This is a genomic window from Sphingomonas sp. 2R-10 (assembly GCF_030062225.1).
GTDB lineage: Bacteria > Pseudomonadota > Alphaproteobacteria > Sphingomonadales > Sphingomonadaceae > Sphingomonas.
In genome coordinates this window covers 1-55,869 of the sequence record NZ_JASCXF010000022.1, presented here as the reverse complement: position 1 = coordinate 55,869, position 55,869 = coordinate 1, and the positions used below count along the sequence as shown (strand labels likewise).

The 55,869-nt window shown below is 67.8% G+C and carries 56 protein-coding genes and 1 other RNA gene (1 of these 57 only partly in view); 30 read left to right on the top strand and 27 right to left on the bottom strand.

All coding sequences use genetic code 11. The annotated features are described in order from the left end of the window. Nucleotides 1-561, top strand: partial view of an endolytic transglycosylase MltG gene (gene mltG, locus QLH51_RS11710; protein WP_206429101.1) — the 3' portion only. It extends 408 nt beyond the left edge of the window; only the last 561 of its 969 coding nucleotides appear in the window; the start codon falls outside the window, past its left edge; its stop codon occupies nt 559-561. A gap of 105 nt (nt 562-666) precedes the next feature. On the opposite strand, the gene eda is transcribed toward mltG, so the two are convergent. The 8 genes from eda to QLH51_RS11670 all read right to left on the bottom strand — a co-directional run bounded on the left by eda (nt 667) and on the right by QLH51_RS11670 (nt 8,687). Continuing rightward, complete coding sequence (gene eda / locus QLH51_RS11705; RefSeq protein WP_125659106.1) at nt 667-1,275, bottom strand: bifunctional 4-hydroxy-2-oxoglutarate aldolase/2-dehydro-3-deoxy-phosphogluconate aldolase; 609 nt, start codon at nt 1,273-1,275, stop codon at nt 667-669. Next, nucleotides 1,272-2,240, bottom strand: a complete 969-nt coding sequence (locus QLH51_RS11700; protein WP_125659109.1) for a glucokinase — start codon at nt 2,238-2,240, stop codon at nt 1,272-1,274. The genes eda and QLH51_RS11700 overlap by 4 nt, the downstream gene beginning before the upstream one ends. A 120-nt stretch (nt 2,241-2,360) precedes the next feature. Further along, nucleotides 2,361-4,181, bottom strand: a complete 1,821-nt coding sequence (gene edd / locus QLH51_RS11695) for a phosphogluconate dehydratase (protein ID WP_206429108.1) — start codon at nt 4,179-4,181, stop codon at nt 2,361-2,363. Next, the gene (pgl, locus tag QLH51_RS11690) at nt 4,181-4,885 is read right to left on the bottom strand and encodes a 6-phosphogluconolactonase (RefSeq protein ID WP_125659115.1); all 705 of its coding nucleotides are present in this window, start codon (nt 4,883-4,885) and stop codon (nt 4,181-4,183) included. The genes edd and pgl overlap by 1 nt, the downstream gene beginning before the upstream one ends. 134 nt (nt 4,886-5,019) lie before the next feature. Next, nucleotides 5,020-6,480, bottom strand: a complete 1,461-nt coding sequence (zwf, locus tag QLH51_RS11685) for a glucose-6-phosphate dehydrogenase (protein WP_125659118.1) — start codon at nt 6,478-6,480, stop codon at nt 5,020-5,022. 128 nt (nt 6,481-6,608) lie between these two features. Next, nucleotides 6,609-7,538 (bottom strand): N-acetyl-gamma-glutamyl-phosphate reductase, encoded by a 930-nt coding sequence (argC, locus tag QLH51_RS11680; RefSeq protein ID WP_125659121.1) that lies wholly within the window; start codon nt 7,536-7,538, stop codon nt 6,609-6,611. After that, nucleotides 7,535-8,332 carry an NlpC/P60 family protein gene (locus QLH51_RS11675; RefSeq protein ID WP_164516175.1) on the bottom strand — a complete coding sequence of 266 codons (798 nt, stop codon included), beginning with the start codon at nt 8,330-8,332 and terminating at the stop codon, nt 7,535-7,537. The genes argC and QLH51_RS11675 overlap by 4 nt, the downstream gene beginning before the upstream one ends. Before the next feature lie 28 nt (nt 8,333-8,360). Beyond that, nucleotides 8,361-8,687 (bottom strand): MarR family transcriptional regulator, encoded by a 327-nt coding sequence (locus QLH51_RS11670; protein WP_055761039.1) that lies wholly within the window; start codon nt 8,685-8,687, stop codon nt 8,361-8,363. Between the two features lie 225 nt (nt 8,688-8,912). Between QLH51_RS11670 and secG the strand changes: the two genes are divergently transcribed. Continuing rightward, nucleotides 8,913-9,272, top strand: a complete 360-nt coding sequence (gene secG / locus QLH51_RS11665; RefSeq protein ID WP_125659127.1) for a preprotein translocase subunit SecG — start codon at nt 8,913-8,915, stop codon at nt 9,270-9,272. 94 nt (nt 9,273-9,366) lie between these two features. Continuing rightward, nucleotides 9,367-11,016: a CTP synthase gene (locus tag QLH51_RS11660; protein ID WP_125659129.1), complete on the top strand. Its 1,650-nt coding sequence runs from the start codon at nt 9,367-9,369 to the stop codon at nt 11,014-11,016. Between the two features lie 234 nt (nt 11,017-11,250). Here QLH51_RS11660 and QLH51_RS11655 read toward each other — a convergent pair whose 3' ends face one another. Then, on the bottom strand, nt 11,251-11,727 hold the full coding sequence (locus QLH51_RS11655) for an Hsp20 family protein (RefSeq protein WP_125659132.1): 477 nt from the start codon (nt 11,725-11,727) through the stop codon (nt 11,251-11,253). A 750-nt stretch (nt 11,728-12,477) separates the two neighbouring features. Between QLH51_RS11655 and QLH51_RS11650 the strand changes: the two genes are divergently transcribed. Genes QLH51_RS11650 through QLH51_RS11640 form a run of 3 tightly spaced genes read left to right on the top strand, consistent with a single transcriptional unit; the run spans nt 12,478 to nt 14,871 of the window. Further along, nucleotides 12,478-13,728: a lipoprotein-releasing ABC transporter permease subunit gene (locus tag QLH51_RS11650; protein ID WP_125659135.1), complete on the top strand. Its 1,251-nt coding sequence runs from the start codon at nt 12,478-12,480 to the stop codon at nt 13,726-13,728. Next, nucleotides 13,721-14,395 carry an ABC transporter ATP-binding protein gene (locus tag QLH51_RS11645; RefSeq protein ID WP_125659138.1) on the top strand — a complete coding sequence of 225 codons (675 nt, stop codon included), beginning with the start codon at nt 13,721-13,723 and terminating at the stop codon, nt 14,393-14,395. The genes QLH51_RS11650 and QLH51_RS11645 overlap by 8 nt, the downstream gene beginning before the upstream one ends. Beyond that, nucleotides 14,392-14,871, top strand: a complete 480-nt coding sequence (locus QLH51_RS11640; RefSeq protein WP_125659141.1) for a glutathione peroxidase — start codon at nt 14,392-14,394, stop codon at nt 14,869-14,871. Before QLH51_RS11645 ends, QLH51_RS11640 begins: the two co-directional genes overlap by 4 nt. A gap of 112 nt (nt 14,872-14,983) precedes the next feature. Here the strand turns inward: QLH51_RS11640 and QLH51_RS11635 are convergent, their stop codons facing one another. Beyond that, nucleotides 14,984-15,526 carry an HdeD family acid-resistance protein gene (locus QLH51_RS11635; protein ID WP_125659145.1) on the bottom strand — a complete coding sequence of 181 codons (543 nt, stop codon included), beginning with the start codon at nt 15,524-15,526 and terminating at the stop codon, nt 14,984-14,986. A 96-nt stretch (nt 15,527-15,622) separates the two neighbouring features. Here QLH51_RS11635 and dnaE point away from each other — a divergent pair, with 96 nt between their 5' ends. Together dnaE and QLH51_RS11625 are read left to right on the top strand one after the other, a co-directional pair. Then, nucleotides 15,623-19,213, top strand: a complete 3,591-nt coding sequence (gene dnaE / locus QLH51_RS11630; RefSeq protein ID WP_125659148.1) for a DNA polymerase III subunit alpha — start codon at nt 15,623-15,625, stop codon at nt 19,211-19,213. 45 nt (nt 19,214-19,258) lie between these two features. Further along, nucleotides 19,259-20,833: a long-chain fatty acid--CoA ligase gene (locus QLH51_RS11625; RefSeq protein ID WP_125659255.1), complete on the top strand. Its 1,575-nt coding sequence runs from the start codon at nt 19,259-19,261 to the stop codon at nt 20,831-20,833. Nucleotides 20,834-20,845: 12 nt separating this feature from the next. On the opposite strand, the gene QLH51_RS11620 is transcribed toward QLH51_RS11625, so the two are convergent. After that, nucleotides 20,846-22,063 (bottom strand): TetR/AcrR family transcriptional regulator, encoded by a 1,218-nt coding sequence (locus QLH51_RS11620; protein WP_125659151.1) that lies wholly within the window; start codon nt 22,061-22,063, stop codon nt 20,846-20,848. Between the two features lie 130 nt (nt 22,064-22,193). On the opposite strand from QLH51_RS11620, the gene QLH51_RS11615 reads away from it, so the two are divergent. Genes QLH51_RS11615 through QLH51_RS11600 form a run of 4 tightly spaced genes read left to right on the top strand, consistent with a single transcriptional unit; the run spans nt 22,194 to nt 26,374 of the window. Then, nucleotides 22,194-23,438, top strand: a complete 1,245-nt coding sequence (locus QLH51_RS11615) for an acyl-CoA dehydrogenase family protein (RefSeq protein WP_125659154.1) — start codon at nt 22,194-22,196, stop codon at nt 23,436-23,438. Next, a complete protein-coding gene (locus tag QLH51_RS11610; protein ID WP_125659157.1) occupies nt 23,428-24,441 on the top strand; it encodes a phosphotransferase family protein in 1,014 nt (337 codons plus the stop codon). The genes QLH51_RS11615 and QLH51_RS11610 overlap by 11 nt, the downstream gene beginning before the upstream one ends. Continuing rightward, nucleotides 24,441-25,235, top strand: coding sequence for an SDR family NAD(P)-dependent oxidoreductase (locus QLH51_RS11605; protein ID WP_125659258.1), 795 nt, complete (start codon nt 24,441-24,443; stop codon nt 25,233-25,235). The genes QLH51_RS11610 and QLH51_RS11605 overlap by 1 nt, the downstream gene beginning before the upstream one ends. A gap of 59 nt (nt 25,236-25,294) precedes the next feature. Then, nucleotides 25,295-26,374, top strand: coding sequence for a catalase family protein (locus QLH51_RS11600; RefSeq protein ID WP_125659159.1), 1,080 nt, complete (start codon nt 25,295-25,297; stop codon nt 26,372-26,374). Nucleotides 26,375-26,536: 162 nt separating this feature from the next. On the opposite strand, the gene QLH51_RS11595 is transcribed toward QLH51_RS11600, so the two are convergent. The 4 genes from QLH51_RS11595 to QLH51_RS11580 are packed head-to-tail and all read right to left on the bottom strand — an operon-like array spanning nt 26,537 to nt 31,758. Next, entirely contained in the window at nt 26,537-27,409 is an 873-nt protein-coding gene (locus QLH51_RS11595) for an acyl-CoA thioesterase (protein ID WP_125659162.1), read from the bottom strand. Next, nucleotides 27,409-28,536, bottom strand: a complete 1,128-nt coding sequence (locus QLH51_RS11590; protein WP_125659165.1) for an acyl-CoA dehydrogenase family protein — start codon at nt 28,534-28,536, stop codon at nt 27,409-27,411. Before QLH51_RS11590 ends, QLH51_RS11595 begins: the two co-directional genes overlap by 1 nt. A 22-nt stretch (nt 28,537-28,558) precedes the next feature. Continuing rightward, nucleotides 28,559-29,737 (bottom strand): acyl-CoA dehydrogenase family protein, encoded by a 1,179-nt coding sequence (locus QLH51_RS11585; protein WP_125659169.1) that lies wholly within the window; start codon nt 29,735-29,737, stop codon nt 28,559-28,561. Then, the gene (locus QLH51_RS11580; RefSeq protein WP_125659172.1) at nt 29,734-31,758 is read right to left on the bottom strand and encodes a 3-hydroxyacyl-CoA dehydrogenase NAD-binding domain-containing protein; all 2,025 of its coding nucleotides are present in this window, start codon (nt 31,756-31,758) and stop codon (nt 29,734-29,736) included. The genes QLH51_RS11585 and QLH51_RS11580 overlap by 4 nt, the downstream gene beginning before the upstream one ends. 160 nt (nt 31,759-31,918) lie before the next feature. Between QLH51_RS11580 and QLH51_RS11575 the strand changes: the two genes are divergently transcribed. The 5 genes from QLH51_RS11575 (at nt 31,919) to QLH51_RS11555 (ending at nt 38,814) form a co-directional block, all read left to right on the top strand. After that, nucleotides 31,919-33,658, top strand: a complete 1,740-nt coding sequence (locus QLH51_RS11575; protein ID WP_443018830.1) for a class I adenylate-forming enzyme family protein — start codon at nt 31,919-31,921, stop codon at nt 33,656-33,658. 477 nt (nt 33,659-34,135) lie between these two features. Next, nucleotides 34,136-35,992, top strand: coding sequence for an ABC-F family ATP-binding cassette domain-containing protein (locus tag QLH51_RS11570; protein WP_125659175.1), 1,857 nt, complete (start codon nt 34,136-34,138; stop codon nt 35,990-35,992). Nucleotides 35,993-36,526: 534 nt separating this feature from the next. Further along, entirely contained in the window at nt 36,527-38,170 is a 1,644-nt protein-coding gene (locus QLH51_RS11565) for a DNA polymerase III subunit gamma/tau (RefSeq protein ID WP_125659177.1), read from the top strand. After that, complete coding sequence (locus QLH51_RS11560) at nt 38,167-38,490, top strand: YbaB/EbfC family nucleoid-associated protein (protein ID WP_055761101.1); 324 nt, start codon at nt 38,167-38,169, stop codon at nt 38,488-38,490. Before QLH51_RS11565 ends, QLH51_RS11560 begins: the two co-directional genes overlap by 4 nt. Before the next feature lie 75 nt (nt 38,491-38,565). After that, entirely contained in the window at nt 38,566-38,814 is a 249-nt protein-coding gene (locus QLH51_RS11555; protein WP_125659179.1) for a hypothetical protein, read from the top strand. A 232-nt stretch (nt 38,815-39,046) separates the two neighbouring features. Here the strand turns inward: QLH51_RS11555 and mtgA are convergent, their stop codons facing one another. The 3 genes from mtgA to QLH51_RS11540 all read right to left on the bottom strand — a co-directional run bounded on the left by mtgA (nt 39,047) and on the right by QLH51_RS11540 (nt 41,885). Next, complete coding sequence (gene mtgA / locus QLH51_RS11550) at nt 39,047-39,778, bottom strand: monofunctional biosynthetic peptidoglycan transglycosylase (RefSeq protein WP_125659182.1); 732 nt, start codon at nt 39,776-39,778, stop codon at nt 39,047-39,049. Nucleotides 39,779-39,971: 193 nt separating this feature from the next. Further along, complete coding sequence (gene rpoH / locus QLH51_RS11545; protein WP_055761109.1) at nt 39,972-40,877, bottom strand: RNA polymerase sigma factor RpoH; 906 nt, start codon at nt 40,875-40,877, stop codon at nt 39,972-39,974. A gap of 54 nt (nt 40,878-40,931) precedes the next feature. Next, complete coding sequence (locus QLH51_RS11540) at nt 40,932-41,885, bottom strand: RluA family pseudouridine synthase (RefSeq protein ID WP_125659185.1); 954 nt, start codon at nt 41,883-41,885, stop codon at nt 40,932-40,934. Between the two features lie 17 nt (nt 41,886-41,902). On the opposite strand from QLH51_RS11540, the gene QLH51_RS11535 reads away from it, so the two are divergent. From QLH51_RS11535 to QLH51_RS11485, 11 genes are all read left to right on the top strand, one after another. Beyond that, nucleotides 41,903-42,397, top strand: a complete 495-nt coding sequence (locus QLH51_RS11535; protein WP_125659188.1) for a M67 family metallopeptidase — start codon at nt 41,903-41,905, stop codon at nt 42,395-42,397. Beyond that, nucleotides 42,394-43,032 carry a histidine phosphotransferase family protein gene (locus QLH51_RS11530; protein WP_125659191.1) on the top strand — a complete coding sequence of 213 codons (639 nt, stop codon included), beginning with the start codon at nt 42,394-42,396 and terminating at the stop codon, nt 43,030-43,032. The genes QLH51_RS11535 and QLH51_RS11530 overlap by 4 nt, the downstream gene beginning before the upstream one ends. 184 nt (nt 43,033-43,216) lie before the next feature. Further along, a complete protein-coding gene (locus QLH51_RS11525) occupies nt 43,217-45,562 on the top strand; it encodes a chemotaxis protein CheA (protein WP_125659194.1) in 2,346 nt (781 codons plus the stop codon). A gap of 2 nt (nt 45,563-45,564) precedes the next feature. Then, nucleotides 45,565-46,005, top strand: coding sequence for a chemotaxis protein CheW (locus QLH51_RS11520; protein ID WP_125659197.1), 441 nt, complete (start codon nt 45,565-45,567; stop codon nt 46,003-46,005). A gap of 120 nt (nt 46,006-46,125) precedes the next feature. Continuing rightward, nucleotides 46,126-46,491 carry a response regulator gene (locus QLH51_RS11515; protein WP_125659200.1) on the top strand — a complete coding sequence of 122 codons (366 nt, stop codon included), beginning with the start codon at nt 46,126-46,128 and terminating at the stop codon, nt 46,489-46,491. A 13-nt stretch (nt 46,492-46,504) separates the two neighbouring features. Then, nucleotides 46,505-47,545 carry a chemotaxis protein CheB gene (locus tag QLH51_RS11510; protein ID WP_125659203.1) on the top strand — a complete coding sequence of 347 codons (1,041 nt, stop codon included), beginning with the start codon at nt 46,505-46,507 and terminating at the stop codon, nt 47,543-47,545. Continuing rightward, the gene (locus tag QLH51_RS11505) at nt 47,542-48,378 is read left to right on the top strand and encodes a CheR family methyltransferase (protein ID WP_125659206.1); all 837 of its coding nucleotides are present in this window, start codon (nt 47,542-47,544) and stop codon (nt 48,376-48,378) included. Before QLH51_RS11510 ends, QLH51_RS11505 begins: the two co-directional genes overlap by 4 nt. 67 nt (nt 48,379-48,445) lie before the next feature. After that, nucleotides 48,446-49,129, top strand: a complete 684-nt coding sequence (locus QLH51_RS11500; protein WP_125659209.1) for an N-acetylmuramoyl-L-alanine amidase — start codon at nt 48,446-48,448, stop codon at nt 49,127-49,129. 32 nt (nt 49,130-49,161) lie between these two features. Continuing rightward, an RNA gene (gene rnpB, locus QLH51_RS11495) (RNase P RNA component class A) lies at nt 49,162-49,566 on the top strand. A gap of 53 nt (nt 49,567-49,619) precedes the next feature. Beyond that, complete coding sequence (locus tag QLH51_RS11490) at nt 49,620-50,156, top strand: J domain-containing protein (RefSeq protein ID WP_125659212.1); 537 nt, start codon at nt 49,620-49,622, stop codon at nt 50,154-50,156. 10 nt (nt 50,157-50,166) lie between these two features. After that, nucleotides 50,167-50,466 carry a (2Fe-2S) ferredoxin domain-containing protein gene (locus QLH51_RS11485; protein WP_206429106.1) on the top strand — a complete coding sequence of 100 codons (300 nt, stop codon included), beginning with the start codon at nt 50,167-50,169 and terminating at the stop codon, nt 50,464-50,466. 164 nt (nt 50,467-50,630) lie between these two features. On the opposite strand, the gene QLH51_RS11480 is transcribed toward QLH51_RS11485, so the two are convergent. The 9 genes from QLH51_RS11480 to QLH51_RS11440 form a co-directional block, all read right to left on the bottom strand. Further along, nucleotides 50,631-51,035, bottom strand: coding sequence for a SufE family protein (locus QLH51_RS11480; protein WP_125659218.1), 405 nt, complete (start codon nt 51,033-51,035; stop codon nt 50,631-50,633). 23 nt (nt 51,036-51,058) lie between these two features. Then, nucleotides 51,059-51,289, bottom strand: coding sequence for a hypothetical protein (locus QLH51_RS11475; protein ID WP_125659221.1), 231 nt, complete (start codon nt 51,287-51,289; stop codon nt 51,059-51,061). Between the two features lie 35 nt (nt 51,290-51,324). Next, nucleotides 51,325-51,567, bottom strand: a complete 243-nt coding sequence (locus QLH51_RS11470; protein WP_206429107.1) for a hypothetical protein — start codon at nt 51,565-51,567, stop codon at nt 51,325-51,327. 32 nt (nt 51,568-51,599) lie between these two features. Then, complete coding sequence (locus QLH51_RS11465) at nt 51,600-51,908, bottom strand: hypothetical protein (RefSeq protein WP_125659227.1); 309 nt, start codon at nt 51,906-51,908, stop codon at nt 51,600-51,602. 23 nt (nt 51,909-51,931) lie between these two features. Next, complete coding sequence (locus QLH51_RS11460) at nt 51,932-52,222, bottom strand: hypothetical protein (protein ID WP_125659230.1); 291 nt, start codon at nt 52,220-52,222, stop codon at nt 51,932-51,934. Between the two features lie 38 nt (nt 52,223-52,260). Further along, nucleotides 52,261-52,641: an envelope stress response membrane protein PspC gene (gene pspC / locus QLH51_RS11455; RefSeq protein ID WP_125659233.1), complete on the bottom strand. Its 381-nt coding sequence runs from the start codon at nt 52,639-52,641 to the stop codon at nt 52,261-52,263. Next, on the bottom strand, nt 52,641-52,919 hold the full coding sequence (pspB, locus tag QLH51_RS11450) for an envelope stress response membrane protein PspB (protein WP_125659236.1): 279 nt from the start codon (nt 52,917-52,919) through the stop codon (nt 52,641-52,643). The genes pspC and pspB overlap by 1 nt, the downstream gene beginning before the upstream one ends. Nucleotide 52,920: 1 nt before the next feature. Next, entirely contained in the window at nt 52,921-53,589 is a 669-nt protein-coding gene (pspA, locus tag QLH51_RS11445) for a phage shock protein PspA (protein ID WP_125659239.1), read from the bottom strand. A 67-nt stretch (nt 53,590-53,656) separates the two neighbouring features. Next, complete coding sequence (locus QLH51_RS11440) at nt 53,657-53,800, bottom strand: hypothetical protein (RefSeq protein ID WP_164516176.1); 144 nt, start codon at nt 53,798-53,800, stop codon at nt 53,657-53,659. A gap of 171 nt (nt 53,801-53,971) precedes the next feature. Here QLH51_RS11440 and pspF point away from each other — a divergent pair, with 171 nt between their 5' ends. Both pspF and QLH51_RS11430 read left to right on the top strand, forming a co-directional pair. Continuing rightward, nucleotides 53,972-55,000, top strand: coding sequence for a phage shock protein operon transcriptional activator (gene pspF / locus QLH51_RS11435; RefSeq protein WP_125659242.1), 1,029 nt, complete (start codon nt 53,972-53,974; stop codon nt 54,998-55,000). Nucleotides 55,001-55,116: 116 nt separating this feature from the next. Next, the gene (locus QLH51_RS11430; RefSeq protein ID WP_125659245.1) at nt 55,117-55,728 is read left to right on the top strand and encodes a superoxide dismutase; all 612 of its coding nucleotides are present in this window, start codon (nt 55,117-55,119) and stop codon (nt 55,726-55,728) included. Nucleotides 55,729-55,869 lie beyond the last annotated feature (141 nt).

Sequence of the window (55,869 nt, the reverse complement as noted above, 5' to 3'; positions counted from 1 at the left end):
GCAGAGGGCAGCATCCTGCCCGACAGCTACAGCTACGAACGCGATGGCGACCGCGCGGCTCTGGTCAGGCGGATGCAGACCGCGATGGACCGTTACCTTGCCGATGCGTGGAAGAAGCGGAAGCCGACGACGGTGGTGAAGACCCCGCGTGAGGCGATCATCCTCGCCTCGATCGTCGAGAAGGAAACGGCCAAGTCTTCCGAACGCCGCATGGTCGCCGCAGTCTATTCGAACCGGCTGCGCACGGGGATGCGGTTGCAGGCAGATCCGACCGTCATCTATCCGATTACCAAGGGAAAACCGCTCGGTCGGCGCATCCGCAAGTCGGAGCTGCAGGCGAGGAACGGGTACAATACCTACGCGTCGGGCGGGCTGCCGGTCGGGCCGATCGCCAACCCGGGACGCGCGTCGATCGATGCAGTGCTCGATCCGGCGGAAACCAGGGCGCTGTACTTCGTGGCGGACGGGACCGGCGGGCATGTGTTCGCCGACACGCTGGCCGAGCATAACGCCAATGTGCAGAAATGGTACGCGCTGCGCCGGGCGCGGGGCGAGATGTAGGCTTTCGCCGCAGGGTGCGGGCGGGGAGGGGCGTTCCGAACCGCCGACGGTAACGCCCCTCCACCCTGCCGGACATGGTCCCCGCCCCGAAGGGCGGAGAGAATGTCAGCGGCGCAGGCCGTTCGCGGCATGCGCGCGCGCTTCGGTTTCGGCATGGGTCGGGCCGACGATCCAGCTGCCGCCGACGCACAGCACCGGATCGAACGCCAGCCATTCGGGTGCGCTCGCTTCGGTGATCCCGCCGGTCGGGCAGAACTTCGCCTGATAGAAGGGGGCGGCGAGCGCCTTCAGCGCCTTCAGGCCGCCCGAGGCTTCGGCCGGGAAGAACTTGAAGTGGGTGAGGCCGAGGTCGAGCCCGCGCATGATGTCGCCGGCATTGGCGATGCCGGGCAGGAACGGCACGCTGCTGTCGATGATCGGACGACCGATCGTTTCGGTCAGGCCGGGGGAGACGATGAATTCGCTGCCCGCGTTCATCGCCTGGCGGAACTGTTCGGGGCTGACGACGGTGCCGGCACCGACGATCGCGCCCTCCACCTTCTTCATCTCGGCGATGGCTTCCAGCGCGGCGGGGGTACGCAGCGTCACTTCGAGCACGCGCAGCCCTCCCTTGACCAGCGCCTCCGCCATCGGCCGCGCATCGGCGGCGTCGTGGACAACCAGGACCGGGATGACCGGGCTGGTCTGCATGATGTCTGCGATCGTGACGGTCATCGGGCGTGCTCCTGCGCGAATGCGGCCGCGGCCCCGAACAGGCCGGGCTGGGGATGGGTGATGAGCTTGACGGAGATGCCCGCCATGAGATTCTGGAACCGGCCCTTGGCGGTAAAGCGGTTGCCGAATCCGGATTCCAGCAGGTGATCCTTCAACCGCAGGCCGAGGCCGCCGGCGATCACGACCGCCTTCGCCCCCTGTGCCAGCGCAAGGTCGCCGGCAACGGCACCCAGCGTCAGGCAGAAACGGTCGAGCGCGGCGACGGCGATGCTGTCGGTCCCCTCCAGCGCGGCCGCCCACAGCGTCTTGTCGTCGCTGTGCGGCACCGAAACGCCCTCGATCTCGGCCAGCGTTTCGTACCACGCGACGATCGACGGGCCGGCGCAGGCGCGCTCGTTCGAGCCGCGGCCATGCGCGCGGCGCAGGCGGCGCAGCAGCGCATCCTCGATCCCGTCGAGCGGAGCGAAATCCTGATGCCCGCCTTCGGTTTCCAGCACGTGATAGCGATCGTCGGTCCGCAGCAGCTGCGCCACGCCCAGTCCGGTGCCGGGGCCGCAGATCGTGACCACGCCCTTGTCGGGCAATGCGCCTTCGGGGCCGCACAGGTGGATGAAGTCCTGCTCGCCGACCTGTGCGACGGCGTGGCCGACCGCACCGAAATCGTTGATGATCGTCCAGATGTCGACGCCGAGCCGTTCCTGTATCAGCGGCGGGCGGATGATCCAGGGGTTGTTGGTGAACTTGATGAGCGTGTCGTTGACCGGCGAGGCGACGGCCAGGCTGGCGGCACGCGGCAGCGGACGCCCCAGATCACGCTCGAACGCCCGCCACGCCAGTTGGAGGCTGCCATGTTCGGCCACCTTCTGCGTGATCGGATCGCCCAGATGGACGACACGACCATCCTCGACCTCGGCAATCGAGAAGCGGGCGTGGGTGCCGCCAATATCTACCGCAACGACTTCCATGACCTCTCCTTATACCCCGCCGGCGTATCCCCGCGCAGGCGGGGATCCAGAGTTGCGTGGGTGTCGCCTGTGGCTCTGGACCCCCGCCCGCGCGGGAGTACCGTCTGCCTCCGGCAAACGTTACAACCCGGCCGCAGCCAGCATCGCCGATGCGCCGGCCTCCGCCTCGCTCGCGCCCTGCCGCATCATCGCAAAGATTTCGCGACCGGTGCCGTCCGCCGCGGGGGGCGCCTCCGCATGATCGCGCGCCGCCCATTCGTCGGCGGGCACCAGTGCCTCCAGCGTGTTGGCATTGGCGTCGAGGCGGATGACGTCGCCGTCGCGCAGCTTGCCGATCGGCCCGCCGCCCAGCGCCTCGGGCGACAGGTGGATCGCGGCCGGCACCTTGCCCGACGCGCCCGACATGCGCCCATCGGTGACCAGCGCGACGCGGAAGCCGCGATTTTGCAGCACGCCCAGCGGCGGGGTCAGCTTGTGCAGTTCGGGCATGCCGTTGGCGCGGGGCCCCTGATGGCGGACGACCACCACGACGTCGCGGTCGAGTTCGCCATTCTTGAACGCGGTCTGCACCGACGCCTGATCGCTGAACACGCGGCACGGTGCCTCTATCACCCAGCGATCGGGATCGACCGCCGACACCTTGATACAGGCGCGGCCGATATTGCCCTGGAGGATGCGGAAGCCGCCTTCGGGAGCGAACGGCGCGTCGATGGTGCGGACGATGGTGTCGTCGCCGCTGGCCGGCGCATGGTCCTTCCACACCAGTTGGTCGTTATCGACGCTCGACTGGCGGCCATAGGCGGCCATGCCGTCCTTCGCGATGGTCAGCACGTCGCCGTGGAGCAGGCCGCCGCGCAGCAGCTCGCGGATCACGAACGACGGACCGCCGGCATCCTCGAACCCGTTCACGTCGGCCGACCCGTTGGGATAGACGCGGGTCAGCAACGGCACGACCTCGCTCAACCGGTTGAAATCGTCCCAGTCGATGATGATCCCCGCGCAGCGCGCGATGGCGGGCAGGTGGATCAGGTGGTTGGTCGACCCGCCGGTCGCGAGCAGCACGATGGCCGCGTTCACGATCGCCTTTTCATCGACCACCCGGCCGATCGGGCGATAGTCGTCGCCGTCCCAGCCGATTTCGGCGAGGCGGTGGACGGCATGGCGCGTCAGTTCCTGACGACGCTTGGTGCCCGGATTGGCGAAGGCCGCGTCGGGGACGTGCAGGCCCATCGCCTCGACCATCATCTGGTTCGAATTGGCGGTGCCATAGAAGGTGCAGGTGCCCTTGCCATGATAGGCGGCGATTTCGGCGTCGAGCAGTTCCTCGCGGCCCACCTTGCCCTCGGCATAGGCTTCGCGGACCGCCGCCTTCTGCTTGTTGGGGATGCCCGACCGCATCGGGCCGCCGGGGATCAGCACCATCGGCAGGTGGCCGAAGCGCAGCGCGCCCATCAGCAGGCCCGGCACGATCTTGTCGCAGATGCCCAGCAGCGCCGCGCCCTCGAACGTGCCGTGGCTCAGCGCCACCGCAGTCGACAGTGCGATGGTGTCGCGGCTGAACAGCGACAGCTCCATGCCGGGAAAGCCCTGCGTCACGCCGTCGCACATCGCGGGCACGCCGCCCGCGACCTGTGCGGTTACGCCCGCCTCGCGCGCCCAGACCTTCATCTGTTCGGGATAGCGGTAATAGGGCGCGTGCGCCGACAGCATGTCGTTATACGCGGTGACGATGCCGATGTTCATCCGGTTGGCCGGACGCATCGCGTCGCGATCCTCGTCGGTGCCGGCATAGGCGTGGGCGAGGTTGGCGCAGCCGAGCATCGGCCGGTCGACGCCGCTCTCGCGCTCCCGGTCGATCAGCGCGAGATAGGCGGCACGCTTTTCGCGCGACGCTTCGATGATGCGGTCGGTGACGGCGGCGATTGCGGCGCTGAGGGCCATCATGCGCTCCAGTGGATATCGAAGGGAAGTTCGACTTCGGCCAGCACGCGGCCGATCGGATAGGAAGAGGACGCGCCCTGATCGATCGCGCGTTCGAGCACGCCCTTCTTCTCATCGCCGGTGATCGCGATCATCAGCGCGCGGGCCGATGCGATCGCCGCGTGGCTCAGGGTGACGCGGGCGACCGGGGCCTCGGGCGGCAGCGGGTCGGGCATGACGCCCAGCGCGCGGCGTTCCTTCGGACCGGTCAGTGCCTCGGTCAGGTCGGGGCCGGGGAAGATCGACGCGGTGTGGCCGTCGGCGCCCATGCCGAGCAGGCACAGGTCGAGTGGCCAGTGCAGGTCCTGCAAACGCGCATCGGCGGCGCGGCCGGCGGCCTTGTAGTCCGGCGCCTTCTCGGCGGTCAGCGGGATCACGCGGGCGCCCTTGGGCAGGAAGATTTTGGCGAGGCCGGTGACGTTCGACAGCGCGTCGCCCATCGGCACGATGCGGTCGTCGGTGGGCAAGATCGTCACCCGCTTCCAGTCGAGCTTGGCCTTGACCAACTGGTCATAGATCGGGGCGGGGGTGCGACCGCCCGCCAGCGCGATCACCGCCGCGCCGCGCGCGTCGATCGCCGATTCGATGATGAACTGGATGTCGCCGGCCAGTGCCGCGGCAAATTCGGCGGGTTCGTCATATTCCCACCATTCGATCTCGGTCATTCTGCAATCCCGTGTGGTTTTCCGTTTCGTTCGAGCTGATCGAGAACCGGTTCTCGACGGACGCATCTCGACTTCGCTCGATGCTGCTCGAACTGAACGGGGTATATAGGGTGGAAGGGGAGCGTCTCACACGCTCACTCGTTCCACGTCACCCCGTCGCGTTCGGTCAGCGCGACGCTGGCATTGGGGCCCCAGCTGCCCGACGCATAGCCCTTCGGCTTCGTCCCGTTGCTCTTCCATCCGTCGCGGATCGAGTCGATCCACGTCCACTGCGCCTCCACCTCGTCGCGGCGGACGAACAGCGTCGGGTCGCCCTCGATCAGGTCGAGCAGCAGCCGCTCATACGCGATGCGGCGGCGGGTGCCGGCAAAGGCGGTGGTCAGCGACAGGTCGAGCGGCACTTCGCGCAGGCGGACGCCGTCGCGGTCGAGGCCGGGCTCCTTCGCCATCACCAGCAGGCGGACATATTCCTCGGGCTGGAGGCGGATGACCAGCGTGTTGGGCTGCAATTGCCCGCCGCGATCGGCGAAGATCGAATGCGGCACCGGCTTGAACTGGATCGAGATTTCCGAATGGCGGTCCTGCATCCGCTTGCCGGTGCGCAGGTAGAAGGGCACGCCCTGCCAGCGCCAGTTGTCGACATGCGCCTTCACCGCGACGAAGGTCTCGGTGTCCGAATTTTTGCCCAGTTCCTCGTCGTACCCGCGGACGATCTCGCCCTTCACCGCGCCGGCGTCATACTGGCCGGTGACGGTGTGGGCGTTTGCCTCCTCCGGCCCGATCAGGCGCAGCGAGCGCAGGACCTTCACCTTTTCGTCGCGGATCGACGTGCCGTCGAAGCGCGCGGGCGGCTCCATCGCGATCAGCGCGACCAGTTGCAGGACGTGGTTCTGCACCATGTCGCGCAGCGCGCCGACCTCGTCATAATAGCCCGCGCGCCCTTCGAGGCCGACGGTTTCCGAGATGGTGATCTGGACGTTGTCGATGCCGCGCGCGTTCCACACCGGCTCGAACATCGCGTTGCCGAAACGCAGCGCGAGGATGTTCTGGACGGTTTCCTTGCCCAGATAATGGTCGATGCGGAAGGTCCGCTCTTCCGGGAAGGCGGCGGCGACGAGGTCGTTGATCTCGCGGCTGGATTGCAAATCCTTGCCCAGCGGCTTTTCGAGGCTGATGCGGACGTTGGGGCCGGCGAGCCCGGCGCTCTTCAGGCCGGTGATGGTCGGGCCGAACAGCCACGGCGCGGTCGACAGGAAGATCGCGAGCCCGCCCGAGATGTCGCCGAGCTTGTCGGCCAGCGCGCCGAAGCCGTCGACGTTCGACGCGTCGAGCGGCTGATAGTGCAGGCGCGCGAGGAAGCCGTCGATCGCCGCTTCGTCCTTGCGGTCATCGGGCAGGAACTGGTCGAGCGCGTGCCGGGCGAAATCGCGGAAGCCGGCATCGTCATGCTCGTGCCGCGCGGTGCCGGTGATCGTCAGCCCTTCGGGCAGCAGGTTATCGGCGTGCAGGCCGTAGAGCGACGGGAGCAGCATCCGCTGCGACAGATCCCCCGTCGCGCCGAACAACAGCAGCTTCGCTACCGGTTGCCTCGTCATGCCAGCTCCTGTTTTTGTAAAATCGAAATCGTGTGGGTTCCTAGCAGCCTATTTCGCAAACGCGAAGGCGGCATAGGTATGCGATGCGCAACGATTGCTCCGGTCGTCAGGAAATTGCGCGAACGCCGCTATAGCGTCAGGCCGGCGGTCTGGTCGAACCCGGCCATCAGGTTGAAATTCTGCACCGCCGCGCCCGACGCGCCCTTGCCCAGATTGTCGAGCGTCGCGACCAGCCGTGCCTGGCCGGTGTCCATGTTGCCGAACACGCGCAAGGTCAGGCGGTCGGTGCCGGCATCGGCCTCGATCGGGATCGCGCTGTCGTCGCCGGGCAGCACGCGCACCACCGGCGATTCGCGATACGCATCGGCCAGTGCCGCCTCGATCGCCGACAGGCTGGGGCGGCGGTTGAAGGCGAACAGCGGCAACGGCACCTCGACCACCATGCCGCGATAGGCACGCGCCACCGACGGCTGGAACAGCGGCGGATGGGCGAGGCGGGCGTGGCGCTGCATCTCGGGCACATGCTTGTGCGCCAGCGACAGGCCGTAGCCGAGCCATGCGGTGTCGGTCTCGCCATTCTCGAACGCGGCGATCATCGCCTTGCCGCCGCCCGAATAGCCCGACACCGCGTTCACGCTGACCGGCCAGTCATGGGGGACGAGGCCGGCGCGGATCAGCGGGCGGAGCAGCGCGAGGAAGCCGGTCGGGTAGCAGCCGGGGTTCGAAACGCGCATCGCGGTCGCGATCGCGCCGGGCTGCGACGGTTCCAGTTCGGCCATGCCATAGGTCCAGCCATCGGCGACGCGGTGCGCGGTCGATGCGTCGATGACGCGCGTGCGGTCGTTGTCGATCATCGCCACCGCGTCGCGCGCGGCATCGTCGGGCAGGCACAGGATGACGAAGTCGGCATCGTTCAGCGCCTCGCGCCGCGCCGACGCGTCCTTGCGGCGCGTCTCGTCGAGCGTGATGAAGTCGACCTCCGGCCGGTCGGACAGCCGGTCGGCGATCTCGAGGCCGGTGGTGCCGGCGGCGCCGTCGATGAAGACGCGGACGGTCATGCGGGGCGCCTCCGGGCGCGGACGGGGCCGAACCGGTCGAGCGCGGCGACGGGTTCGCAGCGCACGGTGCCATCGGCATGGATCGCGGTATCGGCGTCGACCAGCATCACGGCATGATCGGCGAAGAACAGCAGGTCGCCGCGCCGCAGCGTGTCGCCTTCGGCCAGCGGCATGCCGAACCCCGCGGCCTGAAGGTCGAGGAAGCGGGGCGGGGGCGTACCGGCCAGCGAGCAGGCGAGGAAGACCAGCCCAGCCGGATCGACACCGTCGCCCGAACGGCCGCCGGCGATCGCCGGAACGCCACGCAACGCCAGCGCCCGGCCGACCGCATCGCCGGCCGCATCGCTGAGCGGAAGAAGTGCAGTCGCGGCGACATAGCCGCCATCGACCTCGCACCAGTCGTCGTTCACCGGCGTCGCTGCGACTCGCGCACCCATCGGCAGCGTCAGGGGCAGGGGGCGGGCGGTCGACGGGGCGGCATGGACCACCGTCTTCGCCGCGACGACGACATGCGAGACGTCGAACCGTTCGACCAGGTCCTCGCGCACGACGAAGCCGACGGTGCCGTCGATCGGCGACCGGCCCCAGCCATGGGTCGAGGTGAATTCGAGGACGTCGAACGGTTCGCCCGCCAGCGCCTGCGACAGCACGGGACCGCCTGCCGCATCGAGGATCGGGGTGGTGCGCCCGGCCGTGCGACGGACCGGCACGGCATAATGCGGGGCGAACACACGTTCGGCGAGGCGGATGTCGGCCAGATCGCGGCGGACCGCGTCGACCCGGGAATCGAGCACGGCCGATCGCGTCCGCAGAGCAAAGCGCCTACGCGCTGGCGTGTCGCCGGTGATAGTCGCCGACGCCGTCGCCGCCCATGAACTGCCCGAACTCTGCAAGAAAATTTGCCCCTTCGCTGGTCTGCGCGACGAAGATGTTGCGCTTGTCGGCATCGTCGCGTTGGCGGCGGAGATAGCCGAGCGTACCCAACCTGTTCAAGGCGCGCGTTACGACCGGTTTCGAGACGTTCAGCGCACGGGCAAGGCCGCGCACGGTGTGCGGGCCGGGTTGCAGGTAGACGATCATCATGAGCGCCATCTGGCGGTTGGTCAGGTCCGGCTCGCCCGAGCGGACATAGTCGACCAGGCCGTCCATCCATTTCTTGAGGGGTATCGTAGGGAACATCGCTGGAACCTAACGTGGATACAAGGCCGTAGGGCGGGGTCGAAAGATGAACGTCGCAATCGCGCGCTTGGTTTCCCGGTCGATACGATAATGTTACGGAAGGAACGCTGCCGCTCGGTTGATCGCGGGGGCCGGCTCGCCTATGTGGCGCCCTTCGACACCTGCACTCCCTTCTTTCGGAAATGTTCCCCGGCCATGTTCACCTTCCTGCTCGTCGTCCATGCGATCATCGCCGCGCTGCTCGTGGCCGTGATCCTCATGCAGAAGTCGGAAGGCGGCGGGCTGACCACCGGTGGCAGCCCGTCGGGGCTGATGTCGGCGCGGGGCGCGGCCGATTTCCTGACGCGGGCGACGGCGGTGCTGGCCGGGCTGTTCATCGTGATGAGCATCGCGCTGGCGGTGATCGCGGCGAATCGGGGCGGAAGCTCGATCGATACCTCGCTGGCGCGGCCGGCGACTCCGCCGCCCGCCGCCAACGCGCCGGTCGATCCGGCCGCCGATCCGATCGGCAACCTGACCGGCGCCGACAACGGCGCGGTCCCGCTCGCCCGCTAAACCCCTTTCCATCAACCGGTCCGTCGTATTTCGCGGGCGTGGGAGCAAACCCGCGCTTGGCGGCGATGGCGTTCGACGCTAGGCGATATCTCCCATGGCGCGGTATATCTTCATCACCGGCGGCGTGGTCTCGTCGCTCGGCAAGGGGCTCATGGCAGCCTCGCTCGCAGCACTCTTGCAGGCACGCGGCTACAAGGTCCGCATCCGCAAGTTCGACCCCTATCTGAACGTCGATCCGGGGACGATGTCGCCGTATCAGCATGGCGAAGTCTATGTGACCGACGACGGGGCGGAAACCGACCTCGACCTTGGCCATTACGAACGCTTCACCGGCGTCGCGGCGCACCAGTCGGACAATGTGACGTCCGGGCGCATCTACCAGACGATCATCCAGCGCGAACGGCGCGGCGACTATCTGGGTGCGACGGTGCAGGTCGTTCCGCACGTTACCGACGCGATCAAGGCGTTCGCGCAGGCCGATACCGTCGACGACGACGGGCAGGATCTCGATTTCGTGCTGTGCGAGATCGGCGGGACCGTCGGCGACATCGAATCGCTGCCGTTCATCGAGGCGATCCGCCAGCTCAAGAACGAGCTGGGCCGCGGTCGCTCGATCAGCATCCACGTGACACTGGTGCCGTACATCGCGGCGGCGGGCGAACTGAAGACCAAACCCACGCAGCATTCGGTGCGCGAGCTGGCGGCGCTGGGCGTGCAGCCCGACGTGCTGGTGTGCCGCTGCGAAAAGCCGCTGCCGGCCAGCGAGCGGGCGAAGATCGCGTTGTTCTGCAACGTGCCGGCGGCGGCGGTCATCCCCGCGCTCGACGCGTCCAGCATCTATGCGGTGCCCGAGCAATATCACGCCGAGGGGCTGGACGCCGAAGTGCTGCGCGCGTTCGGGATCGAGCCGGGCGACGCCCCCGACCTGTCGCGCTGGTCCGACATCATGGACCGGTTGCAGAACCCCGAAGGCGAAGTGACGATCGGCGTGGTCGGCAAATATGTCGGGCTGCAGGATGCGTACAAGTCGCTGAACGAGGCGCTGGTCCATGGCGGGATCGCCAACCGGGTGAAGGTCAGGATTCGCTGGATCGATGCCGAGCTGTTCGAGGGCGATCACGACATGGTCGCCGCCGAGCTGGAGCCGTGCCACGCGATCCTCGTCCCCGGCGCGTTTGGGGAGCGCGGCGCGGAGGGCAAGATCGCCAGCGTCCGCTTCGCCCGCACGCGCAAGGTGCCGTATTTCGGCATCTGCTTCGGGATGCAGATGGCCTGTATCGAAGGCGTGCGCGACATCGGCGGCATCGCCGATGCGTCGTCGACCGAATTCGGCCCGACCGAAGAGCCGGTGGTCGGCATGATTACCGAATGGATGGCGCCCGAAGGCATCCAGAAGCGCGAATCGGACGGCGACCTGGGCGGCACGATGCGGCTGGGTGCGTATGAAGCGACGCTGGCGGGCAATTCGGTGGTCGCGTCGATCTATGGCGGGACCAGCATCAGTGAGCGGCATCGCCATCGCTATGAGGTCAACACGGGGTATCGCGAGCTGCTCGAATCCGGCGGGCTGGTGTTCTCGGGCATGTCGCCCGACGGCATGCTGCCGGAAATCGTCGAGCGGCCCGACCATCCGTGGTTCGTCGGCGTGCAGTTCCATCCGGAGCTGAAGTCGAAGCCGTTCGACCCGCATCCGCTGTTCGCGAGCTTCATCGCGGCGGCGGTGAAGCAGTCGCGGCTGGTTTGAGGCTCACCTTACCGAACCGACCAGACCGTTCGTGCTGAGTAGGGGCTGAGCAAAGTCGAAGACCCGTATCGAAGCACTGGTGGCGGTCCTTCGATACGCCCCTTCGACAGGCTCAGTGGCTACTCAGGACAAACGGCCTGGCATGGGTCAAACCTGAAACAGCAACGGGCGCCCGAACCGGATCGGTTCGGGCGCCCGCCCACGGTGCGCAAGGGGAACGACGCGCCGCAGCGGTCAGGCGGCCTGCGCCTGATCGGCATCGTTGGCGATGACCGGAGGTACGCTCGTCTCGCCGATCGCCACGCGGCGCGGCTTCATCGCGTCGGGGACTTCGCGACGCAGTTCGATGGTCAGCAGGCCGTCGGCGAGGTCGGCGCTCTCCACGACGATGAAGTCGGCCAGTTCGAAGCGCCGCTCGAAGCTGCGGTTCGCGATGCCAAGATGCAGGACCGCGCTCTTCTGCGCATCGGTCTGGTCCGCCTTGCGACCCGAGACCACGAGCAGGTTCTGCTGGGCGGTGATCTCCACCTCGTCGCGCTTGAACCCGGCGACGGCCAGCGTGATGCGGTAGCGATCCTCGGCGACGCGCTCGAGGTTGAAGGGCGGATAGTTTTCGCCCGTCGCCGTGCGCGTGTTGTTTTCGAGCAGGTCGAACAGCCGGTCGAAACCGATGGTCGAGCGGCGATAGGGGGTGAAATCGAAGCTACGCATGTCAAATCCTCCGTCAGAAGCGAATTGATCGATCGGCATCCGGAAGCCCCGCGATGCCGGTTCGCGAACGGCCCCGCATGCACCGCTCGAGAACCGATATGGTTCTAGACCGAATGGGTTCAAGAGGCATTTGGTCGGTGGTCCACGTGGTGGGCTTCGCCCCCAAACGTCACCCCAGCGCAGGCTGGGGTCTTCTGCTGATAGCTCGGGGCAGGAGACGAGAGAGACCCCAGCCTGCGCTGGGGTGACGCGTGTGGCGTAGGGTTATCCCCACGGTTGAGTTGGCGACCGGACGGGTTTGGCGATTCAGTTTCCGGCGGAGCGGCGATCCTGCTTCCGGCGGAGCGTTGCGCCTGTGCGGCCCGGCCCGCTCTACGGTGATCTCCATCACGAGGGCGTCGGGAGCGATGCGCATGTGCGGCCCGGCCCCCAAACGCCAAACGGCCGGGCTGTCGCCAGCCCGGCCGCCTGCGTGACGATCGCTCGTCAGCCCCCTTGGTTGCCACCGCTTCTACGCCCCTTCCCCCCTTCCAGGGCGGAGCCGGTTGGCCTCCCCGAACCGTGGCCTGTATTGCCTGCGCTTCGTGGGGTCGTCGTAGGATGCCCGGGGCCGCCTGTCACCGGGGTAGCGGCATGTTTGCTACGGTTTTGCTAACCATGTGTCGATTCGGCAACAGCATGGATTGCGGCCCCGCCTTCGCCTACCTACAGCACACGCCATACCTCCGTGTCAGGATATCGACCGCCCCTATGCTGCTATCGCGTTACGAGCGGATGATCGCCCGCCGCTATCTGCTCCCCGGCCGGGGGGAGGCGTTCATCGCGCTGGTCGCCTCGATCAGCCTCGTCGCGGTGATGCTGGGCGTGGCCGCGCTGGTCATCGTCATGAGCGTCATGAACGGCTTTCGTGCCGAGCTTTTCGACAAGATCGTCGGGCTGAACGGCCATGCGCTGATCCAGGGGTATAACAACCAGCTGCCCGACTGGCGCAACATCGCGGCGGAGGCGCGGCGGACGCCGGGCGTGACCAGCGCGACGCCGCTGATCGAACAGCCGCTGTTCGCGACCTATAACGGGCGGTCCGAATTCATCTTGATGCGCGGCATGCGGGTCGAGGATATCCGCGGCACGCCCACGATCCGCGACAATGTGAAGCTGGGCACGCTGAACGCGGTGACGCCGGGCAGCGGCAATGTCATCATCGGCAGCCGGCTGGCACAGGCGCTGGGCGTTACGATCGGCAGCGAGATCACGATCATCAGCCCGCAGGGGCCGACGACGCCGTTCGGCACGATGATCCGCCAGGTGCCGTACCGCATCGCCGCGATCATCGAGGTCGGGGTCTACGATCTCGACAAGGCGTATGTCATCATGCCGATCGAGGACGCGCAGGCGCTGCTGCTGAGCGGCGACACGGTCGGGTCGATCGAGCTGGAGACGACCGATCCCGACAAGGTGCAGGACATCGTCGCCCCGCTGGCGCGCAAATACGTTGCCAGCGCGCAGGTCGTCGACTGGCGCCAGCTGAACGGCGAGCTGTTTCAGGCGCTGGCGGTCGACCGGATCGTGACCTTCACCGTGCTGTCGATCCTGATCCTGATCGCGGTGTTCAACATCCTGTCGTCGCTCATCATGCTGGTCCGCGCCAAGACGCGCGACATCGCGATCCTGCGCACGATGGGGGCGACCCGTGGCGGGTTGCTGCGCATCTTCATGACGGTCGGCACGACGATCGGCGCGCTGGGCGTGGGGGCCGGGCTGGTGCTCGGCTTCGTCTTCCTCGCGTTCCGCCAGCAGGTGGTGAGCGCGATCGGCGCGGTGACCGGCATCGACATCTGGGACCCGACGATGCGCTACCTGACCGAGCTGCCGTCGAAGGTCGATCCGGTCGAGATCGTCACCATCGCGCTGGTGGCGCTGCTGTTCTCGTTCCTCGCCACGCTGTATCCGGCGTTCAAGGCGGCCAATACCGACCCTGTGCAGGTGCTGCGTTATGACTGAGCCGGTTCTGGAAACCCGCGACCTGCGCCGCAGCTTTACCCAGGGCGAGGCGACGATCGACGTGCTGCGCGGCGTCGACCTGACGGTCGCGCCGGGCGAGATCGTCGCGCTGCTGGGCCCGTCGGGGTCGGGCAAGTCGACGCTGTTGCAGGCGGTCGGCCTGCTCGAAGGCGGGTTCGAGGGCGAGATCCTGGTGTGCGGCGAACAGCTGGCCAGGGCCGGCGCCAACCGCCGGACCGAGGTGCGGCGCGACCGGATGGGCTTCATCTACCAGTTCCACCACCTGCTACCCGATTTCAACGCGGTCGAGAATGTCGTCCTGCCGCAGCTGGTGCAGGGGCGTGGCCGGGGCGAGGCGGATGCGCGGGCGACCGAGCTGCTGAGCGCGCTGGGTCTGTCGCAACGGCTGCACCATCGCCCCAGCCAGTTGTCGGGCGGCGAGCAGCAGCGCGTCGCGGTGGCGCGCGCGCTGGCGAACCGCCCCGCGCTGGTGCTGGCCGACGAGCCGACCGGCAATCTGGACGAGGCGACGGCGGACGTGGTGTTCGCCGAGTTCCTGCGGCTGGTCCGCGGGCAGGGGTCGTCGGCGCTGGTCGCGACGCATAACGAACGGCTGGCGGCGCGGATGGACCGGGTGGTGCGGCTGCACGACGGGGTGCTGCGGTGAGCGACCTGTACGACCTGGCCGTCCGCACCGCCGATGGGGCCGGGACGACGCTGGCGGAATATCGCGGCAAGGTGCTGCTGATCGTCAACGTCGCGTCGAAATGCGGGTTCACGCCGCAATATGCCGGGCTGGAGGCGCTGCATCGCAAGTTCGGGCCGCTGGGCTTTGCGGTACTGGGGTTCCCATCCAACCAGTTCGGCGGGCAGGAGCCGGGCGACGCGGCGGAGATCGCGCAATTCTGCTCGCTGACCTACGACGTCAGCTTTCCGGTCTTCGCGAAGGTCGATGTGAACGGGGCCGACGCCGCGCCCCTGTTTCGCGCGCTCAAGCAGGCGGCACCCGGCGTGCTGGGCAGCGAAGCGGTGAAGTGGAACTTCACGAAGTTCCTCGTCGGGCGCGACGCGAGCGTGACCCGGTTCGCACCCACGACCAGGCCGGAGGAACTGGAAGGCGCGGTTCTGGCGGCGCTGGCGTAACGCGCATTTCCGTGCTCCCGCGCAGGGGGGAGCCCAGGGTTCCGGTCGCCGCCGTTTCCCGTCTGGCCCTGAACCCCCGCCCGCGCGGGGGTACATTCACCTTCGGGATGGCCTACGCCGCCTGTTCCCGACGATCCGACAGCGCCCCCATGATCGCGACGATGCCGCCGAACAGGAAGCTGGCACCGAGGATATAGCCCGGCAGCGTCAGCGCCGACCATGGCACGGTGGTGTAGAGCAGGATCGCCAGCACGATGTTGAGCACGCCCAGCAACAGCATCGGCATCCGCAGCCGTTTGAAGCGGAAGCCGATGAACAGCTCCATGATCCCGCGTGCGCCAAGCCAGATAATCAGCATCAGCGTCAGCGACAGCGCGCCGCCGACCGGCATCAGTACCATATAACCGCCTGCGAGCACCGACAGCAGCCCGAACAGCGCGGCATAGCCCCGCCCGTTGCGACCGCGAAAGGCGGCGATCAGCGACGCGATGCCGCCCGCCAGAAAGAAGAAGCCGACGATCATCGTCGCCGCCAGTGTCGCGGGGAACGGTGCCGCAAAGGCGAGAATGCCGATCAGCACCGACACGATGCCGTAGGCAAGGGTCCAGCCCCATCCCGGACCGGTGGTACGGGCGTCACGAGCGAAATCAGTCATCGGTTCCTCCTGTATACCGCCGGAACGGGTGCGCTTCGTCGTGGTTCCTTCGGCTGCGCACTGGTCGAATCAGGACCGGATGGTTACGTCGGACGGATGGCGCATTCCGGGTTCGTACCGCTTCGTATCTTCTCGTCCTTCACCATGCTGGAGGGCGCGATCGATCCGAAGGCGATCGCGAAGGCCGCCCGCAAGCTGGGCTTTCCCGCTGCCGGCCTGTCGGACCGCAACGGGCTGTACGCCGCGATGGCATTTTCGGACGGGTGCAGGGATCAGGGCGTGCAGCCGGTGGTCGGCACGCTGCTGGCGGTCGCGCGGCCGGGCGGGGTCGAGGGGCAGGAGCCCGATATCGACTGGCTGCCGCTTTATGCACAGGACGCCCGCGGCTACGACAATATCTGCGCGCTGGTGTCGATGGCGCATCTCGACCGGCCGGTCGAGATTCCGGCGCATGTGCCGATCGACGCGCTGATCGGGCGCAGCGAAGGGCTGGTCGCGCTGACCGGGGCGGGCGACGGCGCGATCGCCCGGCTGTTCGCCGCCGGGCGCGATGCCGAGGCACTGGCCTATGCCGACCGGTTGCAGGCGCTGTTCGGCGACCGGCTCTATGTCGAACTGGCGCGCCGGGGCGAGGCCGTCGAGCAGCGCGCCGAGCCGCATCTGCTCGACCTAGCCTATGCCCGCGACCTGCCGCTGGTGGCGACCAACCCGTGCTGCTTCGCCGAGGCCGATTTCCACGACGCGCACGACGCGATGCTGTGCATCGCCAGTTCCAGCTATGTCGCGAGCGAGGATCGGCAGCGTTCGTCGCCCGAGGCGTGGCTGAAACCCGCGCCCGTCATGCAGGAGATGTTCGCCGACCTGCCAGAGGCATTGGCGAACACGCTGGTCGTCGCGCAGCGCTGCGCGGTGGCCGCACCCAAGCGCAAGCCGATCCTGCCCAGCCTTGCCGGCGACCGCGAGGGCGAGGCGCTGAAGCTGCGCGTCGATTCGCGCGCCGGGCTGGTCGACCGGTTGCGCAAGATCGTCGCGCTGGAGGCGGGCATGGTGCAGGCCGAGGTGGCGGTCGATGCGCCGGCCCCGTGGGAGGATGCGCCGACGCCGGCCGATACCGGGGTCATTCCCGAACTGTCCGAGGCGGAGCTTGAGGCGAAGTTTCCGGAGTATTTCAAGCGGCTGGACTTCGAACTCGACGTCATCTGTCAGATGGGGTTTCCGGGCTATTTCCTGATCGTCGCCGACTTCATCAAATGGGCAAAGGATCACGACATCCCGGTCGGGCCGGGCCGTGGTTCGGGCGCGGGGTCGGCGGTCGCATGGGCGCTGACCATCACCGATCTCGATCCGATCAAGCTGGGGCTGCTGTTCGAACGCTTCCTCAATCCCGAACGCGTGTCGATGCCCGACTTCGACATCGATTTCTGCGAAACGCGGCGCGGCGAGGTCATTCGCTACGTCCAGCAGAAATATGGCCGGGATCAGGTGGCGCAGATCATCACCTTCGGTAAGCTGAAGGCGCGCGCGGTGCTCAAGGACACGGGCCGCGTGTTGCAGATGAGCTATGGCCAGGTCGATCGCCTCGCCAAGCTGGTGCCGAACCACCCGACCGATCCGTGGACGCTGGACCGCGCGATCAACGGCGTGTCCGAACTGCACCAGCAATATGAGCGCGAGGCGGATGTGCGCCGCCTGCTCGACCTCGCCATGAAGCTGGAGGGGTTGCCGCGGCACAGCTCGACCCACGCGGCCGGCGTGGTGATCGGCGACCGCCCGCTCAGTGAACTGGTGCCCTTGTATCGCGATCCGCGCTCGGACATGCCCGTCACGCAGTTCGACATGAAATATGTCGAGGGCGCGGGGCTGGTGAAGTTCGACTTTCTCGGCCTGAAAACGCTGTCGGTGCTGAAATTCGCGGTCGAGCTGCTGGCGCGGCGCGGGATCGTCGTCGATCTCGACGCGCTGCTGTGGGACGATCCGGCGACCTACGACCTGCTCAAGCGCGGCGATACGGTGGGCGTGTTCCAGCTGGAATCGGAAGGGATGCGGCGCACGCTGACGGCGGTGCGGCCGACCAATTTCGGCGACATCATCGCGCTCGTCTCGCTCTACCGGCCGGGGCCGATGGACAACATCCCCTCGTTCGGCGCGCGCAAGGCGGGGCGGGAGGAGATCGTCTATCCGCACGGCCTGCTCGAACCGATCCTGAACGAGACCTACGGCATCTTCGTCTATCAGGAACAGGTGATGCAGGCCGCGCAGATCCTCGCGGGCTATTCGCTGGGCGGCGCCGACATGCTGCGCCGCGCGATGGGCAAGAAGGTCAAGGCGGAGATGGACGCGCAGCGCTCGATCTTCGTGAAGGGCTGTGCCGAGGTGAACGGCATCAAGGAGGCGAAGGCCAACGAGTTGTTCGACTTGATCGACAAGTTCGCCGGCTACGGCTTCAACAAGAGTCACGCGGCGGCCTATGCGCTGCTGGCGTATCAGACCGCGTGGCTGAAGGCGCATCATCCGCACGAATTCTTCGCCGCGTCGATGGCGTTCGATTATGCGCAGACCGACAAGCTGGCGATCTTCGTCGACGATATGAAGCGGCTGCGCATCGAATGCCTGCCGCCGTGCATCAATGCCAGTGACGCGACCTTCGGGGTCGAGGAGACGCCGGCGGGCGGGCTGGCGGTGCGTTATGCGCTGTCGGCGCTCAAGGGCGTCGGCGAACGCGCGATGGAACTGATGGTCGAGGAACGCGGTGCGAAGGGGCCGTACAGGTCGCTCGACGACTTCGCGTCGCGCGTCGATCCGAAGCTGCTGAACAAGCGGCAGATCGAGACGCTGGCGGCGGGCGGCGCGTTCGAATGCGTCGTCGACGACCGGGCCGGGGTCCATGCGCTGGCCGATACGCTGATGGCGACGGCGCAGCGGACCGAGGCGAACCGGTCGAGCGGGCAGGGCGGGTTGTTCGGCGAAGCGAGCGGCGCGGCCGAGACGGCGATGCGCGTGCCCGACGTCCACTGGTCGCTGACCGAATCGATCGCGGCAGAAAAGGACGCGTTCGGATTCTATTTCTCGGCGCATCCGCTCGACCGCTATGCGCACCTCGCCAGCGCACATGGCGCGCGCAAGATCGCCGACCTGGCGGGAACGGCGGTGCCCGAGGGCGGGCGGGTCGGCGCGACGGTGGCGGCGCTGGTCGAGGATGCGCGCTGGCGGACGTCAGCGCGCGGCAAGCGCTACATGATGGCGACGCTGTCCGACGCGACGGGGCAGGTGCCGGTGACGTGTTTCGACGAGGGGCCGGCGAACGATCTGGAAGCCGCGGGCAAGGTCGGCGGGTGCGGGCTGTTCACGCTCGAACTCGATCGCCGGGCAGGTGACGAGAGTGCGCGGGCCACGGTCAAGTCGCTGAAACCGTTCGACGTGATCGCGCGCGACGTCCGGCTGCGGCTGGACCTGACGATCGACGATGCCGCCGCCTATCCGGCGCTGGCCGGGCTGATGCAGGGCGAGCGCGGCGGGCGTGGCGAAATCTGGGTCGCGGTGCCGGCGGTGGACGGAATCGAAGCACGGGTATGTCTTGGCCGTGATTTTCGCATCGATGGCGAGCTTGCGGATCGGGTCGGCAGACTGCAAGGTATCGCCAGTGCGGCGTTCGATACGGTGAAAGCACCGCTTGCCGCCGTGGGATAGGGGCCTGGGCCCCGTTCGCGAAGGAGAGCGCGTGTGCTGGGCGGTATGCAGGATTTCGAACTTCGAGTACCGCGGTTGCTCGATCATGCCGAACGTGAGCATGGCAGCCGGGAGATCGTCACCCGCTGGGCCGATGGCAGCGAGACGCGGACGAACTGGGCCGGCATCGCCCGCGACGCACGGCGGCTGGCGCAGGCGCTGGAACGGCTGGGCATCCGGCCGGGTGACCGTGTCGCGACGATGGCGATGAACCACGCCCATCATCTGGTCGCATGGTATGGCGTGATCGGGATGGGCGGGGTGATCCATACCATCAACCCGCGGCTGTTCGACGACCAGCTGGCCTATATCGCCGACCATGCCGGCGACCGCGTGCTGCTGTACGATGCGGTGTTCGCCCCGATCGTCGAACGGATGACGCCGCGGCTGGGCGGGATCGAGCATTTCGTGGTGATGGACGGCGACGGGCCGGGGACGCTGCGCGCCCTGCTCGATGCCGAGGATGGCGACTATGCGTGGGTCGAGGGCGACGAGCGCGACCATTGCATGATCTGCTACACCAGCGGCACGACCGGCGATCCCAAGGGCGTCGTCTATTCGCACCGCTCGAACGTGCTGCATGCGATCGCCGAACTGCAACCCGACGAGTTCGACCTGTCGCAGCGTGCGGTGTGCCTGCCGGTGGTGCCGATGTTCCATGCGGTCGGCTGGGGCCTGCCGTTCGCCGCGCCCGCGGTGGGGGCGAAGGTCGTGTTCTCGGCGGTCAACGATCCGGCGGTGCTGTGCGACTTGATGAACCGCGAACGGGTGACGCATTCGGCGGGCGTGCCGACGGTGTGGTTCGCGATGTTCCAGTATATGGACGCGACCGGCCGCAGTCCGGAGCATCTGAAGGTCGTGACGATCGGCGGATCGGCGGCGCCGCGCGCGATGATCGAACGGATCATGCGGATGGGCGTGCGGGTCAACCATGCCTGGGGCATGACCGAAACCTCACCGATCGGGACGATGGGCGCGCCGGGACCGGACTGGGACGATCTCGGCTTCGAGCAGCAGGTCGATCAGGTCTGCCGGCAGGGCAGGGTGCCGTTCGGCGTCGAACTGCGCACCGTCGATGACGATGGCGCGATCCTGCCGCGCGACGGCGAGACCTCTGGCCGGTTGCAGGTGCGCGGGCCATGGGTGTTGAAGCGCTATTTCCGCGACGAAAGCGGCGACGCGCTGACGGCGGATGGCTGGTTCGACACCGGCGACGTGGCGATGCTCCATCCCGACGGCACGATGCAGATCACCGACCGCGCGAAGGACGTGATCAAATCGGGCGGCGAATGGATCAGCTCGGTCGATCTGGAGAATGCGGCGGTCGGCTGTGCCGGCGTGGCCGAGGCGGCGGCGATCGGCGTGCCGCATCCCCGCTGGGACGAACGCCCCGTGCTGCTGGTGGTGAAGCGACCGGACGCGGATGTCGATGCGGCTGCGGTGCTGGCGCATCTGGCCACGAAGGTCGCGAAATGGTGGTTGCCCGATCGCGTGATCTTCGTCGACGCGTTGCCGCACAGCGCGACGGGCAAGCTCAGGAAGGCGGCGTTGCGGGAAGCATATCGCGGCGTGCTGGAATAGGGGCGACGGTTCCTATCCCGCCGGATCGGTGAACAGCCCCGTCATCACCGTCGACGCATAGAATCCGACCGCCCGCTTGCGCGGCATCGTCGCGGCCCAGTTGCGCATGTCGAACGCCGCGTTCTGGAGCGCCATCAGCGCCTGTGCCGCGATCAGCGGATCGACGGCGCGGACCGATCCCTCGGCGATGCCGTCGCTGATCGTGCCGGCGAAGCGGCGGGCGATGCGGTTGGAGCGGTCGACCATCGCCTGCCGCACCCCGCCGGGGAGGCCCGCAAGCGCGGTGGTGCGCAGCAGCGGCCCCTGTTCGGTGAACTGCGCATCGACCAGCGTGGCGAGCGTGCTCGACAGGCGTTGCCAGTGGCTGCCGCCGTCACGGTCGGCGGCGCGCTGTGCGGCGGAAATGGTGTCGAAGCTGCGCTGGTAGCAGGCGGCGACCAAGTCGTCCTTCGCGTCGAGGTGGTGGTAGAACGATCCCTTGGTCACGTTCAGTTCGGATGCGATCCGCTGGACCGATGCCCCGCGATAGCCGAGTTCGTTGATGAGGCGGGTGGCGGCGCGCAGGAACGCGTCGCGCGCCGGTTCCGCGTCCGCCTGTTCTAGCAGCAGCGGCTGCGGGCGCCAATGCTGGCCGGGGCCGGCGAGGCCGTGCGTGAACACGTCCATCAGCCGTGCCTCGACCCGGTCATATTGATCGGGTTCGTAGCGGTCGAGCCATACGGTCAGCCAGAAGCAGTTTTCGAGCAGCGTGTGCGCACGCGCGCCGTGGATATCCTTGGCGACCCGGTCACGGGGTTCGCCCCATATCGTCCGCGTCTTGCGGAACACCTCGCGCCAGCCGGCGAGGAGGCGGGTCTTGAACGGGTCCTCCATCGCGCGCAGGTCGGACAGCATCGCGATCGGGCGTTCCTCGCCTGCCTCGATCTGGCGCTGGCGATCGAAATGGATGCGCAGGAACTTCGCGACGCGTGCCTCGGGCGTCGGTTCTGCCAGCGATGCGTCGAGCGTCGCCTGAAGCCATGCGAGCGTATGATCGAACGCGGCGGCGGCAAGGTCTTCCTTGCGCTTGAAATAATAGGTGACACTGGTGGTGTTCAGCCCGACGCGACGCGCGACATCGGCGAAGGTCATGCCCTTGGCACTGGCTTCGTTGATCGCCTCCGCCGCCGCGGCAAGGATGGCGTCGCGCTTGGCGCGGTAGCGTTTGGTGGCCCCGTCGGTCGTCGTCATCGCCCGACCCTAGCAGATCGGGTGTGGAGCCCAAGTGCAATTTTGCTTCCCGTCCGCAGCGTCATCTACACTTTACCGAATATGCGGTATGGCATAGACCGAATAGATCAGTTGCAGCGGGAGACGGATGTTGGACTTTCGGTTCAGTGCGCGCGAGACCGAATATCGCGACCGGGTGCGGGCGTTCCTCGCCAGCCATGTCGCGACGGCCGATGCCGCCTATCACCACGAAGTCGCGACCGGCGACCGCTGGGCCCCGCTGGCGATGCTCGAACCACTGAAGGAACAGGCGCGGGCGGCGGGGCTGTGGAACCTGTTCATGCCGCCGCATTCGGGCGCGCCAATGGTCGATGAGAGCTTCGCGTTCGAGGGAACGCAGCTTTCCAACGTCGAATATGCGCTGTGCGCCGAGGAAATGGGACGCTGGCATTGGGCGAGCGAGGTGTTCAACTGCTCGGCGCCGGACACCGGCAACATGGAAGTGCTGCATCGCTATGGCACGCGCAAACAGAAGGAAACTTGGCTGCGACCGCTGATGGACGGGCAGATCCGTTCCGCCTTCCTGATGACCGAGCCGGCGGTGGCGTCGTCGGATGCCACGAATATCGAGACGCGGATCGTGAGCGACGATGACGACTATGTGATCGACGGCCGCAAATGGTGGTCGTCGGGCACCGGCGACCCGCGCTGCGGGGTCGCGATCGTGATGGGCAAGACCGATCCCGAAGCACCGCGCCACCGCCAGCAGAGCATGATCCTGGTGCCGATGGACACGCCGGGGGTGCGGATCGAGCGGATGCTGCCGGTCTATGGCTATGACCACGCCCCGCACGGCCATGGCGAGGTGGTGCTGGAGCAGGTCCGGGTGCCCGCCGCCAACCTGTTGCTGGGGGAGGGCCGGGGGTTCGAGATCGCGCAGGGGCGGCTGGGGCCGGGGCGTATCCATCACTGCATGCGCACGATCGGCGTTGCGGAAATGGCGCTGGAGGCGATGGCCAAAAGGCTGCAATCGCGCATCGCGTTCGGCAAGCGGATCGCCGACCATTCGATCTGGGAACAGCGGGTGGCGCGGGCCCGGATCGATATCGAGATGACGCGGCTGCTGTGCCTGAAGGCCGCGGATATGATGGACCGCGCCGGCAACAAGGCGGCGCAGGGCGAGATCGCGATGATCAAGGTGCAGGCGCCGACGATGGCGCTGCAAATTCTCGACGATGCGATCCAGGCGCATGGCGGTGGCGGGGTGTCGGAGGATTTTCCGCTGGCCGCCGCGTGGGCGGCGGTGCGCACGCTGCGCTTCGCCGACGGACCGGACGAGGTGCACAACCGCGCGATCGCCCGCGCCGAGTTCGCACGGGTGTCACATGACCGCTGACCTCGACCTCGCGCGGCTGACGCCGTGGCTGGCGACGACCATCGGCGACGGGCCGGTCGAGTTGACGCGCTATCCGGGTGGGCAGAGCAATCCGACCTACCGGGTCGACGGTGCGCAAGGATCGTTCGTGCTGCGGCGCAAGCCGTTCGGGCCGCTGCTGCCCAGCGCCCATGCAATCGAGCGCGAATATGCGCTGATCGCGGCGCTGCATCCGACCGGCTATCCGGTGCCGCGTCCCGTCGCGCTGTGCGAGGATGCAAAGGTGATCGGCGCGCCCTTCTACCTGATGGAGCGGGTGGCGGGGCGGACGATCTGGGACGGGTCGATGCCGAACGCGACACCCGACGAACGGCGTGCGCATTACGAGGCGATGATCGACGCGCTGGCAGCGCTGCACGCGATCGATCCGGTCGCGGTAGGGCTGGGCGACTATGGCAAGCCGGGCAATTATTTCGAGCGGCAGGTGGCGCGCTGGACCCGGCAGTATCGCGCGAGCCAGACCGACGACCTTCCGCAAGTCGAGCGGCTGATCGAGTGGCTGCCGCGCACCGTGCCGCCACAGGACCGGGTGGCGATCGTCCATGGCGATTACCGCATCGACAACCTGATCTTTGCCGAGGACGGCCCGCGGGTGGCGGCGGTGCTCGACTGGGAACTGTCGACACTGGGCGATCCGCTGGCCGACTTCACCTATCTGCTGATGAACTGGGGCACCGAACCCGATGGGCGGTCGGGGATCAAGGGGCTGGCCGGCGCGGCAAGCGGCCTCCCGACGATCGAGGAGGTCATGGCACGCTATTGCACCGCCACCGGGCGGCGCGACGTGCCGCAGCTCGAGTGGTATTTCGCCTATAACCTGTTTCGCCTGACCGGGATCGTACAGGGCATCAAGCAGCGGGTGCGCGACGGCAACGCCGCCAGCGCGCAGGCGGCGGCGATGGCCGAGCGGGTGCCGATGCTGGCGGCGATGGCGTGGGACTTCGCGAAGAAGGCAGGGGCGTGATGCGGTTTGCGGGCAGGTCGGTGCTGGTCACCGGGGCGGGATCGGGCATCGGTCGGGCGAGCGCGATGGCCTTTGCCGGCGAAGGGGCGGGGGTGGTGTGCGCCGACCTGTCCGGTGCGGAGGCGACTGTCGCGGCGATCGAGGCGGCGGGTGGTCGGGCGGTGGCCTGTACGATGGATGCCGGCACCGACGGCGACGTGGCGCGTACGGTCGCGCTGGCGGGTGAGCGGTTCGGCGGGATCGATGTCGTCCATGCCAATGCCGGCATATCGGGCGGGATCGCCGGGTTGTTCGACACGACGGCGGAGGATTGGGCGGAGGTGCTGCGCGTCAACCTGATCGGCCCGTTCCTCGCCATCCGCCACGCCGCGCCGATCATGGCGGCGGCGGGGGGCGGCGCGATCGTGTGTACCGCCAGCGTCGCCGGCCTGCGATCGGGGGCAGGCGGGGCGGCCTATTCGGCGTCGAAGGCGGGGGTCATCAACCTCGTCCGGACCGCCGCGCAGCAATTGTCGGGATCGGGCGTTCGGGTCAACGCGGTATGCCCCGGACTGATCGAGACCGGCATGACCGCGATGGTGTACGACCATGCCCGCGAGCACGGCAAGGAAGCGCGGATCGGACGGCTGAACCCGCTGCGTCGCGGAGGCGAGGCCGAAGAGGTAGCGGCGGTCGTGCTGTTCCTCGCGTCGGCGGAGGCGAGCTATGTCAACGGACAGGCATGGGCGGTCGATGGCGGGCTGTCGTCGAGCCATCCGGTGACGCGGCAGGACTATGGGCGTACCGCCGTCTGACGCAGCGGAACGAATGACGGTCGCGACCTTTGTCGTTGGAACGACGAAGGAGTTTCCCGATGACCGCCCCGCTGAAACCGCCGATCCGCTATTCGAGCGCGCTGGAACAGCCGCAGCCGACCGAGGGCGAGACCGTCGCACAGATGAAGGAATCGTTCGACACGATCCTCGAGACGACGTCGAAGGATTATGGCAAGGCGGTCCGTGCGGTCCATGCGAAGAGCCACGGCATCCTGCACGGCGAACTGAGCATCCGCGACGACCTGCCGCCCGAATATGCGCAGGGGCTGTTCGCGGCACCGGGCATCTATCCGGTGGTCATGCGGTTCTCGACCAATCCCGGCGACATCCTCGACGACGCGATCGGCCTGCCGCGCGGTCTTGCTTGGAAGGTGCTGGAGGTCGATGGCGACCGCCTGCCCGGTGCGGAAGGGCGGACACAGGACTTCGTGATGGTCAACGCGCCGGTCTTCGCCGCGCCGACGCCCGAGAAGTTCGCCGGCAACCTCAAGCTGCTCGCAAGGACGACCGACAAGGCGGAATGGGCGAAGAAGGCGCTGTCCTATGTCCTGCGCAGCGCCGAGGCCGCGCTGGAGGCGGTCGGGACCGAGAGCACGCTGCTCAAGACCATGGGCGGATCGAAGAACGTCCACCCGCTGGGCGAAACCTATTTTTCCGCCACGCCGTTCCGCCACGGGGCGTTCGTCGCGAAATATCAGGTGGTGCCGGTTTCGCCGGACCTCACCGCGCTGACCGGCAGCGTCATCGATACCAGCGGCCGCCCGGATGCGATCCGCGAGGACATGCAACGCTCGGCCGCCACGGTACGCGGCGAATGGGAGGTGCGCGTGCAGCTGTTACGCGACAGCGATGCGCAGCCGATCGAGGATGCGGCGACCGAGTGGCCCGAAGCGGTCAGCCCCTATGTCACGGTCGCGACGATCCGCACCGCGCCACAGGACAGCTGGTCGGCGGACAAGGCGGCCGCGGTCGACGAGAATCTGCGGTTCAGCGTGTGGACCGGTCTTGCCGCGCACCAGCCACTGGGCGGCGTCAACCGGGTGCGCAAGCCGGTGTACGACCATTCGGCGGACTATCGGCGGCGGTTCAACGGGTGTCCATTGCACGAGCCGGTTTGAGGGTTTTCCGGCTTCGCGCACTGCCGTTTGTGCTGAGTAGGGGCTGAGCGAAGTCGAAGACCCGTATCGAAGCACTTCATAAGCGGTCCTTCGATACGCCCCTTCGACAAGCTCAGTGGCTACTCAGGATGAACGGTATTTGATCGTGTAACGAAGGCGCCGCTATTCCCGAACCCGCACCAGCCCCTCTTGCGCCACGCTCGCCACCAGCCGGCCGTCGCGGCCGAAGAAGCGGCCGCGGTTGAAGCCGCGGGCGTGGCCGGCCCACGGGCTGTCGGTCTGGTAGAGCAGCCAGTCGTCGGCCCGGAACGGTTCGTGCAGCCACAGCGCATGGTCGACGCTGGCGGTCTGCACCCGGTCCATCATCCAGTGGATGCCGTGCGGCAGCATGCAGGTGCCCAGCAGCATCATGTCGCTGGCGTAGGCCAGCATCGCGCGGTGCAGCGTCATGTCGTCGCCGATCGGCGCGACCGCGCGGAACCAGCCATGTTGCAGCGGCGCGCGCGGGGTCGGGTCGGTCCAGTGCTCGGCCTCGACCGGGCGGATTTCGATCGGGCGGGCGCGCAGGAACAGGTGGCGATATTTCTCGGGAATGCGGTCCTGCATCGATTGGCGCAACTCGGTGTCCGACGGCAGCGATTCGGGTGGCGGCACGTCGGGCATGGCATCCTGATGGCCGAGGCCGTTCTCCGGCAGCTGGAACGATGCCGCCATATTCAGGATCGCCTTTCCCTGCTGCATCGCGATCACCCGCGCATTGGCGAAGCTGCGCCCGGCAAAGTCGCGGACGACGCGGTAGACGATCGGATGCTGCTCATCGCCCGGCCGCAGGAAATAGGCGTGGAGCGAATGGGCGATCTTCTCGCCGCCGATCGAGCGCTGCGCCGCCTGCAACGCCTGCGCGATCACCTGCCCGCCGAACACGCGACCGACGCCGCCGGGGTTGCGGGGGCCGCGATACAGGTCGGTGTCGATCTCCTCGATATCCAGCAGGCGGATCAGGCCGGCGATCAGGTCGGCGGGGGTGGGCCCCATCAATAGCCTCCGGCGCGGGCGACGCGGTCGCTGTGATAGGCGATGTCGCCGAACATCTCGGTCAGGACGCGGGCGCGCTTCATGAAGAAACCGATATCGGCCGCATCGGTCATGCCGATCCCGCCATGCATCTGCACCGATTCCTGCACCGACAGCGTCATCGCCATCCCCGCCATCGCCTTTGCCACCGACACCGCGATATCGGCGTCGGGCGAGGCGTCGTCGAGCAATTGCTGTGCCTTAAGCACCGCGGCGCGGGCGACCTCCATCTCCGAATACAGGTGGGCGGCGCGGTGTTGCAGCGCCTGGAAGCTACCGATCGTCTGGCCGAACTGCTTGCGCTGGCGCAGGTAATCGAGCGTGCGGGTCATCGCGCCGTCGCCGACGCCGAGCGATTCCGCCGCCGCGCCGGTGCGGGCGGCGGCAAGCAGGCGGGCGAGCGCGGTACGACCACCGTCGACGTCGCCGACGACGGCATCGCCGTCCACCTCGACCCCGTCGAGCGTCAGCCGCGCGGCGATGCTGCTGTCGACCAGCCGCCGCGGATCGGCAGTCAGGCCGGGCGTACCGGCGGGCAGCGCGAACAGCGTCAGGCCGTCGGCATCGTCCGCGTCGCCGGCGGTGCGCGCGACGACGAGGATCAGGTCGGCGATATGGCCGTGCGCCACGAACTGCTTGGTGCCCGACAGGCGGAAGCCGTTGCCCGACCGTTCGGCGCGCAGCGCAACCGCGTCGCCATGCTTGCCGCGTTCGTCGATCGCCAGCGCGGCGATGGTCCGGCCGGCAGCGATTTCGGGCAGCCAGCGCTCGCCCGGGCCGGTGCCGGTCAGCGCGGCGACGGCGGCGACCGAGGTGGCGAGGAACGGCGAGGGCGACAGGTTGCGACCGATCTCCTCCAGCACGATCCCCGCTTCGACATGGCCAAGGCCGAGACCGCCGGCGGCTTCGGGCACCATCATGCCGGTGAAGCCCATCTCGGCGAACTTCACCCACAGGCCACGATCGAAGCCGGTCGCGTCGTCGGCGTCGCGCAATGCGCGCAGGTGATCGACCGGTGCCGCTTCGGCGAGGAATTCGCGCGCGGTGTCGGCGAGCATGGTCTGATCTTCGTTCAGAAACAGGGGCATGGTATCGATTCCTGACGAAAGGTCACTGAGTCGGCAGGTTGAGGATGCGACGCGCGACGATGTTGAGCTGGATTTCGGACGTGCCGCCCTCGATCGAATTGGCCTTGGTCCGGAGCCATGCGCGCGGAGCGGCGCCCCGCTGGCTGTCGGCGCTGTCCCATTCGAGCAGGTCGCTGCCGCCTGCCGCCATCATCAGTTCGTGGCGCGTCTTGTTCAGTTCGGTTCCGACATATTTCATCATGCTGGGCTGGGCGGGATGCGCGCGCCCGGCCTTCAGTTCGTCGCGGAAGCGTTCGGACATGGCGGTGAAGGCGCGGGCGCGGACGTCGAACGTCGCGAGTGCGGCACGCAGCATCGGGTCGGCGAGCCGGCCCTGTGCGTCGCGCCCGATCGTCTCGACCGCGCGGTCGATCAGCGGGCCGTTGCCGGCCATGCCCATGCCGGAGATCATCTCGCGCTCATGGCCCAGCAGGTACTTGGCGACGCCCCACCCCTTGTTCCGCTCTCCGACCAGATTGGCCTTGGGCACGCGGACATCGTCGAAGAAGGTTTCGCAGAAGGGCGAGTTGCCCGAGATCAGCCTGATCGGGCGCGTGGTGATGCCGGGCGAGGCCATGTCGAACAACAGGAAGCTGATGCCGCCCTGCTTGGTCGTGCGGTCGGTGCGGACGAGGCAGAAGATCCAGTCGGCCTTGTCGGCATAGCTGGTCCACACCTTCTGCCCGTTGACGATGAAGTCGTCGCCGTCGTCGACCGCGCTGGTCTGAAGCCCGGCGAGGTCGGAACCGGCGCCGGGTTCGCTATAGCCCTGACACCAGCGGATTTCGCCGCGGGCGATCTTGGGCAGATGTTCCTGCTTCTGCTCCTCGGTCCCGTATTGCAGCAGCGCGGGGCCGAGCATCGAGATACCGAACGAATAGAGCGGATTACGTGCATTCAGCGCCGCCATTTCCTCGCGCAGGATCTTTGCTTCGGCGGGCGACAGGCCGCCGCCGCCATAGGCGGTCGGCCAGTCGGGCACGGTCCAGCCGCGCGCCGCTATCCGGTCGAGCCATAGCTTCTGGTCCGGATCGGCATAGGTCGGGTTGCGACCGCCCCAGGTGACGTCGCGGTCGGAGCGGACGGGTTCGCGCATCGACGGCGGGCAGTTTTGCTCCAGCCATGCGCGGGTATCGGCGCGGAATGCGGCAAGATCGCTCATGACGTGAACCGCCCACCCTGCTCGGCCTTTTCGCGCAGCAGCGGCGCCACGTCGAAGCCGTGGCGGTCGAGGCCTTCGACGATCTTCTTCAACCCTTCGGTATCCGCCCAGAACATCGGTCCGCCGCGATAGACCGGCCAGCCATAGCCGTAGATCCACACCACATCGATGTCCGATGCGCGCTGCGCCTTGCCCTCGGCCAGGATCTTCGCCCCTTCGTTGACCATCGGGTAGAGCGTGCGCTCGACGATCTCCTGATCGGTGATCTCGTGCTGCGGGGTGCCGGTCTTCCTGCGGAAATCCTCGATGATCTCGGCGACGCGCGGGCTGTTCGATGCAGTGCGCCTGTCGTCGTAATCGTAGAATCCGGCCTGCTTCTTCTGGCCCCAGCGGCCTTCGGCGGCCAGCGCGTCGCGGATACTCTCGATCCGGTTCGGGTCGCGATGCCAGCCGATATCGACACCGGCCAGGTCGGCCATCTGGAACGGGCCCATCGGCATGCCGAAGTCGACATGGACGCGATCGACCTGTTCGGGCGTCGCACCTTCGAGCAGCAGCTTCATCGCCTCCACCTGACGCGGCTCCAGCATCCGGTTGCCGATGAAGCCATGGCACACGCCGGCGATCACTGCGACCTTGCGGATCTTCTTCGACAGCGCCATCGCCGTCGCCAGCACGTCGTCGGCGGTCGCGGCGCCGCGCACGATCTCCAGCAGTTTCATGACGTTGGCGGGCGAGAAGAAGTGCAGGCCGAGCACGTCCTGCGGACGCTTCGTCGCGGCGGCGATGACGTCGATATCGAGATAGCTGGTGTTCGACGCGAGGATCGCGCCGGGTTTGCAGATCGCGTCCAGCTTGCCGAAAATGTCCTGCTTGACCGACATTTCCTCATACACCGCCTCGATTACCAGATCGGCGTCGGACAGGTCCTGCAACGACAGCGTGGGGGTGAGCAGCGCCATCGCCCGGTCGACCTGCTGCGCGGTCATCCGCCCCTTGGCGGCGGTCGCGTCATAGTTCCGGCGGATGGTGGCGGTGCCGCGGTCCAGCGCGTCCTGCTGCATCTCGACGATCGTCACGGGGATGCCGGCCGACAGGAAGTTCATGGCGATGCCGCCGCCCATCGTACCCGCGCCGATGATGCCGACGCGTGCGATCGGACGCTGCGCGACGTCGTCGGCGATACCGTCGATCTTCGATGCCTTGCGTTCGGCGAAGAAGATGTGCCGCTGTGCCGCCGACTGTACGCCGAACATCAGCTTCATGAATTGCTGCCGTTCGAATTCGACCCCCTCGGCATAGGGCGTCCCGGTCGCCTTCACCACGCAGGCAATGTTGGCGGCGGGGGCTTCGAACCCGCGGAAGCGGCGGGCATTGGCCCGTTCGAACGCGGCGACCGCTTCCGGATCGGGCGAGAGCGGGCGCTGCGATGCCCGGGGCAGGGGGCGGATGTCGGCGACCTCGCGGGCATAGGCGATCGCGTCGTCCAGCAGGCTGGTCTCGCCGGCCAGCCGGTCGACGATGCCGACATCCTTCGCCACGCTCGCCGGGATCGGATCGCCCTTCGCCACCAGTTCCAGCGCGACGGCGACACCGGCAAGGCGCGGCAGGCGCTGCGTCCCGCCGGCGCCCGGCAGCAGGCCGAGCTTGACTTCGGGCGTGCCGAGCTTGGCGCTGGGCACCGTGATCCGGTAATGGCTGGCGATCGCGACCTCGCATCCGCCGCCCAGCGCGGTGCCATGAATCGCGGCGACGACCGGCTTGTCCGACCCCTCGATCATGTCGACCAGTTCGGGCAGCAGCGGTTCGACCGGGGGCTTGCCGAATTCGGTGATGTCGGCCCCGGCGAAGAAGGTGCGGCCGGCACAGGCGATGACGACGGCGCGGATCGACGCGTCGCCGGCGGCCTGTTCGATCGCGGCCTTCAGTTCCAGCCGGACCGGCGCCGACAGGGCGTTGACCGGCGGGTTGTCGGCGATCGCGATCAGGATGTCGCCATGGCGATGGATAGTCACGGACATGCTCGGCCTTCTCCACAAATTGGCATACCGGTAATTCTAAACCGGTGCGTCGCTGACGCATTCTATTGCCTTTTGCAGGATCATAATCAATAGTGCGCGGCAGGAGATGCGCGAAGGCCGGGCAAACCCGACCTTCGACAGATCGAATGGCGGGAGCAGGATGGTGGCGGCAGGCGAAGCGACGATGACGGTGCCGGGTGACTGGCCGCGGATGTCGATGGCGGCGGTCGAAGCCGCGCTGACCGCCCCCGGTGCACCGTTCGAGATGGCGCACGCGACGATCGACGGGATCGACACGCGCGTATGGCGGAACGCGCCGGCCAGCCTCGTCCAGTTGATCGCCCTGTCACGCACCCATGGCGAACGGCTGGCGACGATCCACGAAACCCAGCGGGTCAGCTACGAAGCGCAGTATCGCGCCATCGCCACGCTGGCGGCGGGGCTGCGGGACATGGGCGTCGGCAAGGGCGACCGGGTGGCGCTGGCGATGCGCAACGTGCCCGAATGGCCGGTCGCGTTCTTCGCGATCGTGGCGCTGGGCGCTGTGTGCGTGCCGCTGAACGCATGGTGGAGCCCGCAGGAGCTGGCGTACGGGGTCAACGATTCGGGCGCGCGGGTATTGATCGTCGACCGGCAGCGGTACGACCGGATCGGCGATTATGCGGCGATGCCGGCGCTGGAGGCGGTGCTGGTCGCGCGGGCGCGGGTGCCGCTGGGCGGGATCGCCCGTCGGCTGGAGGAGGTCATCGGCAACTGCGCGGGCTATGCGACGCTGCCCGAGGTCGCGCTGCCCGACGTGGCGATCGCCCCCGACGATCCGGCGACGATCTTCTATACCAGCGGCACGACCGGCCGGCCCAAGGGCGCGCTGGGCACGCATCGCAACCTGTCGACCAACATCCTGTCGAGTGCGTACGTCTCCGCCCGGTCGTATCTGCGCCGGGGCGAAATGCCCCCCGAACCGCAGCCCAAGGTCGGGTTGCTGGTCATCCCGTTCTTTCATGTGACGGCGTGCAGCGCGTCGCTGATGGGGGCGCTGGCCAGCGGAACGACGTTGGTGCTGATGCGCAAATGGGACGCGGGCGAGGCACTGGCGCTGATCGAGCGGGAACGCGTGCAGATCACCGGCGGGGTGCCGACGATCGCGTGGCAGCTGCTGGAACATCCCGACCGGGCCAGCCACGACCTGTCGTCGCTGGAGGTGGTGCAATATGGCGGCGCGCCATCCGCGCCCGACCTGGTGAAGCGCATCTTCGAGGTGTTCGGCGCGCTGCCCGGCAATGGCTGGGGCATGACCGAGACGATGGCGACGGTGACGCAGCATGTCGGCGAGGATTATCTGGCGCGACCGACCAGCTGCGGCGCGCCGGTGCCGGTCGCCGACCTGAAGATCATGGCCCCCGACGGTTCGGCGGAACTGCCGGTGGGCGAGATCGGCGAGCTGTGGGCGCGCGGGCCGATGATCGTGCGCGGCTACTGGAACGATCCGGAAGCCACCGCGCAGACCTTCGTCGACGGCTGGGTCCGCACCGGCGACCTCGCCCGGCTGGACGGGGAAGGCTTCTGCACCATCGTCGACCGCGCCAAGGACATCATCATCCGTGGCGGCGAGAACATCTATTCGATCGAGGTCGAGGACGTGCTGTACGCGCACCCCGCCGTCACCGATGCCGCGCTGGTCGGCGTGCCCGACCGGGTGCTGGGCGAGGTGCCCGCCGCCGTCGTCCACCTGTGCCCGGGATGCGAGGCGAGCGAGCGCGAGTTGCAGGACTTCGTGCGGGCGCGACTGGCCGGGTTCAAGGTGCCGGTGCAGGTGCGGTTTTCCGACACCGTCCTGCCGCGCAACGCCAACGGGAAGATATTGAAGGACGAACTGCGGGCGATGTTCGCGGGGGGCTGAGCGGCCAAAGGTCACGAAAGTCACACTTGCACGCTGTTGCGCAGTGTTTGCGAATCCTTTGCAACTGGCGTCACCCGGTGAACGCGAGACCTCTGCAAAAGTCTCCAACAGAGCGAACGCCTCGCCGTACCCCGGCGAAGGCCGGGGTCCAGTTGGAAAGGCGTTTCCGTATCTTACCAATGCCCCCCAACTGGGCCCCGGCCTTCGCCGGGGTACGGATTGAGGGCCTTTGCAGAGGTTTCGCGAAGGCCGGGGTCTCCTGCGCCTCCCGTCCCGTGCCGTCACCGGGCGATTCCGGCCTGCGCCGGGATGACGCCCGTGGCGGACGGAGTTAGGTGCGATGTGACGTGTCAAAGAGCGGGACCCTGCAAAGGTCGGCCACCATCCTGTCGCGGGGCGGACGTGTAGGAAAGCGATGATTGCGCGCCCCCAGCCGATCCCTTCGCAAACGCGGCGAAAACTGCTACGCGCCCGCCCATGCTCAATCTGAACGGTATCACGGTGCGCCTGGGCGGGCGGACGATCCTCGACAATGCCAGCGCGGCGCTGCCGCCGGGGAGCCGCGTCGGGCTGATCGGGCGCAACGGCGCGGGCAAGTCGACGCTGGTCCGCGTGATCGCCGGGCAGCTGGAACCCGACAACGGCACGGCGGAAATGCCGCGCGGATCGCGGCTGGGCTATGTCGCGCAGGAAGCACCCGCCGGACAGGCGACCCCGTTCGAGACCGTGCTGGAGGCCGATGTCGAACGCGCGCGGCTGATGCACGATGCCGAGACGGTGACCGATCCCGACCGGCTGGGCGATATCCACGAACGGCTGCTGGCGATCGACGCATACGGCGCGCCGGCGCGGGCGGCGCGGATCCTGGTCGGGCTGGGCTTCGACGAGGAGATGCAGGGCCGGGCGCTGGAGAGCTATTCGGGCGGGTGGCGGATGCGGGTCGCGCTGGCGGCGCTGCTGTTCAGCCAACCCGACGTGCTGCTGCTCGACGAACCGTCGAACCACCTCGACCTCGAAGCGGTGATGTGGCTGGAGGATTTCCTCAAAGGCTACAAGGCGACGATCGTCGTCGTCAGCCACGAACGCGATTTCCTGAACAACGTCGTCGACCATATCCTGCACCTGCATCAGGGCAAGATCACGCTGTATCCGGGCGGCTATGACGCGTTCGAGAAGCAGCGCGCCGAGCGGCTGGCGCAGCTGGAGGCGGCGCGGGTCAATCAGGCGGCGCAGCGGGCCAAGCTGCAGGAATATGTCGCCAAGAACTCGGCGCGGGCCTCCACCGCCAAGCAGGCCCAGTCGCGTCTGAAGATCCTCGCCAAGATGAAGCCGATCGCGGCGATGGCAGAGGACCCCAGCCTGTCGTTCGACTTTCCCGATCCCGATGAACTGCGCCCACCGCTCATCACGCTGGACATGGCCAGCGTCGGATACGGCGACACGCCGATCCTCAAGCGGCTGAATTTGCGGATCGATCCCGAGGACCGCATCGCGCTGCTGGGCCGCAACGGCAACGGCAAGACGACGCTGGCGCGGTTGCTGGCGGCGCAACTGGCGCCGATGGACGGCGACATGAACGCCGCGGGCAAGATGAAGGTCGGCTATTTCACCCAGTATCAGGTGGAGGAGCTGAGCACCGACGACACGCCGCTGGAACATATGACGCGCCAGATGAAGGGCGCGTCGCCCGCCGCGGTGCGGGCGCAGCTCGGCCGGTTCGGTTTTTCGGGTGACAAGGCGATTACGCTGGTCGGCAAGCTGTCGGGCGGCGAACGCGCGCGGCTGGCGCTGGCGCTCATCACCCGCGATGCGCCGCACATGCTGATCCTCGACGAACCGACCAACCACCTCGACGTCGATGCGCGCGAGGCGCTGGTGCAGGCGCTCAACGCCTATACCGGCTGCGTGCTGCTGGTCAGCCACGACCGGCACATGCTGGAGGCGACCGCCGACCGGCTGGTGCTGGTCGATGAAGGCACCGCGAAGGAATTTGACGGGACGATCGATGACTATATCGCGCTGATCCTCGGCAATTCGGCGAAGGAAAAGGCCAAGAAGGCCAACAAGAAGGACGACCGCAAGGCCGCCGCCGAAGCGCGCGAAAAGGCGCAGGTGCTGAAGAAGGGCGCACAGGCGATCGAGCGCGATCTGGCGCGGTTGACCGAACAGCGCGATGCGCTGGACGCGGCGATGGCGGGGAATGCGATCCCGGCGCTGGCGCGGCTGACGATGGCGCAGCTGATGAAGCGGCGTGCGAGCCTCGATACCGAGATCGAGGTGGCGGAGATGAAGTGGATGGAGGCGAACGAGGCGTTGGAGGCTTTGGCGGCTTAGGGTCCCTCGTCATCCCGACGAAAGTCGGGATCCATGGATATATGACGTATCGAAAGAGCCGCGACAGCTCGTGTCCATGGATCCCGGCCTGCGCCGGGATGACGGTCGTTCTGGAGCTATCGACGTGCGCTGTCGAAGGTGCCGGCGATCCCGCTCAGTTCAAGCGCCGAGCGCGCCTCCAGCAATAAGCCCCGAGCGCGGACGGGATGCCAAACAGCAGCAGGCACAAAGCCCAATATTCGATCGGCAACTCCAGTAATGCTGACGGCGCCAGCAATGGTAGGAGAAGCGGAAAACACGCGGCGGCAGGTATGAGCCAAAGCGACCACGCTGCCCGCCGCCACAACATTGCGGACGTCGGCGGAGTGGCGAACCGTCGCCAGAGTCGACTCACTGCGGGGTCAGTCACGCCGCGATGCTACCAGCTGGCGGGTTTTCGACCAAGTAGAACGGTTCTGTTCCAGCGTGCGCGTTCGACAGATCGGTCGCGCTCAACACGCGACACCGCCGCCGCCACCCGCTAAGACACCCCCAATGTCCGACTCCTTCCTCGCCCTCGACATCCCCGAACAGCCTGCCGCCGCGCAGCCGTACCGCGTGCTCGCGCGCAAGTATCGGCCGCAGACGTTCAGCCAGCTGATCGGGCAGGATGCGATGGTCACGACGCTGGGCAATGCGATCAAGCGCGGTCGCCTTGCCCATGCGTTCCTGCTGACCGGCGTGCGCGGGGTGGGCAAGACGTCGACCGCGCGGCTGATCGCCAAGGCGCTCAACTGCATCGGGCCGGACGGGCAGGGCGGGCCGACGATCGATCCGTGCGGGGTGTGCGAGCCGTGCCGGGCGATCGCCGAGGGGCGGCATATCGACGTGATCGAGATCGACGCCGCGTCGAACAACGGCGTCGACAGCGTGCGCGAGATGACCGAGGCGGTGCGCTATGCCGCGGTGTCGGCGCGCTTCAAGATCTACATCATCGACGAAGTCCACATGATGTCGACGCCGGCGTTCAATGCGCTGCTGAAAACGCTGGAAGAGCCGCCCGCGCACGTCAAGTTCCTGCTGGCGACGACCGAGGTCCACAAGGTGCCCGTCACCGTCCTGTCGCGCTGCCAGCGCTTCGACCTGCGGCGTATTCCCGCCGATCTGCTCGCCGGACATTTCGCGCATGTCGTCGAGGCGGAGGGTGTCGAGGCCGAGCCGGAGGCGCTGCAACTGATCGCGCGCGCGGCGGAAGGGTCGGCGCGCGACGGGCTGTCGATCCTCGACCAGGCGATCGCGCATGGTGGGCTGGACGGCGAGGGCGTGCGGGCGGACGCGGTGCGGCAGATGCTGGGCCTGTCCGATCGCGGGGCGATCCGGGGGTTGTTCGACCTGTTGCTGAAAGGCGATGCGCCGGGCGCACTCAAGGCGTTGCGGGCGCAATATGACCTAGGCGTCGATCCGGCGTCGGTGCTGCGCACGCTGCTGGAAACCGTGCATGCGGTGACGATCGTCAAGGTTGGCGGCGATCGCGGACCCGGCCAGTCGGCGGAGGAACGCGCCGCATTCGACGCGTGGAGCGCGCTGTCTTTCCCGATGCTGCATCGGTTGTGGCAGCTGCTGCTGAAAGGGCATGAGGAGGTGTCGCGCGCCGCGCTGCCGATCGAGGCGTGCGAGATGGCGTTGCTGCGCATCGTCCATGCCTCCTCGCTGCCCGATCCGGGGACGCTGGCGAAGCAGCTGGCGGCGGGACAGGTGCCGGCGATGGCTGCGCCCGCCGCACCGGCGCCGGCCCCGGCCGCAGCGGAAGTCGCGGCCGATCCGCTGCCCGAGACCGCCGAACAGGTCGCGGGCCTGCTGTCGAAGCACGGCCGTCATTCGCTGGAGGCGCAGTTCCGCAATTGCGCGCGGCTGATCCGGCTGGCGCCGCAGCTGATCGAGCTGAGCGGTGCGCGGCCGCTGCCCGCCGATTTCACCCGCGACCTCGAAGTTGCGCTCAAGGGGATCACCGGCAGCCATTGGCGCGTTCTGATCGGCGAGGGCACGGGCGATCCGACCCTGCGCGAGCAGGAAACGGCGAAGGCGGAATCGGAGCGCGAACAGGTCCTCAAATCGCCGCTGGTACAGGCGGCACTGGCGGCGTTTCCGGACGCCACCCTCGATCATTGGCAACGCAGCGACGGGAGTATCGCGCGATGAAGAATCTCGACGACATCATGGCCATGGCGCAGAACGTGCAGAACGAGCTGACCAAGGCGCAGGCGAACCTCGACACGATCGAGGTCGACGGGCAGTCGGGCGGCGGGCTGGTGAAGGTCCGCGCCTCGGCCAAGGGGCGCATCCTCGGCGTCGACATCGACGATTCGCTGTTGCAGCCGGGCGAGAAGCAGATGCTGGAAGACCTGATCGTCGCGGCGTTCAACGACGCGCGGGCGAAGGCGGATGCGGCCAGCTCGACCGAGATGTCGAAGCTGACCAACGGCCTGCCGCTGCCACCGGGGTTCAAGCTGCCGTTCTGAACGTTCGGAACGCTGCTGGAACAAGCGGCGGGACCGGCGGTTCTTGGGCACATCAGTACTTGAGGGAGATGTGCCATGGAACCCGATCGTATCGAAACCACCCCCGGTGGTGCCCCGCAGACGGTGATCGTCGAGCGGCGCGGGTCGGGCGGCGGCCTGTTGATCGGGCTGGCGATCCTGCTGGCGGTGATCGTCGGGGCCTATTTCCTGCTGAACCATGCGAACAACGACGACGCCCGGACCGGGGCAGTGACGTCGGCGGCCAAGAGCGTCGGCGATGCCGCGGACAAGGCGGGCGATGCTGTGGAGCGGGCGACGAAGTAGGGTTGTTGGCTGGGGTGGCGAGCGTTGCGCGCTTGTCGAGAGAAACCCCAGCCTGCGCCGGGATGACGTTTGCGGGGGTGGGGTGTTGGCCGCGCCGCTTCGGCCACGCACCCCGTCATCCCGGCGAAGGCCGGGATCCATGGTCACGGGACTTCACTGATTGATCGAAACCGCTTTCATCCGTGGATCCCGGCTTTTGCCGGAATGACGGGTCGCATGTGCCAGGCGGCGCTCACCTCAGACATCCGTCCAGCCCCTCGCGGCGAACGATGCCGATGCGGCGTTCGATCGTGCGGGCGTACCGGCGGGTGAAGCCGGTGGGGGCGATGCCGGCGCGCTTCTTCGGCAGCGGCAGGACGGCGGCGATCTGGGCGGCCTCGCGGCCGTTTAGCGTCGACGCGCCGTGCTTGAAATAGCGGCGGGCGCCGGCCTCGACGCCATAGGTGCCGATGCCGGTCTCGGCGACGTTGAGATAGACCTCCATGATGCGGCGCTTGCCCCACATCGCCTCGATCAGGACGGTGAAATAGGCCTCCAGGGCTTTGCGGAAATAGCCGCCGCCCTGCCACAGGAAGACGTTCTTTGCGGTCTGCTGGCTGATGGTCGATCCGCCGCGGATGCGACCGCCCTCGGCATTGCGGCGCGCGGCGTTGGCGATGGCGATATAGTCGAAGCCGTTATGCGCGCAGAAGCGGCTGTCCTCCGCCGCGATCACGGCGCGGGGCATGTCGGAATCGATCGCCGACAGCGGACGCCATGATTTGGTGATGCCGTGGCCGGTCGGTACGTCGCCCAGCATGGTCAGCGTGATTGGCGGCGGGACGAAGCGCAGGATCAGCACCCACAGCACCGACAGGATGACGAAACCGAGCACGGCCTTGATCGCCCAGCCGGCGATGCGGCGGCCCCAGCCGCGCGAGGTGGCGGGTTTGGGGCGGGGGCGTTGGGTCGTGCGGGCGGCCATGGGGGGTGCCTAGCCGGGGAGAGCAGGGGACGGCAAGCACGCCGCGCTCTCTCGCGTCACCCCGGCCTGCGCTAGGGTGACGTTTGTGGTGGGCTGGCGGTTCGGCCGGAGTCGCGGGCGACATGGGTTATGGATCCCGGCCTTCGCCGGGATGACGAGTGTGGGGCGGGTCCGGGCACCCCGCCCCAGCCGCTTACACCGCGGCGAGCATCCGGCGGTCGCCGGCGAGGCGCATCATCGCCTTTTGCAGCTTTTCGAATGCGCGCACCTCGATCTGGCGGACGCGTTCGCGGCTGACGCCATAGACCTGGCTCAGCTCCTCCAGCGTCTTGGGATCGTCGGTCAGGCGACGTTCGGTCAGAATGTGCTTCTCGCGGTCGTTCAGATCGTCCATCGCCTCGACCAGCATGCCGTGGCGGACGTCGGCTTCCTGCGCCTCGGCGACGACCGAGTCCTGCAACGGGCTGTCGTCGGCCAGCCAATCCTGCCACTGGCTCTCGCCATCCTCGCGCATCGGCACGTTGAGCGAGGTATCGCCGCCCATCGCCATGCGGCGGTTCATCGACGTGACCTCGTCCTCCGTCACGCCGAGGTCGGTCGCGATCTTGGCGAGATGTTCGGGGCTGAGGTCGCCGTCCTCGAATGCGTCGAGCTTCGACTTCATCCGGCGCAGGTTGAAGAAGAGCTTCTTCTGCGCCGCGGTGGTGCCCATCTTCACGAGGGACCACGAGCGCAGGATGAATTCCTGGATCGAGGCGCGGATCCACCACATCGCATAGGTGGCGAGGCGGAAGCCGCGATCGGGCTCGAATTTCTTCACGCCCTGCATCAGCCCGATATTCCCTTCGGAGATCAGTTCGCTGACCGGCAGGCCATAGCCGCGATAGCCCATCGCGATCTTGGCAACGAGGCGCAGGTGCGAGGTGACGAGTTGGGCCGCGGCCTCCGGATCGCCATGTTCCTGAAACCGCTTGGCGAGCATGTATTCCTGCTCGGGCGCGAGGATCGGGAACTTGCGGATTTCGGAGAGATAGCGGTTGAGGCTCGCCTCGCCGCCGAGCGCCGGAATCGTCGCCGGGACGTTGCTGCCAGTTGCCATCGTCAAAACTCCCTTTGTCCTTATGGCGACGCCGCACTGCGGAATCACCGAAACCTATACGAGAAGATGGTCCAACAGTTCCTGCATGTCTGCCGGAAGGTCACTATCGAACGCCAAAGCGTTTTTTGTGACGGGATGGATGAACCCCAGATGTGCGGCGTGCAACGCCTGTCGCCGGAAATGCAGCGTTTCCAGTTGCGCCCTGAGCGCCGGTCGCCGCCCGGCATAGACCGGATCGCCCAGCAGCGGATGGCCGATCGACGCCATGTGTACCCGTACCTGATGCGTGCGCCCCGTTTCCAGTCGACATTCGATCAACGACGCACCCGAAAGTTGGCGAAGTTTGCGAAAGTGCGTCACCGCGTGCTTGGCGGTGGGGCTGTGGACGATCGCCATCTTCTTGCGATCATTGGGCGAGCGCGCCAGCGGAGCGTCGATCGTGCCCGCCGAAGTTTGCACGCGCCCCGCGGTGATCGCCAGATAGCGGCGGTCGATGCTGTGGTCCTTGAACTGCTTCGCCAGCCCTTCATGCGCGACGTCGTGCTTGGCGACGACCAGCAGGCCCGACGTATCCTTGTCGATGCGGTGGACGATCCCCGGCCGCGCGACGCCGCCGATGCCCGACAACTGCCCGGCGCAATGGTGGAGCAGCGCGTTGACCAGCGTGCCGTCGAGATTGCCGGCGGCGGGATGGACGACCAGCCCGGCGGGCTTGTCGATCACGATCAGGTCGTCATCCTCGTACGCGACGACCAGCGGGATATCCTGCGCGACAGTGTCGAGCGGTACGGCGGCGGGAAGGGTGATGGTGTAGGACTGGCCGGCCGCGACCTTGCGCGAGGTGTCCGACACCGGCCCGGCATCGCCCGCGACGTGCCCGGCCATCATCAGCGCCTTGATCCGTTCGCGCGAGAGGTCAGCGACGACGTCGGCCAGTGCCTTGTCGATCCGTTGTCCGTGCGCCGCATCGGGAATGCGCGCTTCGATCGTGGAAACCCCCCGGTCCATTGCCTACAAAGATGGGGATGGAGCCCGAATTTTCAAGCGAGGCGCTGCGCGCGCTGATCGAGCAGGCGGATGGCAGCGCCACCGAAATCTGCGGGCTGATGCTCGGCACGGCCGGGCGGATCGAGCGGCTGGTGGCGGCGCACAACGTGGCGGACGACCCAGCGCGGCATTTCGAGATCGATCCCGCCGCGCTGTTCGAGGCGCTGCGCGCGGAGCGGCGGGGCGGGGCGGCGGTGCTGGGCTGGTATCACTCGCACCCTTCGGGCGATCCCGACCCGTCGGCGACCGACGCGGCGCAGGCGGCGGCGGACGGGCGGTTGTGGCTGATCGCCGGCGGGGGCCGCGTGCGGTTGTGGCGGGCGGTCGCGGACGGGGAACGGCACGGCCGGTTCGACGCCGTCCGCTTTGCGGTCAGGACCGGCGGCCACGTTGAAAAAGACTGCGAAGCGGTGCACATGGACCGGGCCGGGCGGACGATGACGTTCGCCAAAGCACAAGGGTCGCCGCATTGAACATCAGCCCCGCCGATTTCGCCAGCCTGCTGTGTTCGCGATTGTGCCACGACCTGCTCAGCCCGGTCGGGGCGCTGAACAACGGCCTCGAACTGCTGGCCGACGAACATGATCCGGACATGCGCGCCCGCTGCCTCGAACTGCTGGCCGACAGCGCGCGGGCGTCGGCGAACAAGCTGAAATTCTTCCGCCTCGCCTTCGGTGCCGCCGGCGGCCTGGGCGATTCGATCGACACGCGGGAGGCGCGCGCCGCACTCGAAGGGCTGTTCGGCGACAATCACCGGGTGAAGCTGGGCTGGATGGTCGATGCGCCGTCGCTGCCCAAGCCGGCGGTGAAGGTGCTGCTGAACCTCGCGCTGATCGCCGGCGACGCGCTGGTGCGTGGCGGGCAGCTGGATATCGGCGCGGAGCGGACGGCGGGGGGCATCGATATCGCGGTGCGCGCCGACGGGCAGCGGATCGTACTGGATGCCGAGCTGCGCGGCGCGCTGCTGGGGGACGCGGCGATGATGACGCCGCGGGCCGCCGCCGCCTGCCTTGCGCGCGAACTGGTCGAACAGTGCGGCGGCACGTTGCAGGTGTCGCCGGTCGATTCGCCGGTGCTGTTGTTCGGAGCGTCGCTGGTCACGGGGTGACGTCCCCGGGCAGGGGGCATCCACCAACCCGGTGGCGAAAGAAGAAGCGGGATCCCGGGTCAGGTTCGGGGTGACGAGGATGGCGGTGGTCACCAATCACCCGCGCCAACCTTCACGTGTTCCCTCACTAACCGCGTCTTAACCTGATCCCCGCCATGGTCGCGCCACAACCGGGCGGGGCCGCATGGACGATCTCTTACAGGAATTCATTGCCGAAACCCGCGAGACGCTGGAGGCGTTGTCGACGGAGGTCGTCGCGTGGGAGGCCGCGCCCGAGGATCGTGCGCGGCTGGATGCGATCTTCCGCTTCGTCCACACGGTGAAGGGCAGCTGCGGCTTCCTCGACCTGCCGCGCCTGTCGCGGCTGAGCCATGCCGCCGAGGACGCGCTGTGCGAGGTTCGCGACGGCAAGCGCCGGCCCGATCGTGCGCTGGTCGATGCCGTGCTGGCGATCGTCGACCGGATCGGCGAGCTGGTCGAGGCGATCGATGCGGGACTGCCGCTGACCGACGAGGGCGAGGACGACCTGATCGCCGCGCTGGCGCCGGGCGTGGCCGGAGCGCAGGGGGCGACGCCGATCGCCGCCGCGGCGATCGCGCAGGGACGCGCGCCGCTGCGCAGCGTCCGGCTGAACGTCGACCTGCTCGACCGGATGATGAGCGGCATGTCGGACATGGTGCTGGTCCGCAACGAACTGTTCCGCCGCCTGCGCGACCTCGACCTCGATCCCGCGGTCGAAGGCGCGCTGGAGCGGCTGTCGGCATCGGTCGCCGACATGCGCGACGCGGTGACGCGGACGCGGATGCAGAAGATCGAGACGCTGTTCTCGCCGCTGCCCCGCATCGTGCGCGACACGGCGGCGGCGGTGGGCAAGGCGGTGACGCTGACCGTGGACGGCAGCGACGTCGAGCTGGACCGCGAGATGATCGAGGTGATGCGCGACCCGCTGGTCCATGTCGTGCGTAACGCGATCGACCATGGCATCGAATCGCCGGCCGAGCGCCGTGCGGCGGGCAAGCGCGAAAGCGGGCGGCTGCATATCTCCGCCCGGCAGTCGGGCAACCAGATCGTCATTGAGATCATCGACGACGGGCGCGGCATCGATACCGCGCGGCTGGTCGCGAAGCTGGCGGCCAACGGCCAGCGCAGCGAGAGCGACCTGCGGCAGCTGACCGAGCGCCAGCAATGCGAGCTGGTGTTCGCGCCGGGGCTGTCGTCGCGCGACGTCGCGACCGAGATTTCGGGCCGCGGAGTCGGGATGGACGTGGTACGCGCCGCGATCGACCAGATCGGCGGGCGGATCACGCTGGACAACAAGCCCGGCCGGGGACTGCGCATCGTGGTGCAGGTGCCGCTGACGCTGTCGATCGTATCGACCATCGTCGTGCGGGCAGGCGCGCATCGCTTCGCCATTTCGCGCCAGACGATCGGCGAGATCGTGAAGGAGCGCGGCGCCAATATCCGCATCGACCGGCTGGGCGACATGCGCATCGCGCAGATCCGCGACCGGCGCCTGCCGGTGGTCGACCTGTGCGACGTGCTGGGCATTCCCGGCGCGGCGGAACCGGGCGACAAGATGCTGGTCGTCGTGGGGCTGGGCGCGGGCGACTTCGCGGTCGCGGTCGACGACGTGCTCGATACCGAGGAACTGGTGGTGAAGCCCGCCGCGCCCTCCGTGATGGCGACCGGACTGTACGCCGGGCAGACGCTGCCCGACACAGGACAGCCGATGCTGATGATCGACTGCGCCGGGGTGGCGCACGCCGCCGGGCTGAACTTCACCGACGCGATGGACCGCGAGCTGGAGGTGGAGGCCGAGGCGATCGCCGATCCGGGCATCGCGGCGCTGCTGTTCGACGACCTCGACGGGCGGCGGCGGGTGATCCCGCTGACGGTGATCGACCGGATCGAGCGCATCCGCGCGGGCAGCCTGCAGCAGAGCGCGGGGCGCATCTGGCTGGCGATCGACGGACGGGTCCTGCCGGTCGCGGCGCGCGCGCCCGAGGCGGCGTCGCGGGTGACGACCGTGCTGCGGCTGACCGACGGCATGGCCGAGGTCGCCTATGCGATCGACGATGCGTGCGACATCGTGATGCTGCCCGAACTGGCCGCTGCGGCCGCCGAACCGGGACCGATCTGCGGCATCGTGCTGCTGGAGGGCGAGCAGGTCGAGCAGGTCGACCCGCTGTGGCTTTTCGAACGCCATGCCCGCGACGGCGCGGCCGGTCCGGCCGGGGTGACGGCGGGGCGCCCGACCTGCCTGCTGGCCGATGGCGGCAGCGGGTGGATGCGCACGTTCCTGCGCCCGATGCTGGAGCAGGCGGGCTATCAAGCGGTGGAGCGGCTGGCGTCGGACGAGCGCCCGGCGCTGGTGCTGGCGCAGGCCGACGACCCGATGGCGGGGATGACGACCGGATCGGCGCCGGTGGTGCGGTTGCGCACCAGCGCCGCCGATACCGGCGACGGCAGCGTCTATCGCTACGACCGCGAAGGCGTGTTGCGCGCCGTTCGCCAGGCAGTGGGGAAGTGACGATGAACGCGTTGTTCCTGTTGGCGCGGGTGGCGGGCCAGGATGTCGCCATCCTGTCCGACCATGTCGAATCGGTGGTCGATATCGGGGAGGTATCGCCGGTGCCGCGTACCGCGCGCGCCGTCCGCGGCCTTGCCGCGCTGCGCAGCCGGGTGGTGACGGTGATCGACACCGCACAGGCGATCGATCCGGCGGCGGCGGGCGGCGGCGGTCGCCGCGCGGTCGTGACCCAGGTCGAGGGGCATCATTATGCGCTGCTGGTCGACATGCTCGACGATGCCTATCGCTGCGCCCGGCGCCCGTTGTCGGCGGGACTGACGCCGGGGCCGGCATGGGCATCGGTCGTCGACGGCGTGATCGACCATGACGGTCGCCCGGTGCTGGTGCTGAACCTGCCCGCCGTGGTCGCGCGTGCGGCCGACGTGACGCAGGCGGCGGCCTGAAACCATTCCGGGGGCGGTCCCGTGCCGCGTGACGGGGTTCGATCCGCCGCCGATCCGGTTCCTTTAACGTCGCGCTTACGAGTCCACGCTAGGCTGTAGCCTGAACAATGGGGTGCCGAGATGAAGAGCTGCCTGGTCGTCGATGATTCGAAGGTGATCCGCAAGGTCGCCCGGCACATACTGGAAACGCTGCAGTTCGAGGTCCGCGAGGCGGGCGACGGTCGCGAGGCGCTGGACCGCTGTGCCGAACAGCAGCCCGACGTGATCCTGCTCGACTGGAACATGCCGGTGATGAGCGGCATGGATTTCCTGCGCGCGCTGCGCCAGAGCGAAGGGGGCATGGTCCCCAAGGTCGTGTTCTGCACGACCGAGAACGGCATGGCCTATATCCGCGCCGCGATCGAGGCCGGGGCCGACGAATATGTGATGAAGCCGTTCGATCGCGAGACGCTGGAAAGCAAGCTCCAGATCGTCGGCGTCTCGTAACGGACGCACCGGCATGGTCGCAGCCACCGTCAGACAGGCGGCGCCGGCCGAAGGGGTGCTCCGGGTCCTGATCGTCGACGATTCGGCGGTCACCCGCTGCGTCCTGGCGCGGATCGTCGACACGCTGCCCGAGGCGCAGCTGGTCGCGGCGGTCGGCGGCATCGCGCCCGCGGTCGCGGTGTTGCGCGAACGGCCGATCGACCTGATCCTGCTCGACATCAACCTGCCGGGTACTGACGGGCTGTCGGGATTGCCCGCGCTGTTCGCGGCCGCGCCTGACGCGCGCGTCATCATCCTGTCGGGCGAATGCGCCGACGGATCGCCGGTGGCGCTCCATGCCCTCGCGCTCGGTGCGGCGGCGACGATCGCCAAGCCGCAGTCGACGCCGCTGGCCGGCGGGTTCGCGACGCGGCTGGCGACGCTGGTCGCCGACGTGATGCGGGGACCGGTGCGCGCCGCCCCCGGATCGCAGGGCGACGCGTTCGACGTGATCGCGATCGGTGCGTCGACCGGCGGCATCCACGCGCTGGCGCCGCTGCTCAAGGCGATCCCGCCGGAACTGGACGTGCCGATCCTCGTCACGCAGCACCTGCCGGGATCGTTCACCGAATATTTCGCGCAGCAGCTGGCTGCCCTAGCGCGGCGGCCGGTCGATGTCGCGCGCGACAGCCTGCGCATCCAGCGCGGGCGGTTGATCGTGGCACCGGGCGACGCGCACATCCGGGTTGTGCCGACGACCGAAGGCGGCGCGATCCGGCTGGACCGTTCGCCCAGCAGCAGCGGATGCACGCCGTCGGTCGATCCCATGTTCGACAGCATCGCGCAGGTCTATGGCGCGCGTGCGCTGGCGGTCGTGCTGTCGGGCATGGGGCGTGACGGCTGCCGCGGCGCCGAACGCATCCGCGCGCTGGGCGGGGTCGTCGCCGTCCAGGATCAGGCCAGTTCGGTCGTGTGGGGCATGCCCGGCGCGATCGCCGAAAGCGGCCTCGCCCATATTATCGGAACCCCCGTGCAGCTGGGCGAATTCATCGCCCGCAGAAAGCGTCCCGCATGAACCTGCCGATGCAGGCGCCGCCGATGGGCAGCGCCGCGCACAAGATCGTCACGCTGCTGGAGCAGCGTACCGGCCAGCATCTCGATGCCGGACGGGCGTGGCGGATCGACAGCGCGCTGCAACCGATGCTGCGCGAACGCGGCCTCGTCTCGATCGACGAACTGGTCGCGCGCATTGCCGAGGGCGGGCGCTGCGAACAGGGGCTGGCCGATCTTGTCGTCGACGCGCTGCTGAACCAGGAAACGTCGTTCTTCCGCGATTCGAGCGTGCTCGACCTGGTCGTGATGGCGGCGACCGACATGGTCGCGGAAACGCCCCGGCGGCTGCGCATATGGTCGGCGGCGTGTTCGACCGGGCAGGAGCCGCTGTCGCTGGCGATGCTGTTCGGCGAGGCGCAGGAACGCTGCGGCCTGCCCCTGCCCGAAATCCGCGCGACCGACATTTCCGCCCGGGCGCTCGCCCGCGCGCGGGCCGGGCGCTACACCCAGTTCGAGATCCAGCGCGGGCTGTCGGTCCGGCGGATGATGCAGTGGTTCGAGGTGCGCGACGAGCTGTGGGAGGCCAAGGCCGAGCTGCGCTACCGCTTGTTGTTCGCGCGGCAGAATCTGATGTCCGATCCGATGCCGAGCGGGAAGTTCGACATCGTGCTGTGCCGCAACGTGCTGATGTACCTGTCGCCCGCCGCGCGGGCGCAGGTGCTGAACCGGATCGCGGGCGTGCTGCGGCCCGGAGGGTTGCTGGTGCTGGGCGCGGGCGAGACGGTGATCGGCCATACCGAGGCGCTGGTCCCGTCCGAACGCTATCGCGGGCTGTACCGGCCGGCCTCGCACTGACCTTGCCTTTCGGCCCGTCCCGCCGCAATCGGGGGGCAGTGGCGTGAGGGGATGGAGTCGCGTGCAGATGATCGATACGCCGTCGCCGAACTTCGGCGAACGCACGCTGCCCGTGACGATGATCGTGCTGCATTATACCGGCATGGTCGACGCGGCATCGGCGATCGCGCGGCTGACCGATCCGGCGGCGCAGGTGTCGGCGCATTACCTGATCGACGAGGACGGCACGATCCACCGCATGGTCGCCGAGGACAAGCGCGCATGGCATGCGGGCCGGGCGCACTGGCGCGGCATCACCGACATCAACAGCGCGTCGGTCGGCATCGAGCTGGTCCATCCGGGCCATGAATGGGGCTATCGCGCCTTTGCCGATGCGCAGATCGACGCGCTGATCCCGCTGGTCCATGCGATCAAGGACCGCCATCAGATCACGCGCGGCAACGTCGTCGGCCATTCGGACGTCGCGCCGATCCGCAAGCAGGACCCGGGCGAGCTGTTCCCGTGGAACCGGCTGGCCCGCCTGCGCCTCGCGCTGCCCCGGCCGGCGCGCAACCTGATGGACCCGGGATGGAGCGACGCCGGGTTCCTGCTCGCGCTCGAACGCTTCGGCTATGACGTGTCCGATGCGACCGCCGCGGTGACCGCGTTCCAGCGGCGCTTCCGCCCCGAGGTGATCGACGGCGTGATCGACGGCGAATGCCGGATGCTGCTGCTCGCGCTGCTGCTGCCCAAGCCGCAAGGCGACGATTGAACCTGCGCGCCGGCTCCGCTAGGGGCAGCACGTCAGAGGGTCGGGCGGCCGCGTCACGCGTCATGCGTGCCGAGGAAAGTCCGGGCTCCACGGAAACGACGGTGCCGGGTAACGCCCGGCGGGCTTCGCGGCTTCGGTCGGGAGGTTCAGGGACAGTGCCACAGAGAGCAGACGGCCTTTGGCTTCGGCCGGGTTACGGTGAAAGGGTGCGGTAAGAGCGCACCGCGCGGCCGGTAACGGCAGCGGCATGGCAAACCCCACCGGGAGCAAGACCGAATAGGGGCGGCATGGAGCGTAGCGATACGCTTCGGGGCAGGTTCCGGCCCGCTGCCCGGGTTGGTTGCTGGAGGCGGCATGCAAGTGCCGTCCAAGAGGAATGGTCGCCTATCCTGCCTCGTGCAGGTGGACAGAACCCGGCTTACAGACCCTCTGACATTCCCCGCGCCGCAATGGGTTGCGTGGGCGCATGGGCGGCTTATTTCGTACACCAATGGCACGACACACACGATCCAACGACTGGGGCTTTCCCCGCTGGCGCGGCTACAGCGAGGGCCGCGAGGCGCAGACGGTGAAGCTGTGCGATCGCCACGGCTGCACGGAACCCGGCAACTGCCCGGCGCCGAAATCGCCCAACAGTCCCGACCGCTGGTATTTCTGCGCGACGCACGCGGCGGAATACAACAAGGGCTGGAACTATTTCGAAGGGTTGAACGAGGAGGAGGCGAGGGCGCGCGAGGCCGAGGAACGGCGCACGGCCAACGGCTATGCCGCGTCGGCGTCGAACGCATGGGCGGGATCGGGCGACGGCAGCCGTTCGCGCGACGAGATGCGTGCCCTCGACGTGCTGGAATGCGACCCCGACGCCGATTTCGACACGATCCGGCTGGCATGGCGCAAGCTCGCCAAGGTGAACCATCCCGACGTCCGCCCCGGCGATGCCGAGGCGGCGAAGCGCTTTCACGCGATCCAGGCGGCGTATGACGTGCTGCGCACCGCCGAGGAACGACGGAGCTGGAAGCCGGCATGAGGACCCCCGCGTGAGAACGGGCGTCCGGTCCCGCTGGGACAAGGCGGTACTGGTCTGCGCAAAGTGTTCGAAGAAGCTGGACGGCGGGTTCGGCGATCCGGCAAGGCCGCTGGCCAAGGCGCTGCGCCGGCACCTGAAGCTGAAGAACGGTCCCAAGGCGCGCGCAGGGGTGGTCGAGGTCAAGTGCCTCGACGTGTGCCCCAAGGGTGCGGTGGTGGTGGTCGACAGCGACCGGCCGGGCGAGTGGCTGCTGGTGCGGCCGGGGGACGATCTGGACGCGGTGGCCGGACGGCTGGGGCTGGACGGGTAGGCGACCCGACCCTGCGGATTGTGCCTGACCGTTAGCGTTTGATCCATCCGTATGGAAACGTCACCCCGGCGAAGGCTGGGGTCTTCCGGTTTTCGCGCGGGGCAGGAGCCATGGGAGACCCCAGCCTCCGCTGGGGTAACGCTCCTTGACCCATGTGTGCGTGGTTACGCCAGCCGCGCCGCCGTTTCCCGGATCAGCGCGATCATGTTCGGTATCCCCTGCGTCCGGTTCGAACTCAGCTGGTTGCGCAGATCGAACGGCGCCAGCGTCGCGTCGATGTCGGTGGCGAGGATCGCCGGTGCCGCCCGGTCCTGCACCGTCGCGAGCACCAGCGCGATGATCCCCTTGGTGATCGCGGCGTTGCTGTCGGCGAGGAAGTGGAGCGTGCCGTCCGCGCGCGGCTGGGGATAGACCCAGACCGATGCCGAACATCCCCGCACCAGCGTCGCGTCGGTCTTCAGGGGTTCCGGCATCGGCTCCAGCTGGCGGCCCAGATCGATCAGGAGCCGGTAGCGGTCGTCGCCGTCGAGGAAGTCATATTCTTCGCGGATGTCGTCGATGCTCTGCATGACGCCGCTATAGGCATCCGGCGTCAGAGTTCCACCCCGGCGGCGATCGCTTCCAGTTTGCGGATGCGTTCCTTGAGGTCGGCGATCTCGATCCGGGTGCCGGCATTCGGCGCGGGGGCGGCGAACGCCTTGTCGCCTAGTCGCTGCTGCTGCAGCGCCAGCCAGCCGCGCCAGCCCGCCAGCGTGGTGACCGAGACGATCGCGACGGCGGCAAGGGTGGTGATCGCAAGGGCGAGGGTGAGCGTGAGGTTCATCGGACTGTCCCTTGTCGGTTTCGGGGAAGGGCGGTTCAGTTGAGCGGGTTGTCGCGGAGCCGCTCGATCTCGTCGGAGAGATCGACGCCGCGGTCGGTGATGATGCGTTCGAGGACGCGGACGCGCTGTTCGAGGCGTTCGGTCTGCGCGGCATATTGCGCGGCCTTTTCGGCGAGCATGTTCGCCTCGATCTCAAGCCGCCGTTCGCGATGCGCCAGCCACGGCTTGAAGACGACGGCACCGAGGATCGCAACGATCGGTATGAGAAGTGCCATCATGGGAACGAGAATGGGGCTCATGATCGATCCTTTCAGTTCGCGCGGTTGCGCAGTTGTTCGATCTCGCGGTCCAGCGAATGGGCGCCGTCGGTGACGATGCGCTCGACGTTCGCCAGCCGGTCCTTGATCGACCCCAGTTCGGCCTTGAGCCGGGCGTTCTCCTGGCTGAGCAGCTTGACGCGTTCCGTCGTTTCGTCGTCGCGGCGGGGATAGACCGCCTGTCCCCATGCGCCGTCCAGTGGGTAGCCGTTCTTGACGCGGAGCCAGGTGGTGAAGATCCAGCCGCCGATCGCCGCGAGAGCTACGAGGGTGGCAATGGCGATAAGGGCGGCGGGGGGCATGGTCGTCTCCGTAGCCTGACGGTTCAGCGCAGCGCGTCGATTTCGCGGGCGGTGCGGGTGGCGGGATCGGTGGCGATCCGTTCGAGGACGGCGATGCGTTCCTCGAGGCGCAGGACTTTTGCGGTCAGCTGCTCGTTCTGCTCGGCCATCAGCCGTGCTTGCCGCTCGGCCGTCAGGTCGCTGCGCTCGCTCTTGCCGCTCCATTCGTTCTCGATCGGATAGCCATGCTTCGCGCGAATGGCGGTCGTGATGACCCAGCCGATCGTACTGATCGCAATCAGGGCCAGTACGAACCCCGGTCCACCCCAACTCATCGTCTCTCTCCCTCTTGCTCGTCCCGGCGGGGACCGTGTCAGCGCAGGCTGTCGATCTCGTCCGCCAGGCGGGTGTTGCGGCTGGTATAATACATTTCGATATCGGCGAGGCGCCGGTCGATGTCGCGGAAGGTGGAGCGCATTTCCGACGCGGTGCGGGTCGGGTTCGACCGCACGCCCTGCCAGAACTTCTCGTCCTCGCGGCTTTCGTACAGGCCGTGCGGCTTCTTCTGCGCCATCCATGCGATCATGAAATAGGCGATGACGGTCCACGGAAAGCCGCCCAGCAGGGTCAGCATCACCGTGCCGATGCGGATCCACATGACCTCGACACCGGTATAGTCGGCGATGCCGGCGCACACGCCCGACACCTTGCCATTGGCCTTGTCGACATAGAATTTGGTGCGTGCGCTGGACATCACAGTCTCCGGCTAAAGTCGTTGTCGCGATAGTCGCGGGTGGGCAGGTCTCGGTCGGCGGGGCGGAAGTCCGGATTGTCGGCGGCGATGATCCGCTCGATGGTCTGGAGCCGCTCCTCGAGCCGCCGGGCGGTGAGGTGCATGTCGTCGAGCAACCGCTCGTCCTCGTTCGTCAGCGACGGCGACTGTTTCCACTTGGTGATATAGTGGAGGATCAGCCACGGCAGACCGATGAAGAGGACGCCCAGCGGCACGGCGATGCCGAAGAAATCCTCCATCTCAACCCTCCCGGTTCAGTCGCGCCTTGAGCGCCGCCAGTTCCGCATCGATCTTGTCGGACTGGCGCAGCTCGGCGATCTCGTCCTCAAGGCTCTTGCCACCCTGGCCCATGCCCGCGGCTTCGGCGCGTCCTTCCGCCAGGTCGGCACGGCGTTCCAGCACGTCGAAGCGGCTGAACGCCTCGGCGGTCTTGGACCCTGCGTACATCTCGCGCAGCTTGGTGCGGTTGGTGGCGCTTTCCATCCGGGTCTGGATGGCGTTCTGCCGGGTTCGCGCCTCGCGCAGCTTGGTCTGCAGCTTGGCGATGTCGGTTTCCGAGGCGCGCAGCGCATCGTCGAGCACGACGATCTCGGCGTTCAGCTGTTCGATCATGTCGACCGCCTTCTGCCGTTCGACCAGCGCGGCCTTGGCGAGGTCCTCGCGGTCCTTGCTCAGCGCCAGCTCGGCCTTTTCGGTCCAGCTGTCCTGCAGCTTTTCCAGCTTGCCGATGTGGCGGCGCATTTCCTTCTGGTCGGCGATGGTGCGCGCGGCGGAGGCGCGGACCTCGACCAGCGTTTCCTCCATTTCGAGGATAATCATGCGGATCATCTTGGCGGGGTCTTCCGCCTTGTCGAGCAGGTCGGTGACGTTGGCGGCGATGATGTCGCGGGTGCGGGAGAAAATACCCATCGGTTACTCCTGAAAGATACTGGGGTGGCCGGGATGGAACGGGGCAGAACCACCCCGGCCCGCCGCCTTACGCCATCGGCGCGGCGGCAACGGTTGCGGCGGACGGACCGGATGCGGTCGTCGCGCCAAAGGCGAAGATGCAGACCGCGACCGCGCCCATCAGGCTGAGGATCGACTGGCGGGCGGTCACGTTCTGGTTGATGCGGATCATGGTGGAACTCCCTGAAGCTGGTGCGTGCGCCCTGTTCCGGGCTTGCAGGAGACGTTGCAGGAGCCGTGCCAATTCGGAAAATGACGGATTTGCGTCACTTTTCCCGGAATTTGCCGCCTGCCTCATTTGTCCACTTGCGAACTATTGGGAATATACGCCACATCGTCGGCCATGGAACGCGCAACCCAGGTCGTCGGCCAGTCCGGCCCGTTTCTCGATGCCCTCGAGCGCGCCAGCCGCGCCGCGGCGCTCGATCGCCCGGTGCTGGTCATCGGCGAGCGCGGGACCGGCAAGGAACTGGTCGCCGAACGCCTCCACCGCCTGTCGGCGCGCTGGGAGGAGCCGCTGGTCGTGATGAACTGCGCCGCGTTGCCCGAAACGCTGATCGAGGCCGAATTGTTCGGGCACGAGGCGGGCGCTTTCACCGGCGCGACCAAGGCGCGGGTCGGGCGGTTCGAGGAGGCCGATGGCGGCACGCTGTTCCTCGACGAACTCGGCACGCTGTCGATGGGGGCGCAGGAGCGGTTGCTGCGCGCGGTCGAGTATGGCGAGGTGACGCGGATCGGGTCGTCGCGGCCGATCCGGGTCGATGTCCGCATCGTCGCTGCCACCAACGAGCATCTGCCCGACCGGGTCGAGCGCGGCACGTTTCGCGCCGACCTGCTCGACCGGTTGAGCTTCGAGGTGGTGACGCTGCCCCCGCTACGCGCCCGGCCGGGCGACATCATGGTGCTCGCCGACTTTTTCGGGCGGCGCATGGCGGCGGAGATCGGGCGCGACGAATGGCCGGGCTTCGGCCCGAACGCCGTCGACCAGTTGATGGAGCATCGCTGGCCGGGCAATGTCCGCGAGCTGCGCAATGCGGTCGAACGCTCGGTCTATCGTTGGGAACGCGCCGGGCCGATCGACCTGATCGAGGTCGATCCCTTCGCCTCCCCGTTCCGCCCGCGCGGCGGGACGGCGGTGCCGGCGGTCGCGCCGGCTGCCGAGGGGGGCGAGGCGCCGGCGGTTTCAGCGATGGCAGACGACCCGGGCGACGATTTCAAGACGCGGGTCAACCGCTTCGAACGCCAGCTGCTGACCCGGGCGATGGCCGAGGCGCGCTACAACCAGCGGACCTGCGCCGATGCGCTGGGGCTGACCTACGATCAGCTGCGCCACGCGCTCAAGCGCCATGGTTTATTGGGGCAGGGCGGCTGACGCGCCCTTGCGTCGGATCACCGCAGAACTAGATGTTGCCCGAACGTAACGACCGGAGCCAAGCGCGCCGCGCTTCGTTCGGTCGACCAGAGCTTATTGCCCAAGGAGGAACCCCCATGGCTTTCGAACTTCCCCCGCTGCCCTACGCCTATGACGCGCTGGAGCCGACCATCGACAAGGAAACGATGATGCTGCACCATGACAAGCATCATCAGGCGTATACCGACAAGCTGAACGAGGCCGTGTCGGAGGATGCGAACCTCGCGGGCAAGTCGATCGAGGAACTGCTGGCCAATATCGGCAGCGGTTCGGCCAAGCTGCGCAACAATGGCGGCGGCTTCTGGAACCACACCTTCTTCTGGGAAACGATGAAGGGTGGCGGATCGCAGCCGTCGGGCGCGCTGAAGGACGCGATCGACCAGCAGTTCGGCGGGCTCGACCAGCTCAAGGAACAGTTCAACACCGCGGGCGCGAACCAGTTCGGGTCGGGCTGGGCATGGCTGATCGTCGGGCAGGACGGCAAGCTCGCCATCACCTCGACCCCGAACCAGGACAATCCGCTGATGGACGTCGCCCCGGTGAAGGGCACGCCGATCCTCGGCAACGACGTGTGGGAACACGCCTATTACATCACCTATCGCAATGCCCGTCCGGCCTATCTGAAGGCATGGTGGGACGTGGTCGACTGGGACAAGGTCGGCCAGCGCTACGACGCGGCGGTGAAGTAAGTCGCGACAAGGGCCCTCTCCCGCAAGGGGAGAGGGTTGGGAGAGGGGGCTGTCCGCAAGGGCGGTCCCCTTTTTCGTGCGCGGCGTTCGCGGTTTCCCCTCTCCCCGGCCCTCTCCCCTGAAGGGGAGAGGGCCGGGGAG

Coding starts and splice junctions, on each gene's coding strand:
- mtgA (WP_125659182.1), bottom strand. CDS start 39,778: ATGGCCGCCCGCACGACCCAACGCCCCCGCCCCAAACCCGCCACCTCG.
- pspF (WP_125659242.1), top strand. CDS start 53,972: ATGGAACGCGCAACCCAGGTCGTCGGCCAGTCCGGCCCGTTTCTCGAT.
- QLH51_RS11595 (WP_125659162.1), bottom strand. CDS start 27,409: ATGGGGCCCACCCCCGCCGACCTGATCGCCGGCCTGATCCGCCTGCTG.
- pspB (WP_125659236.1), bottom strand. CDS start 52,919: ATGGAGGATTTCTTCGGCATCGCCGTGCCGCTGGGCGTCCTCTTCATC.
- QLH51_RS11585 (WP_125659169.1), bottom strand. CDS start 29,737: ATGAGCGATCTTGCCGCATTCCGCGCCGATACCCGCGCATGGCTGGAG.
- pspC (WP_125659233.1), bottom strand. CDS start 52,641: ATGTCCAGCGCACGCACCAAATTCTATGTCGACAAGGCCAATGGCAAG.
- QLH51_RS11605 (WP_125659258.1), top strand. CDS start 24,441: ATGCGGTTTGCGGGCAGGTCGGTGCTGGTCACCGGGGCGGGATCGGGC.
- QLH51_RS11555 (WP_125659179.1), top strand. CDS start 38,566: ATGGAACCCGATCGTATCGAAACCACCCCCGGTGGTGCCCCGCAGACG.
- QLH51_RS11645 (WP_125659138.1), top strand. CDS start 13,721: ATGACTGAGCCGGTTCTGGAAACCCGCGACCTGCGCCGCAGCTTTACC.
- secG (WP_125659127.1), top strand. CDS start 8,913: ATGTTCACCTTCCTGCTCGTCGTCCATGCGATCATCGCCGCGCTGCTC.
- QLH51_RS11660 (WP_125659129.1), top strand. CDS start 9,367: ATGGCGCGGTATATCTTCATCACCGGCGGCGTGGTCTCGTCGCTCGGC.
- rpoH (WP_055761109.1), bottom strand. CDS start 40,877: ATGGCAACTGGCAGCAACGTCCCGGCGACGATTCCGGCGCTCGGCGGC.
- QLH51_RS11565 (WP_125659177.1), top strand. CDS start 36,527: ATGTCCGACTCCTTCCTCGCCCTCGACATCCCCGAACAGCCTGCCGCC.
- QLH51_RS11500 (WP_125659209.1), top strand. CDS start 48,446: ATGATCGATACGCCGTCGCCGAACTTCGGCGAACGCACGCTGCCCGTG.
- edd (WP_206429108.1), bottom strand. CDS start 4,181: ATGGCCCTCAGCGCCGCAATCGCCGCCGTCACCGACCGCATCATCGAA.
- QLH51_RS11610 (WP_125659157.1), top strand. CDS start 23,428: ATGACCGCTGACCTCGACCTCGCGCGGCTGACGCCGTGGCTGGCGACG.
- QLH51_RS11535 (WP_125659188.1), top strand. CDS start 41,903: ATGGAGCCCGAATTTTCAAGCGAGGCGCTGCGCGCGCTGATCGAGCAG.
- QLH51_RS11520 (WP_125659197.1), top strand. CDS start 45,565: ATGAACGCGTTGTTCCTGTTGGCGCGGGTGGCGGGCCAGGATGTCGCC.
- QLH51_RS11570 (WP_125659175.1), top strand. CDS start 34,136: ATGCTCAATCTGAACGGTATCACGGTGCGCCTGGGCGGGCGGACGATC.
- QLH51_RS11590 (WP_125659165.1), bottom strand. CDS start 28,536: ATGCCCCTGTTTCTGAACGAAGATCAGACCATGCTCGCCGACACCGCG.
- QLH51_RS11580 (WP_125659172.1), bottom strand. CDS start 31,758: ATGTCCGTGACTATCCATCGCCATGGCGACATCCTGATCGCGATCGCC.
- QLH51_RS11515 (WP_125659200.1), top strand. CDS start 46,126: ATGAAGAGCTGCCTGGTCGTCGATGATTCGAAGGTGATCCGCAAGGTC.
- QLH51_RS11525 (WP_125659194.1), top strand. CDS start 43,217: ATGGACGATCTCTTACAGGAATTCATTGCCGAAACCCGCGAGACGCTG.
- QLH51_RS11635 (WP_125659145.1), bottom strand. CDS start 15,526: ATGACTGATTTCGCTCGTGACGCCCGTACCACCGGTCCGGGATGGGGC.
- QLH51_RS11650 (WP_125659135.1), top strand. CDS start 12,478: ATGCTGCTATCGCGTTACGAGCGGATGATCGCCCGCCGCTATCTGCTC.
- QLH51_RS11560 (WP_055761101.1), top strand. CDS start 38,167: ATGAAGAATCTCGACGACATCATGGCCATGGCGCAGAACGTGCAGAAC.
- QLH51_RS11620 (WP_125659151.1), bottom strand. CDS start 22,063: ATGACGACGACCGACGGGGCCACCAAACGCTACCGCGCCAAGCGCGAC.
- QLH51_RS11465 (WP_125659227.1), bottom strand. CDS start 51,908: ATGCCCCCCGCCGCCCTTATCGCCATTGCCACCCTCGTAGCTCTCGCG.
- QLH51_RS11625 (WP_125659255.1), top strand. CDS start 19,259: ATGCAGGATTTCGAACTTCGAGTACCGCGGTTGCTCGATCATGCCGAA.
- pgl (WP_125659115.1), bottom strand. CDS start 4,885: ATGACCGAGATCGAATGGTGGGAATATGACGAACCCGCCGAATTTGCC.
- eda (WP_125659106.1), bottom strand. CDS start 1,275: ATGACCGTCACGATCGCAGACATCATGCAGACCAGCCCGGTCATCCCG.
- pspA (WP_125659239.1), bottom strand. CDS start 53,589: ATGGGTATTTTCTCCCGCACCCGCGACATCATCGCCGCCAACGTCACC.
- QLH51_RS11460 (WP_125659230.1), bottom strand. CDS start 52,222: ATGAGTTGGGGTGGACCGGGGTTCGTACTGGCCCTGATTGCGATCAGT.
- QLH51_RS11490 (WP_125659212.1), top strand. CDS start 49,620: ATGGCACGACACACACGATCCAACGACTGGGGCTTTCCCCGCTGGCGC.
- QLH51_RS11430 (WP_125659245.1), top strand. CDS start 55,117: ATGGCTTTCGAACTTCCCCCGCTGCCCTACGCCTATGACGCGCTGGAG.
- QLH51_RS11670 (WP_055761039.1), bottom strand. CDS start 8,687: ATGGACGGCCTGGTCGACTATGTCCGCTCGGGCGAGCCGGACCTGACC.
- QLH51_RS11540 (WP_125659185.1), bottom strand. CDS start 41,885: ATGGACCGGGGGGTTTCCACGATCGAAGCGCGCATTCCCGATGCGGCG.
- QLH51_RS11575 (WP_443018830.1), top strand. CDS start 31,919: ATGGTGGCGGCAGGCGAAGCGACGATGACGGTGCCGGGTGACTGGCCG.
- QLH51_RS11505 (WP_125659206.1), top strand. CDS start 47,542: ATGAACCTGCCGATGCAGGCGCCGCCGATGGGCAGCGCCGCGCACAAG.
- QLH51_RS11475 (WP_125659221.1), bottom strand. CDS start 51,289: ATGAACCTCACGCTCACCCTCGCCCTTGCGATCACCACCCTTGCCGCC.
- argC (WP_125659121.1), bottom strand. CDS start 7,538: ATGACCGTCCGCGTCTTCATCGACGGCGCCGCCGGCACCACCGGCCTC.
- zwf (WP_125659118.1), bottom strand. CDS start 6,480: ATGACGAGGCAACCGGTAGCGAAGCTGCTGTTGTTCGGCGCGACGGGG.
- dnaE (WP_125659148.1), top strand. CDS start 15,623: ATGGCGCATTCCGGGTTCGTACCGCTTCGTATCTTCTCGTCCTTCACC.
- QLH51_RS11700 (WP_125659109.1), bottom strand. CDS start 2,240: ATGGAAGTCGTTGCGGTAGATATTGGCGGCACCCACGCCCGCTTCTCG.
- QLH51_RS11470 (WP_206429107.1), bottom strand. CDS start 51,567: ATGATGGCACTTCTCATACCGATCGTTGCGATCCTCGGTGCCGTCGTC.
- QLH51_RS11440 (WP_164516176.1), bottom strand. CDS start 53,800: ATGATCCGCATCAACCAGAACGTGACCGCCCGCCAGTCGATCCTCAGC.
- QLH51_RS11480 (WP_125659218.1), bottom strand. CDS start 51,035: ATGCAGAGCATCGACGACATCCGCGAAGAATATGACTTCCTCGACGGC.
- QLH51_RS11600 (WP_125659159.1), top strand. CDS start 25,295: ATGACCGCCCCGCTGAAACCGCCGATCCGCTATTCGAGCGCGCTGGAA.
- QLH51_RS11655 (WP_125659132.1), bottom strand. CDS start 11,727: ATGCGTAGCTTCGATTTCACCCCCTATCGCCGCTCGACCATCGGTTTC.
- QLH51_RS11510 (WP_125659203.1), top strand. CDS start 46,505: ATGGTCGCAGCCACCGTCAGACAGGCGGCGCCGGCCGAAGGGGTGCTC.